General features: G+C 70.2%; 55 protein-coding genes and 4 pseudogenes. 22 read left to right on the top strand and 37 right to left on the bottom strand.

All coding sequences use genetic code 11. The features are described from left to right. Nucleotides 1–369: 369 nt before the first annotated feature. Nucleotides 370–663 (top strand): annotated as a pseudogene (locus tag DJ82_RS15665) (FAD-binding domain-containing protein); the annotation flags it as partial. Nucleotides 664–884: 221 nt separating this feature from the next. On the opposite strand, the gene DJ82_RS04595 reads toward DJ82_RS15665, so the two are convergent. Both DJ82_RS04595 and DJ82_RS04590 read right to left on the bottom strand, forming a co-directional pair. Then, entirely contained in the window at nt 885–1,445 is a 561-nt protein-coding gene (locus DJ82_RS04595) for a hypothetical protein (RefSeq protein ID WP_094581169.1), read from the bottom strand. Nucleotides 1,446–1,555: 110 nt separating this feature from the next. Next, nucleotides 1,556–2,131, bottom strand: a complete 576-nt coding sequence (locus DJ82_RS04590; protein WP_094581168.1) for a MarR family transcriptional regulator — start codon at nt 2,129–2,131, stop codon at nt 1,556–1,558. 145 nt (nt 2,132–2,276) lie between these two features. On the opposite strand from DJ82_RS04590, the gene DJ82_RS04585 reads away from it, so the two are divergent. Then, the gene (locus DJ82_RS04585) at nt 2,277–2,930 is read left to right on the top strand and encodes a hypothetical protein (RefSeq protein WP_094581167.1); all 654 of its coding nucleotides are present in this window, start codon (nt 2,277–2,279) and stop codon (nt 2,928–2,930) included. 278 nt (nt 2,931–3,208) lie between these two features. Here the strand turns inward: DJ82_RS04585 and DJ82_RS04580 are convergent, their stop codons facing one another. From DJ82_RS04580 to DJ82_RS04570, 3 genes are all read right to left on the bottom strand, one after another. Beyond that, entirely contained in the window at nt 3,209–3,676 is a 468-nt protein-coding gene (locus DJ82_RS04580) for a molybdopterin-dependent oxidoreductase (protein ID WP_241881416.1), read from the bottom strand. A 483-nt stretch (nt 3,677–4,159) separates the two neighbouring features. Continuing rightward, nucleotides 4,160–6,598 (bottom strand): cation-translocating P-type ATPase, encoded by a 2,439-nt coding sequence (locus DJ82_RS04575; RefSeq protein ID WP_094581166.1) that lies wholly within the window; start codon nt 6,596–6,598, stop codon nt 4,160–4,162. 79 nt (nt 6,599–6,677) lie between these two features. Beyond that, entirely contained in the window at nt 6,678–7,433 is a 756-nt protein-coding gene (locus DJ82_RS04570; RefSeq protein WP_094581165.1) for a helix-turn-helix domain-containing protein, read from the bottom strand. A gap of 270 nt (nt 7,434–7,703) precedes the next feature. Between DJ82_RS04570 and DJ82_RS04565 the strand changes: the two genes are divergently transcribed. Further along, nucleotides 7,704–8,114, top strand: coding sequence for an Htur_1727 family rSAM-partnered candidate RiPP (locus tag DJ82_RS04565; RefSeq protein WP_094523588.1), 411 nt, complete (start codon nt 7,704–7,706; stop codon nt 8,112–8,114). Continuing rightward, on the top strand, nt 8,111–9,334 hold the full coding sequence (locus DJ82_RS04560) for a TIGR04347 family pseudo-SAM/SPASM protein (RefSeq protein WP_094523590.1): 1,224 nt from the start codon (nt 8,111–8,113) through the stop codon (nt 9,332–9,334). Before DJ82_RS04565 ends, DJ82_RS04560 begins: the two co-directional genes overlap by 4 nt. A gap of 36 nt (nt 9,335–9,370) precedes the next feature. Here the strand turns inward: DJ82_RS04560 and DJ82_RS04555 are convergent, their stop codons facing one another. Together DJ82_RS04555 and DJ82_RS04550 are read right to left on the bottom strand one after the other, a co-directional pair. After that, nucleotides 9,371–9,982 carry a helix-turn-helix domain-containing protein gene (locus tag DJ82_RS04555; protein WP_094523592.1) on the bottom strand — a complete coding sequence of 204 codons (612 nt, stop codon included), beginning with the start codon at nt 9,980–9,982 and terminating at the stop codon, nt 9,371–9,373. Between the two features lie 199 nt (nt 9,983–10,181). Beyond that, nucleotides 10,182–11,225, bottom strand: coding sequence for a cell division protein FtsA (locus DJ82_RS04550; protein WP_176451163.1), 1,044 nt, complete (start codon nt 11,223–11,225; stop codon nt 10,182–10,184). Between the two features lie 177 nt (nt 11,226–11,402). On the opposite strand from DJ82_RS04550, the gene DJ82_RS04545 reads away from it, so the two are divergent. Further along, nucleotides 11,403–12,236, top strand: a complete 834-nt coding sequence (locus DJ82_RS04545) for a geranylgeranylglycerol-phosphate geranylgeranyltransferase (RefSeq protein WP_094581200.1) — start codon at nt 11,403–11,405, stop codon at nt 12,234–12,236. A 107-nt stretch (nt 12,237–12,343) separates the two neighbouring features. On the opposite strand, the gene yciH is transcribed toward DJ82_RS04545, so the two are convergent. From yciH to DJ82_RS04525, 5 genes and pseudogenes are all read right to left on the bottom strand, one after another. Further along, nucleotides 12,344–12,637 (bottom strand): stress response translation initiation inhibitor YciH, encoded by a 294-nt coding sequence (gene yciH, locus DJ82_RS04540; protein ID WP_004596695.1) that lies wholly within the window; start codon nt 12,635–12,637, stop codon nt 12,344–12,346. A gap of 132 nt (nt 12,638–12,769) precedes the next feature. Next, nucleotides 12,770–15,067, bottom strand: coding sequence for a DUF3488 and DUF4129 domain-containing transglutaminase family protein (locus DJ82_RS04535; protein WP_394338187.1), 2,298 nt, complete (start codon nt 15,065–15,067; stop codon nt 12,770–12,772). Between the two features lie 351 nt (nt 15,068–15,418). Further along, nucleotides 15,419–16,177, bottom strand: a pseudogene (locus tag DJ82_RS14920) (DUF58 domain-containing protein); the annotation flags it as partial. Between the two features lie 72 nt (nt 16,178–16,249). Beyond that, entirely contained in the window at nt 16,250–17,239 is a 990-nt protein-coding gene (locus tag DJ82_RS04530; protein WP_094523598.1) for a MoxR family ATPase, read from the bottom strand. Between the two features lie 343 nt (nt 17,240–17,582). Next, nucleotides 17,583–18,953: a dihydroorotase gene (locus tag DJ82_RS04525; protein WP_094581163.1), complete on the bottom strand. Its 1,371-nt coding sequence runs from the start codon at nt 18,951–18,953 to the stop codon at nt 17,583–17,585. Nucleotides 18,954–19,037: 84 nt separating this feature from the next. On the opposite strand from DJ82_RS04525, the gene DJ82_RS04520 reads away from it, so the two are divergent. The 3 genes from DJ82_RS04520 (at nt 19,038) to serS (ending at nt 21,344) form a co-directional block, all read left to right on the top strand. Then, complete coding sequence (locus DJ82_RS04520; RefSeq protein ID WP_094581199.1) at nt 19,038–19,547, top strand: hypothetical protein; 510 nt, start codon at nt 19,038–19,040, stop codon at nt 19,545–19,547. Between the two features lie 55 nt (nt 19,548–19,602). Continuing rightward, a complete protein-coding gene (locus tag DJ82_RS04515) occupies nt 19,603–19,839 on the top strand; it encodes a hypothetical protein (RefSeq protein ID WP_094527164.1) in 237 nt (78 codons plus the stop codon). A gap of 134 nt (nt 19,840–19,973) precedes the next feature. Beyond that, on the top strand, nt 19,974–21,344 hold the full coding sequence (gene serS, locus DJ82_RS04510; RefSeq protein WP_094523608.1) for a serine--tRNA ligase: 1,371 nt from the start codon (nt 19,974–19,976) through the stop codon (nt 21,342–21,344). Nucleotides 21,345–21,391: 47 nt separating this feature from the next. Here the strand turns inward: serS and DJ82_RS04505 are convergent, their stop codons facing one another. Together DJ82_RS04505 and DJ82_RS04500 are read right to left on the bottom strand one after the other, a co-directional pair. Further along, nucleotides 21,392–21,601 carry a hypothetical protein gene (locus DJ82_RS04505; protein ID WP_094523610.1) on the bottom strand — a complete coding sequence of 70 codons (210 nt, stop codon included), beginning with the start codon at nt 21,599–21,601 and terminating at the stop codon, nt 21,392–21,394. 111 nt (nt 21,602–21,712) lie between these two features. After that, entirely contained in the window at nt 21,713–22,315 is a 603-nt protein-coding gene (locus DJ82_RS04500; RefSeq protein ID WP_094581162.1) for an LURP-one-related/scramblase family protein, read from the bottom strand. Between the two features lie 214 nt (nt 22,316–22,529). Here DJ82_RS04500 and DJ82_RS04495 point away from each other — a divergent pair, with 214 nt between their 5' ends. Then, a complete protein-coding gene (locus tag DJ82_RS04495; RefSeq protein WP_158217277.1) occupies nt 22,530–23,237 on the top strand; it encodes a universal stress protein in 708 nt (235 codons plus the stop codon). A gap of 111 nt (nt 23,238–23,348) precedes the next feature. Here the strand turns inward: DJ82_RS04495 and endA are convergent, their stop codons facing one another. Then, a complete protein-coding gene (endA, locus tag DJ82_RS04490; RefSeq protein WP_094523616.1) occupies nt 23,349–24,533 on the bottom strand; it encodes a tRNA-intron lyase in 1,185 nt (394 codons plus the stop codon). Between the two features lie 135 nt (nt 24,534–24,668). Here endA and DJ82_RS04485 point away from each other — a divergent pair. Next, a pseudogene (locus DJ82_RS04485) lies at nt 24,669–26,950 on the top strand (AAA family ATPase). 3 nt (nt 26,951–26,953) lie between these two features. Then, nucleotides 26,954–27,928 carry a rhomboid family intramembrane serine protease gene (locus DJ82_RS04480; RefSeq protein WP_094581160.1) on the top strand — a complete coding sequence of 325 codons (975 nt, stop codon included), beginning with the start codon at nt 26,954–26,956 and terminating at the stop codon, nt 27,926–27,928. 24 nt (nt 27,929–27,952) lie between these two features. On the opposite strand, the gene DJ82_RS04475 is transcribed toward DJ82_RS04480, so the two are convergent. Continuing rightward, the gene (locus tag DJ82_RS04475; RefSeq protein WP_241881415.1) at nt 27,953–28,468 is read right to left on the bottom strand and encodes a CopG family ribbon-helix-helix protein; all 516 of its coding nucleotides are present in this window, start codon (nt 28,466–28,468) and stop codon (nt 27,953–27,955) included. A 25-nt stretch (nt 28,469–28,493) separates the two neighbouring features. Then, complete coding sequence (locus tag DJ82_RS04470; protein ID WP_241881414.1) at nt 28,494–28,871, bottom strand: PadR family transcriptional regulator; 378 nt, start codon at nt 28,869–28,871, stop codon at nt 28,494–28,496. A gap of 230 nt (nt 28,872–29,101) precedes the next feature. Here DJ82_RS04470 and DJ82_RS15460 point away from each other — a divergent pair, with 230 nt between their 5' ends. Then, nucleotides 29,102–29,230, top strand: a complete 129-nt coding sequence (locus DJ82_RS15460; RefSeq protein WP_254921890.1) for a hypothetical protein — start codon at nt 29,102–29,104, stop codon at nt 29,228–29,230. Nucleotides 29,231–29,232: 2 nt separating this feature from the next. Here DJ82_RS15460 and DJ82_RS04465 read toward each other — a convergent pair whose 3' ends face one another. Beyond that, nucleotides 29,233–29,886: an HAD family hydrolase gene (locus DJ82_RS04465; RefSeq protein ID WP_094581159.1), complete on the bottom strand. Its 654-nt coding sequence runs from the start codon at nt 29,884–29,886 to the stop codon at nt 29,233–29,235. A gap of 89 nt (nt 29,887–29,975) precedes the next feature. Next, a complete protein-coding gene (lwrS, locus tag DJ82_RS04460; RefSeq protein ID WP_094523624.1) occupies nt 29,976–30,344 on the bottom strand; it encodes an LWR-salt protein in 369 nt (122 codons plus the stop codon). 64 nt (nt 30,345–30,408) lie between these two features. On the opposite strand from lwrS, the gene uppS reads away from it, so the two are divergent. Then, the gene (gene uppS, locus DJ82_RS04455) at nt 30,409–31,380 is read left to right on the top strand and encodes a polyprenyl diphosphate synthase (RefSeq protein WP_094581158.1); all 972 of its coding nucleotides are present in this window, start codon (nt 30,409–30,411) and stop codon (nt 31,378–31,380) included. Between the two features lie 11 nt (nt 31,381–31,391). On the opposite strand, the gene DJ82_RS04450 is transcribed toward uppS, so the two are convergent. From DJ82_RS04450 to DJ82_RS04435, 4 genes are all read right to left on the bottom strand, one after another. Continuing rightward, nucleotides 31,392–32,633 carry an RNA-guided endonuclease TnpB family protein gene (locus DJ82_RS04450; RefSeq protein WP_094558110.1) on the bottom strand — a complete coding sequence of 414 codons (1,242 nt, stop codon included), beginning with the start codon at nt 32,631–32,633 and terminating at the stop codon, nt 31,392–31,394. A gap of 284 nt (nt 32,634–32,917) precedes the next feature. After that, nucleotides 32,918–34,018: a DUF2891 domain-containing protein gene (locus tag DJ82_RS04445; protein WP_094581157.1), complete on the bottom strand. Its 1,101-nt coding sequence runs from the start codon at nt 34,016–34,018 to the stop codon at nt 32,918–32,920. 82 nt (nt 34,019–34,100) lie between these two features. Next, the gene (locus tag DJ82_RS04440; protein ID WP_094523630.1) at nt 34,101–34,559 is read right to left on the bottom strand and encodes an NOB1 family endonuclease; all 459 of its coding nucleotides are present in this window, start codon (nt 34,557–34,559) and stop codon (nt 34,101–34,103) included. Then, on the bottom strand, nt 34,559–34,804 hold the full coding sequence (locus DJ82_RS04435) for a PRC-barrel domain-containing protein (RefSeq protein WP_094523632.1): 246 nt from the start codon (nt 34,802–34,804) through the stop codon (nt 34,559–34,561). Before DJ82_RS04435 ends, DJ82_RS04440 begins: the two co-directional genes overlap by 1 nt. 255 nt (nt 34,805–35,059) lie before the next feature. Here DJ82_RS04435 and infB point away from each other — a divergent pair, with 255 nt between their 5' ends. Continuing rightward, nucleotides 35,060–36,853: a translation initiation factor IF-2 gene (infB, locus tag DJ82_RS04430; RefSeq protein ID WP_094523634.1), complete on the top strand. Its 1,794-nt coding sequence runs from the start codon at nt 35,060–35,062 to the stop codon at nt 36,851–36,853. Between the two features lie 42 nt (nt 36,854–36,895). After that, nucleotides 36,896–37,075: a hypothetical protein gene (locus DJ82_RS04425; protein WP_094523636.1), complete on the top strand. Its 180-nt coding sequence runs from the start codon at nt 36,896–36,898 to the stop codon at nt 37,073–37,075. Between the two features lie 48 nt (nt 37,076–37,123). Here the strand turns inward: DJ82_RS04425 and DJ82_RS15455 are convergent, their stop codons facing one another. The 5 genes from DJ82_RS15455 to DJ82_RS04410 form a co-directional block, all read right to left on the bottom strand. Next, nucleotides 37,124–37,249 (bottom strand): hypothetical protein, encoded by a 126-nt coding sequence (locus DJ82_RS15455; RefSeq protein WP_254921645.1) that lies wholly within the window; start codon nt 37,247–37,249, stop codon nt 37,124–37,126. Nucleotides 37,250–37,325: 76 nt separating this feature from the next. After that, nucleotides 37,326–38,024, bottom strand: coding sequence for an NAD(P)H-binding protein (locus tag DJ82_RS04420; protein WP_094581156.1), 699 nt, complete (start codon nt 38,022–38,024; stop codon nt 37,326–37,328). A 201-nt stretch (nt 38,025–38,225) separates the two neighbouring features. Further along, nucleotides 38,226–38,462 (bottom strand): hypothetical protein, encoded by a 237-nt coding sequence (locus DJ82_RS04415; protein WP_094523640.1) that lies wholly within the window; start codon nt 38,460–38,462, stop codon nt 38,226–38,228. Between the two features lie 98 nt (nt 38,463–38,560). Further along, on the bottom strand, nt 38,561–38,683 hold the full coding sequence (locus DJ82_RS15450) for a hypothetical protein (RefSeq protein WP_254921646.1): 123 nt from the start codon (nt 38,681–38,683) through the stop codon (nt 38,561–38,563). Between the two features lie 302 nt (nt 38,684–38,985). Next, nucleotides 38,986–39,750, bottom strand: a complete 765-nt coding sequence (locus tag DJ82_RS04410) for a TOBE domain-containing protein (RefSeq protein ID WP_094527156.1) — start codon at nt 39,748–39,750, stop codon at nt 38,986–38,988. Between the two features lie 237 nt (nt 39,751–39,987). Between DJ82_RS04410 and DJ82_RS04405 the strand changes: the two genes are divergently transcribed. The 3 genes from DJ82_RS04405 to DJ82_RS04395 all read left to right on the top strand — a co-directional run bounded on the left by DJ82_RS04405 (nt 39,988) and on the right by DJ82_RS04395 (nt 42,478). Continuing rightward, on the top strand, nt 39,988–40,923 hold the full coding sequence (locus DJ82_RS04405) for a substrate-binding domain-containing protein (protein ID WP_094581155.1): 936 nt from the start codon (nt 39,988–39,990) through the stop codon (nt 40,921–40,923). 149 nt (nt 40,924–41,072) lie between these two features. Then, nucleotides 41,073–41,714: an ABC transporter permease gene (locus DJ82_RS04400; protein WP_394338186.1), complete on the top strand. Its 642-nt coding sequence runs from the start codon at nt 41,073–41,075 to the stop codon at nt 41,712–41,714. After that, a complete protein-coding gene (locus DJ82_RS04395; protein WP_094581154.1) occupies nt 41,714–42,478 on the top strand; it encodes an amino acid ABC transporter ATP-binding protein in 765 nt (254 codons plus the stop codon). Before DJ82_RS04400 ends, DJ82_RS04395 begins: the two co-directional genes overlap by 1 nt. A 520-nt stretch (nt 42,479–42,998) precedes the next feature. Here the strand turns inward: DJ82_RS04395 and DJ82_RS04390 are convergent. From DJ82_RS04390 to DJ82_RS04380, 3 genes are read right to left on the bottom strand one after another with little or no spacing between them, the layout of a single operon-like run. Beyond that, nucleotides 42,999–43,550 (bottom strand): HIT family protein, encoded by a 552-nt coding sequence (locus tag DJ82_RS04390; RefSeq protein ID WP_094581153.1) that lies wholly within the window; start codon nt 43,548–43,550, stop codon nt 42,999–43,001. Continuing rightward, on the bottom strand, nt 43,550–44,458 hold the full coding sequence (map, locus tag DJ82_RS04385; protein ID WP_094581152.1) for a type II methionyl aminopeptidase: 909 nt from the start codon (nt 44,456–44,458) through the stop codon (nt 43,550–43,552). Before map ends, DJ82_RS04390 begins: the two co-directional genes overlap by 1 nt. A gap of 54 nt (nt 44,459–44,512) precedes the next feature. Next, a complete protein-coding gene (locus DJ82_RS04380) occupies nt 44,513–46,693 on the bottom strand; it encodes a histidine kinase N-terminal 7TM domain-containing protein (RefSeq protein ID WP_094581151.1) in 2,181 nt (726 codons plus the stop codon). A gap of 79 nt (nt 46,694–46,772) precedes the next feature. On the opposite strand from DJ82_RS04380, the gene DJ82_RS04375 reads away from it, so the two are divergent. Beyond that, complete coding sequence (locus DJ82_RS04375; RefSeq protein WP_094523653.1) at nt 46,773–47,240, top strand: peroxiredoxin; 468 nt, start codon at nt 46,773–46,775, stop codon at nt 47,238–47,240. Nucleotides 47,241–47,285: 45 nt separating this feature from the next. On the opposite strand, the gene DJ82_RS04370 is transcribed toward DJ82_RS04375, so the two are convergent. The 3 genes from DJ82_RS04370 to DJ82_RS04360 all read right to left on the bottom strand — a co-directional run bounded on the left by DJ82_RS04370 (nt 47,286) and on the right by DJ82_RS04360 (nt 50,726). Then, on the bottom strand, nt 47,286–48,212 hold the full coding sequence (locus DJ82_RS04370; RefSeq protein WP_094581150.1) for a DMT family transporter: 927 nt from the start codon (nt 48,210–48,212) through the stop codon (nt 47,286–47,288). Nucleotides 48,213–48,330: 118 nt separating this feature from the next. Continuing rightward, nucleotides 48,331–49,377: a geranylfarnesyl diphosphate synthase gene (idsA3, locus tag DJ82_RS04365; RefSeq protein WP_094581149.1), complete on the bottom strand. Its 1,047-nt coding sequence runs from the start codon at nt 49,375–49,377 to the stop codon at nt 48,331–48,333. Further along, on the bottom strand, nt 49,374–50,726 hold the full coding sequence (locus DJ82_RS04360) for a ribonuclease J (protein ID WP_094523659.1): 1,353 nt from the start codon (nt 50,724–50,726) through the stop codon (nt 49,374–49,376). Before DJ82_RS04360 ends, idsA3 begins: the two co-directional genes overlap by 4 nt. A 313-nt stretch (nt 50,727–51,039) precedes the next feature. Between DJ82_RS04360 and DJ82_RS04355 the strand changes: the two genes are divergently transcribed. The 3 genes from DJ82_RS04355 to DJ82_RS04345 all read left to right on the top strand — a co-directional run bounded on the left by DJ82_RS04355 (nt 51,040) and on the right by DJ82_RS04345 (nt 52,621). Further along, nucleotides 51,040–51,282 (top strand): LSM domain-containing protein, encoded by a 243-nt coding sequence (locus tag DJ82_RS04355; protein ID WP_094523661.1) that lies wholly within the window; start codon nt 51,040–51,042, stop codon nt 51,280–51,282. Further along, nucleotides 51,279–51,455, top strand: coding sequence for a 50S ribosomal protein L37e (locus tag DJ82_RS04350; protein WP_094523663.1), 177 nt, complete (start codon nt 51,279–51,281; stop codon nt 51,453–51,455). The genes DJ82_RS04355 and DJ82_RS04350 overlap by 4 nt, the downstream gene beginning before the upstream one ends. Before the next feature lie 131 nt (nt 51,456–51,586). After that, nucleotides 51,587–52,621: an MsnO8 family LLM class oxidoreductase gene (locus tag DJ82_RS04345; RefSeq protein ID WP_094581148.1), complete on the top strand. Its 1,035-nt coding sequence runs from the start codon at nt 51,587–51,589 to the stop codon at nt 52,619–52,621. A gap of 22 nt (nt 52,622–52,643) precedes the next feature. On the opposite strand, the gene DJ82_RS04340 is transcribed toward DJ82_RS04345, so the two are convergent. The 3 genes and pseudogenes from DJ82_RS04340 to DJ82_RS04330 form a co-directional block, all read right to left on the bottom strand. Continuing rightward, on the bottom strand, nt 52,644–52,850 hold the full coding sequence (locus DJ82_RS04340; protein WP_094581147.1) for a hypothetical protein: 207 nt from the start codon (nt 52,848–52,850) through the stop codon (nt 52,644–52,646). After that, entirely contained in the window at nt 52,850–53,050 is a 201-nt protein-coding gene (locus tag DJ82_RS04335; protein ID WP_094581146.1) for a hypothetical protein, read from the bottom strand. The genes DJ82_RS04340 and DJ82_RS04335 overlap by 1 nt, the downstream gene beginning before the upstream one ends. A gap of 62 nt (nt 53,051–53,112) precedes the next feature. After that, a pseudogene (locus DJ82_RS04330) lies at nt 53,113–54,205 on the bottom strand (deoxyhypusine synthase); the annotation flags it as partial.

The following is a 54,205-nucleotide window of genomic DNA, read 5'->3' as shown; positions in this document are numbered from 1 at the left end:
GTATCATAACTCTATGGCCGCGTCCGACGCACGGGTCGCGTCTGCCGCGTATCGGTGCGTCACTCGCCGGCGGCGACCGGGCGGTCGCCGGAGTGCGTCAGGGCGAACGCGAAAACGTGGCCTCGACGCTCGAACCCCGACGACTTACCAGTACCAACCGACTTCGGCCTGCGATTATCTAGCAGTGCTGAATACTTCTATCATTCTTATCGCGGGAGGCGAGATGTTCTGTATCCGGGTCACCGAATCGGTCTTCGCCGCGAGCGGTATACACTGTCCAGCCACGACGATGGAGCCAATCTGCGACAGGAAACCAGATACTCTCGTCACAGTACTACGGCCTCATGCCTGTGCGGACTCTGCGGACCGAAACTCGTCGGCTACGACATCGTCTCGAACTGGGGGAACTGGGTCTACCAGACCGGCGTCGGCAACGACTCGCGGGACAACCGCTTCGAGGTGCTCTCGCAGGGCGAGTACCACGACGACGCGGCCGCGTACATCAGGACCTGGCTCCCCGAACTCGACGGTCTGCCGGCCGAGTACGCTCACCGCCCGTGGCGGCTGAGCGACGACGAGCAGGCCAGCTACGGCGTCGAACTCGGCGTCGACTACCCGCGGCCGGTGATCGATATCGAGCGTCGGTACGCGGAACTTGGTTGATGACGGTGCTCCCAGGGGTCTGAAAGAATGTCCGCGGGGTGACAGACTGCGGGGAAATACTGTTCGTGGGTCGTGGTGCCGAATCGGAGGGACACCCTGTACGGAGCGTGTCGCGGAGTGTCCAGCAGTGACGTTTCCGCGTCGGGCGTCGGTTCCTACGGCGTGGGGACCAGGCCGCGGATCGCGATTTCCGCCACGGGCTGGACGGCTGTCCTCACCGACTACTCATCGGCAACCTCGACGCTGACACTCTCGCCATCCTCGAGGAGACTCATGTTCTTCACTTCGACCTGTATCGCCTGGTCTGCGGATAGTTTCTCGTCGTACTCGTGGTCCTCGTCCTCGACACGGATAGTGCCGTCCCCGGAGGCGTCGACCGGTTCAGCGATATCGAGCGTCTCGGAATCTTCGGCCGTCAGCGACGGCTCGAAGACGTCCGTCACGGTTCCATCGGAATCGATCTTGGCGACGACCTGATCCTCGGCGTCGGAGCCGGGTGCGACGGCGACCTGCACCTTCTCCGTGCCCGCGACGACGTCGAAGTGGACGCCGTCACCGGCATCGAGGCTGCTCTGGACCTGCTCGTCGGACCAGGCTGTCTCGATGGCCTCGTCGACCTCGTCCGAGGACAGTTCGTCAAACGGATCGGTTATCTCGACCGTGTAGTCATCTGGAAGCTGTTCTCCGGATGCGTCACCAGAGCTCGCTCCGGCTGCGACGACGCCACCGGCTCCAACGGTGAGCATCGCCGCGAGGGCGAGCGCGATTAGCTTCGTTCGCATTGTGTATCGGAGTGATCCGTTCGGAGGATCGCTCCACCTGGACCTTGTAAGAAAAACCCCTTAGAGACCCGTTGAGAAGGCGTTTGAAACGGTTTCGAAACGGGTTTCGGCTACAGGAGCAAAACCATGTTACCCATCCCGCGGCGTCTGCGCTCGACGAGGTTTTTCGTCTCCAGGCTGTCGAGCGTGCGGCTGACCGTCGCCTTCGAGAGATCCGTCGCGTCGACGATGTCGCTTTGGGCCATCACGCCGTCCTCGTCGAGGATCGTCTCGTAGATCTCACGCTCGTTTTTCGCCAGGCGCTCGGCGGTTTCCTCCGACTCCTCGCGGCGCGCGTCGAGGAGGTCCCCGCTCGGTGCGAGCCCGTCGTTCCCATCCGTCCGCACCGCGCCGCCGGCGGAATCCGGCGGTCTCCGGTCGATAGCCGGTGATTTGGCATCTCTACCCGACCAATCCGTTGTAACGAGGTACGTCCCGCTCGAACCGAGCAGGACCGCAGAGACGGTGATGACCGCTACATCACGGTACTGGAAGTACCCGCCCAGTTCCGCGACCTCCGTACCGCCTTCACCGACAGAGACGACGACTGGTGTGGGGGTTATCAGCTGTACCGCGAGAACGACTGTGGCGGCGACGAAGACGACCGCAGCGAGGAGCTGCTTACCGTGGAGGGCCTGCAAATCCATAGGTTGATACTTCGAATCCCTTCCCTAATCTCCGTCGATATCGACTGGCAAAATTCGGCCCGAAACCGGGTTGAAACGCCTGCGAAACGCGTTTCGAACGCGTTTCATCCCAGTACTCATGAGCTCTTTCACCCAACGGTCACGTATGAATGAGGACGCCCGGACTGGCCTCGTCGTCCTCCTCGTGCTCGCGAGCGTCGGCGTCGGTCTCGCGGGCACACTCGCCGCGCTCGGGGTCGGGGACCCCATCGCCGACAGGGACCAGGTGGGAGAAGTCAGCATCGCTGGTACCAACGTGACCGCCTCCAGCGACAGGAGTGACTCCGCGGTGGTGACGAATGTCTCGGAGACGAGTGATATCGAACTCACCGAAGACGGAGGCGATATTTTGATCACGACGCGAGAGAACGACCGGTTTACTCGGCACGAACGGGGACGCGCTGTCGAGATTGTCCGGGCCAACCGGACCGTCGCGTCGTACCTCGAAACGGTCGAAAACGAGGAACTCACGGTCGAACCTATAAGGAAGCTGAACTCCGGGGAGGCACAGACCGCGACGTTCACATTCGACGTCGAAGAGACAGACAGCACCCTCTCCGCCGGGGAGACGGTAAAGATCAGGAACCTCACAGTCGAGAAATCGGACGACACCGTGACAGTCGACAGAGAACCGTCTTACGTCGAGGACCGGGCAGTCGTCCGGATCGGGCGCGCCGGCAGGGAAGACGCCAGATACCGCGCGGAAATCGATCTCGCAAACGAGACGGTCGTCGACATCACCGACATGGGTGAGCTGTAGTGGACTGGAACTCGAATATGGGACAGCAGTCTCGGATCGATAACCGTGGATCTCGCTAGGGCCGAAACACGAGGCAATAGCACTCAGTTGTGGGGTCGTGTATGAGTCTGAATGTATTGTCGACGTAAATCGGTGGCCTCGGCACTCATAGGGCTCGTCATCGCTGGTGCCGAGGCAGCTCGGAGCGGTGCGTCGTCATCGGCCGCTCGACGGTAGTCGCCTCGCGGACTAAAGCCGACGGGTCGGCGGCGGGGCTAACCGGGTCGGAGTCGCCGCGGTCAATACCCGAGATCCTCGTACTCCTGGGGGTCTTCTCCCGGGGCCAGCCGCAGGAACCGGAGCTCCCGCACTCTCTTCACCGTCCGGCCGGCGTCGACGGGGGCGACGAACCGCGGCGCGCGGGCGGCCGGCAGCGGGTCGCCGCCGCGCTCGACGGCCAGCACCGCGTCGAGCGCCGTTTTCAGCGGGACGCAGACGGCGTAGCCGTCGGCGGCGACGCGGACGTGGGTCGCGTCTGGGGCGACCGTCACGTCCGGACGGTCCAGCAGCGACCCGACGGCGACCCCGCGCCACGCGCCGCCCCACCGCTCGCCGCTGGCGCACAGGAACTCCTCGGCGACCGATTCGAGCGCCCCGTCGTCGAACTCGTCGCACGCGACGACCCCGTCCGCGAGCCCGGACAGCTCGACCTCGACCGACGCCGCTACGGGCGCCGACGCGTCGGGGTCCCGGTCGCTCACTTCCACGGCGGATCGCCTCCGCGTTCGCTCGGGCACATGCCCGCTGATGACGAGCGCCGCGGGTTTGAATGGGCCGCCTCGTTCCCGCGACCTGAGGCCCCGCTCGAACGGGTTCGCGGCGTCGCCGCTCGGTCGTCGTCGGCATCTGGAAAAACGCGGTCGGCGGGCGGTCAGTCGCCGCCGTGACAGGACCCCGCGTACGCGTTCCATCGGTCGATCCCGTTGGGTAGTCGCCCGTCGTCCGTCGCGTCGAACGCCGCCGCGCACTGCGCGATCGCTTCCTCCGCGGTTGGCAGTTCGTCGTCGCGGTCCGGCGTCTCCGCTTCGATGCTCGTCTCGCGCGTACTCGGACCCTCGGGGTGCGTCGCCGCCGATTCCGAGCCTGCGTCAGTCGTGTACTACGGGTGGCACGATTCTCCCGAGACGGGCATCCTTAATAATAGTTCATGTTTGTTTGTCGCGCCGCGAGCGTCGGCCTCGCGCCCCCGACTACTCGTACGACTCGGGCTCGATCCCGGAGAGCCGCATCGCGTTGCCGGTGACGCCGAGGCTCATTCCCATGTCGCCGACGACGACCGCGACGGCGACGCTCACCAGCCCCAGCGGCACGCCGAGCGCGAGCAGCGCCTTCACCCCGAGGCTCGCCCAGACGTTCTGGCGGATGACCCCGTTGGCCGTGTGCGAGAGCGCGTAGAGGTACGGGAGCTTCGCCACGTCGTCGCCCATCAGCGCGATGTCGGCGGTCTCCAGGGCCGTGTCCGTCCCCGCGGCGCCCATCGCGACGCCGACGTCGGCCGTCGCCAGCGCGGGGGCATCGTTGATCCCGTCGCCCACCATCGCGACCTCGCCGTACTCGGCCCGCAGCGACTCCACCGCCGCGACCTTCTCCTCCGGCAGGAGCTCGGCGCGGTACTCGTCGACGCCGACCGACTCGGCTATCGCCCGCGCCGTCCCCTCGTTGTCGCCGGTCAGCATCACGACGCGCTCCACGCCGAGCTCGCGGAGGCGCTCGACGGCCCGCTTCGATTCGGGGCGAACCTCGTCCGCGACGGCGATCGCCCCGGTCAGCTCCGTCGCCGTCCCGACGAGCACGACGGTCTTCCCCTCGCTCTCTAACGCGGCGAGCGACCCCTCGGCGAACGCGCCGTCGCCGGCTCCTCCGGGCCCGCCGTCGTCGCCCTCGGTCACGACCCCGCCGTCCGCGACCCCGCCGTCGGTCTTTGCACGGGCCCGCGAGAGGTCGAAGCCGAGCCCCTCGAACAGCGCCGGCTTCCCGGCGTAGTACGTCTCGCCGTCGATATCCGCGCGGACGCCCTTCCCGGTCAGGCTCTCGAACCCGGCCGGCTCCGCGAGGGCTCTCACGCCCGCGCGCTCGGCGCGGCCGAGGATCGCGGCGGCGATCGGGTGTTCGCTCCGGCGCTCCAGCGCGGCGGCCCGACCGAGCAGCGTCTCCTCGTCGGCGCCGCCGAGCGGGACGAGATCGGTGACGGCGAGTTCGCCCCGGGTGAGCGTCCCGGTCTTGTCGAGCGCGACGGCGTCGACTTGGCCCATCGCCTCCAGGTGGTTGCCGCCCTTGATCAGGACGCCGTTCTTCGCCGCGCTGGTGATCCCGGAGACGACCGAGACCGGCGTCGAGATGACGAACGCGCAGGGGCAGGCGATCACGAGCAGCGTGAGCCCGCGGACGAACCACGTCCCCCAGTCCGCGGCGAAGACGAACGGGTAGCCGGCGAGGTCGACGGTCACCGGCTCGCCGATCACCAGTGGCGGCACCGCGGCCGTCAGAATCGCTAAGACGACTACGACCGGCGTGTAGTAGCCCGCGAAGCGGTCGACGAACCGCTCCGTCTCCGTCTTCTCCGCCTGCGCGCCCTGCACCAGTTCGATGATCCGCGAGAGGGTGGAGTCGCCCGCGGTCGAGGTCACCTCGATCTCCAGGTACCCCTCCTCGTTGATCGCGCCCGCGAACGCCTCGTCGCCCGGGGCCTTGTCGACGGGGACGCTCTCGCCGGTGATCGGGGACTCGTCGACCGCGCTCTCCCCCTCGATCACCGTCCCGTCGAGCGGGACCTTCTCGCCCGGGCGGACGATCACGGTCTCGCCGACCGCGACGTCGTCGGTCGGGACGGTCGTCTCGCCGCCCTCTCGCCTGACGGTGGCCTCGTCCGGGGACAGCTCCATCAGCTCGCGCAGGGAGTCGCGGGCGCGGTCCATCGCGTAGTCCTCCAGCAGCTCGGCGACGCTGAAGAGGACCGCGAGCGTGGCGGCTTCGACGAAGTAACCGATCCCGGTCGCGGCGACGATGGCCGTCCCCATCAGCAGGTCGATGTCGAGGCTCCGGTTCAGCGCGGAGTAGTAGCCGCCGCGGATCACGGGGATCCCGCTGGCCGCGACGGCGCCGACGAACAGCACGTCCGCGAGCGTGAGCGGGACGCCGAGCACGCTCGCCACCGCGGGGTTCCGCCCCGTCAGGACGAACTCGAACAGGAGCCCGGCGACCACGAGGACCGCGCCCAGCCACGTCTTCTTCGCGCGCGGCGTCGTCCAGACCGCCGACGGGGGCGCGACGGCGACGTCGCCGGACGCCCCGTCGGCGGTCCCACCGCGGTCGCCGTCGGCGCTCCCCTCGCCGCCCAATCGGCCGCCGGTGACCTCGTAACCGGCTCCTTCGATCGCCGCGACGACATCGCTCTCGTCCGCGCGATCGGGGTCGTACGTGACCGTCGCGGTCCCGGCGGTGGGGTTGAGCGCGACGTCGGTCACCCCGTCGACCCGCCCCAGTGCGCTGTCGACCTTCCCGGCGCACGACGGGCAGTCCATCTCGGGGACCGCGAGGCCGGCGGTCAGCTCGCGATGCTCGTCGGTCGCGCCGCCGGCGGCGGCCTCGTCCCCGTGTGCGTCTCCGCGTCCGTCCGGCTCGTCACTCATTACGTCGAGAGAGGGCCCTCGTATCGATAAGCCTTGGTTGGAAATTTCCAACTGACGCCGATCGTCGACGGCGGCTCGGTCAGTCGAACGACGCGGGCGCGGCGTCGCCCGTGACCGATCGGGCGACGTGCGCCTTCGCCAGCCGCTCTTCGGCCCGGCGGAGCCGGTAGGTGAGCGTCGAGCGCGGCACGTCGAGGTGGGCCGCGAGCGCGCCGGCGTCGACCGCCCGCGGCGACTCGTAGTAGCCGTGCTCGACCGCGGCCCTGAGCGCGGCCTCCTGCTCCGGGGAGAGCCCGACGCTGTCCGCGTCGGCCCGCGTCTCGTCGCCCGCCGAGGTGTGCGCCGTCCTGAGTAGCTCCGTGCGGGCGGCGTCGCCGACGGCGGTCCGGAGGGCGTCGAAGAAGGCCCCCACGTCGCCCTCGCCGGAGTGGATGAGCCGCCAGGTGTAGTGGCGCCCCTCGTGGCGGGTCTCGAACAGCACGCCGTCGCCGAGGTGGTCGCGGGCGATGTGCGGGACGGACGCGCAGACGGGCGTGGGCTCCCAGTCGGTGTACAGCACGAGCGTGTCGTCGGTCCGGTCGAGGACCCGGGTGGTCTGGGTCGCGCCGCAGTCCTCCGTCGCGAGGCAGTCGGCGTAGTAGTCGCCGTCGGTGAAGGCGGCCTCGACGGCCGCGAGCGCGTCCGGCGCGCCCGTGGCGTGGTCGACCCGCCAGAGGTGGTCGTCGGTGGCGTGCAGCGACAGCGACCGCACCCGCGCCCCGGGGTGGGCGGCGAGCGCGTCGGCCACCCTGTTGCGCCCCGGTTCGTACTCGAGGGCGAAGACGAGTTCGCGCATGGGGGCCCGTAGGTGACTGTCGGACATAACAGGTGGCCTCGGCCCCAGCGCTCCGCCTCCGCGACGCGTCTGCGCTCGATTTCGAGCTTCGCGGCCGAATCCAGCGATCGCGGGCGAATCTGTGCGCGCCGCGCTCGCGGAGTCGACCGCAAATCGCGGTTTGCTATATCTTCATGCGGTTTATTTTTTTGTGTCCGAACGTGTTCGGGCGGGTTTCGCCCCCGTGAGAACGCGCGAAACCGAGTTCTGGGGGTCGTTCGTACGCCGAGTATGGTCGAGAAGACGGACCGAACCGCCGGAGCGGGGGGCCCACGCTCGGCGGACGGCCGGCGCTTCGAGGTGTTCGTCCGGGAGGAAGAGGCGGATCCGCTCCGTCACGTCGGCACCGTCGCGGCGCCGACGCCGGACGTCGCTCACGAGGAGGCGAGCAAGCTCTTCGCCTGGTACGCCCGCGACGTGTGGGTCTGCCCCGCCGAGGAGACGCACCGCTACTCCGCCGAGTCGCTGGCGGCGGACGAGCGGTCCGGCGACGAGTCGGCCTCACGTGACGACGCGAGCGACGAACCGCGCGTGTACGAGGAGACCGAGGGGACGCCCACCGTCGCCTGCGGCAGCGCACCGGTCGAGAACGACTCGGACCCCGCACGCGAGGACGAGACGGCCCCGGAGGGAGACCGATGATCTCCGTCAGCAAGCTCCTCTGCGGGCTCGACGCCGAGAGCGACGGGCTCCGGTACGACGCCGCGGGGGACTCGAAGAAGCCGCAGATAACCGATGACAAGCAGCGCCGCCCGGTCGTCGTCTGGAACACGACGAAGCGGTGTAACCTCTACTGCGAACACTGCTACGCCGCGGCCGATCGGGAGGGGGCGCCGAACGAGCTGTCGACGGCGGAGGGGAAGGCGCTCATCGACGACCTCGCCGAGTTCGGCGTCCCGGTGCTCCTCTTCTCCGGCGGGGAGCCGCTCGTCCGCGAGGACCTCCCGGAGCTCGTCTCGTACGCCGACGACGCCGGGATCCGACCCGTCCTCTCGACGAACGGGACCCTGCTCACCCGCGAGAACGCCCGAGAGCTGAAGGCGGCGGGACTCAAGTACGCCGGCGTCTCCGTCGACGGGCTCCCCGAGCGCAACGACCGGATCCGGGGAGAGGAGGGGGCGTTCGACGCCGCCGTCCGCGGGATCGAGGCCTGTCTCGACGTCGGGCTCAAGACCGGGCTTCGCTACACGATCACCGAGCACAACGTCGACGACCTCGCGGGCGTCGTCGACCTCCTCGTCGACGTCGGCGTCGACCGCTTCTGCTTCTACCACCTCGACTACGGCGGGCGGGGCGCCGAGATCGCGGACGTGGACCTGAGCCCGGAGGCGACCCGGAAGGCGGTCACGGACCTCTGTGACCTCACCCGCGAGTACCACGCCGCGGGCGAGGAGATCGAGACGCTGCTCGTCGGCAACTACGCCGACGCCGGTCACCTCGTCGAGTACGCCGACCGGGAGATCGGCACGGACCGCGCCCGGCTCATCCACGAGCACCTGCGGCGCAACGGCGGCGACCCGACCGGCGAGCGCGTCGCCGACGTCGACCCCGTCGGCAACGTCCACCTCACGCAGTTCTGGCAGGGGTACTCCCCCGGCAACGTCCGGGACCGCTCGTTCGGCGCGATCTGGTCGGACGAGTCGAACCCGCTCCTCGCCGGGCTCCGCGACCGCGAGGAACGGCTCACCGGGCGGTGCGCGGACTGCGCGTACAAGGAGGTCTGTCGGGGCGGCTCGCGGCTCCGCGCCCTCTCGGCGCACGGCGACCCGTTCGCGCCCGATCCGAAGTGTTACCTCACGGAGGCGGAGCGCGACGGCGCGGAGGCGTTACGGCGGATCCGCGGCGAATCGGCGGCGGACTGACCCGACGGGACTCGGGAACCCCTCGGTGATCGGCGGTCAGTCGTCGACTCCCTCGAAGGCGTCCGTGACGAGCTTCGCCTGCGCGGACCGGAGCCGCTGCGAGAGCGCCGACTTGCTGATCTCCAGCTCGCCGGCGAGCTCGCCGAGGGAGACGTCGGCGGCGTCGTCGAAGTAGCCGCGGACGACGGCGAGCTCCATCCCCTCGCGCTGCTTCGGGGTGAGCGCGGAGAGGTCGACGGTCGCCTGCTCGGTCGGTTCGGGACCCGCGACCACGGCGAGCCGGAGCAGCCGCACGCGGTCGAGCGTCTCCCTGAGCGTCGCGACCACTTCGCGGACGGCGTCGCGGTCGTCGACGTACGTCGTGACCGACACCGTCCCCTCGTCGACCCGTCGCACGCGGGGGACGTAGCCGAACTCCTGGAAGACGCGACAGAGGCAGTCCTCGCTGATCTGGCCGCGCGCGCGGCGGATCCCCTCCTCGCCCGGCGGTTGCACTTCGACCGTACACTCGTCGCCGACCGCGTTGACGGTGACGTCGGACGCGCGCTCCGACTGCGAGACGATCGGGCAGTCCCACTCGTCGGACGGGTCGACCTCGAGGTCGACGCGGAGCCGTCGGTCGCCGTCGTCACCCGCGACTTCGACCATGCGGTCGATCGGTCGGCCGTCGGCTTAGGCGTTCGGCGCGTCCTCACGGATCAAAAAAGCGGGACCGCGCGGCGGGGGCGGACGGCGAGGGTAGCTCGGAGCCGGGACGGTCCGGTCAGTTCTCGGAGCCGGGGACCGTCCGGTCAGTTCTCGGAGCCGGGGACCGTCCGGTCAGTTCTCGGAGCCGGGGACCGTCCGGTCAGTCCTCCGACTCGGGCGCGGCTTCCTCCGCCGCGGGCTCCCCTGCGCTCTCGTCGGCCGCCTCGCCCTCCTCGGAGCGGGCCGCGACCAGCGCGCCGCTGGCGACGCTGTACATCGGCTCCTCGGCCGAGCGCACGCCGCTGATCGAGAACGGGATGCTCGCGTCCTCGAGGTGGTCGGCGAACAGGTCCTTGAACCCGTTCGGGCTGGAGGTGCCGCCGGTGACGACGACGGGGACGTCGAGCCCCTCCTCGACGTCCTCCTCGTCGACCTCGCGGCTGATGTTCTCGATGACGTAGTCGAGCAGGTTCTCGTAGTAGATGGCGAGCGCGCCCTCGACGCCGCCGACGTCGGTGCGGAAGTCGAGCTCGAAGTCGTCCTCCTTGATGCTCGTCACCTTGTCGACGGGCGTCCCCGTGGCCTGCGACGTCTGCTCGTCGATCCAGTCGCCACCGCGGGCGATGGAGAACTTCATGACGGGCACCGCGTAGTAGGCGAGACAGACGTTGGTCATCCCCGCGCCGAAGCTGATCCCGAGCCCGGTGAAGTTGTTGTCCGCGAGCTCGGAGTAGATGACCGCCATCCCCTCGTTGATCGGCTCGGGGTCGTACCCCATGTCGCCGAGCATCGACTCCAGCGTCTTCTCGTGGTACAGCGTCGTGAGCCCGGAGTCGATCGGGTCGGCCGGGCTGGAGTAGAAGAGGCGCTCGTTCGGCTTCGAGGGCTCGCCGACCACCTGCTCGGTGATGAGCTTGATCATCGGGATCGCGGAGGCCTCGTCGCTGGATAAGATTCCGTGTTGCATCGGGCGACGCGTCTCCTTGTTGAAGATGTTCGCGAAGTTGAGCGCGTCGTCGCCGACGACGTACACCTTGTCGTCCTTGCGGATGTGGAGGACGTCGCTGCGAGAGAGCATCTGCTCTGCCATGTCGCTGTACTCGATCTCGACGAACGAGTTCCGCTGCTGTACGAACACCGTCTCCGCGCCTTCCTGTCGTCCGGAGAGGATGTTCATCGTGCCGACGTCCAGGCCTTTAGCCATACACGTCCGTATCATTGCACACTTCATAAACGTTCGTGGCCGATTCCGAGCCGAGAGAATCGCGGCCGCGCCGCGGGCACCCGCGGTGGCCCGAGCCCGCTACGGCCTCCGGCCGCCGCGACCCCCGACTCGAATCCCGGGTCGTTTATGTGCCGCGCCGCGGTGATGCGAGACGACGTGAACGACACAGCGCGCGGGGTCGCGGAGCTGGCGCGGCCGGCGAACTGCGTCGCCGCCGCGGTCCTCACGGGGACGGGCGCGTTCGTCGCCGGCGCCGCGGGCGCCGTCGTCCCCACGGCCGTCGCCGCGGTCGTCACCGCGTTCGCGGTCGCCGCGGGCAACGCGATCAACGACTACTTCGACCGCGACATCGACGCCGTCAATCGGCCCGACCGCCCGATCCCGCGCGGCGCCGTCTCGGCGCGGGGGGCGCTCGGCGTCGCCGCCGTCTGGTTCCTCGTCGCCGTCGCGTTCGCGGCCCTCCTGCCGCCGCTGGCGATCGCCATCGCCGCGGTCAACCTCGTCGCGCTCGTCACCTACACGACGGTATTTAAGGGGACACCGGGGCTCGGCAACGCCCTCGTCTCCTACCTCGTCGGCTCGACGTTCCTGTTCGGCGGCGCCGCGGTCGGGGAGCCGGCGGCCGTCGCCGTCCTCGCGCTCCTGGCCGGGCTCTCGACGTTCACCCGCGAGGTGATCAAAGACGTCGAGGACGTGGCCGGCGACCGCGAGGAGGGGCTCCGCACGCTCCCGATCGCGGTCGGCGAGGACCGCGCCCTCTGGATCGGCACCGGCGCGCTCCTCGTCGCCGTCGCGGCGAGCCCGGTCCCGTACTTCACGGGCACCTTCGGCGGCGTCTACCTCCTGCTCGTCGCCGTCGCCGACGCGGTCATGCTGTACGCCTGCTACGAGGGGTTCGCCGACCCGACGACCGCGCAACGGCGGTTCAAGTACGGCACCTTCCTCGCGGCGGCCGCGTTCGTCGTCGGCCGGGTGGCGCTCCTCGTTTAAAAGGCCGGTCGGAGAGCGCCTCGGCTCACGGCGCCGCGGCTCGCCGGACGGGGTCGTTCGAAGAACCGAATCCGTGTATCGCTCGACGGCGGACGGTCAGGTGACGGTCACGCGACGTTGAAGCCCTTGTCGCGGAGGAAGTCCTCCACGCGGCCCGAGTGGTTCCCCTGCAGCTCGATGGCGCCGTCCTCGACGGTGCCGCCGCAGGCGAACTTCGACTTGAGATCCGACGAGAGGGAACTCAGGTCGACGTCTTTCGGGTCGAATCCTTCGATGACCGTTACCTCCTTACCGTACCTGCGCTCGTCGATGCGGATGCTGATCTGCTGGGACTCCTTCGCGACGTCCTCGCAGACGCAGAGTTCCTGGGGCAGTCCGCACGTCGAGCAGACTTCCGACATTACAGCCGAACTTACAGGGTGACCGTATTAAATAGTGTCGGGAGTGCGGCCGCGTCGGATGTCCGTCGCCCGTTCTTTCGGGCCAGCGACCGGATCGAGCACGCGAATGGGGGTCGGCGCCGCTCGGCCGCCTCAGTCGAACAGCCGCCCGAGAACCGGCGTCGCCTCCAACGCGAGCCGCCGAACGGTCCGGCGCGCCTCGTCCGCCTCCGCGCGCGTCACCGTCCCGGCGTACGTCGCCCGCTCGTACGTCTCCCCGACGGCGAGCGCCCGCTCGTCGAGGCCGCGGAGCCGGAGCGCGTCGAGGTAGGCCCGCGGGGTCTCCCCGGCGCGCCGCTCGCGGTAGCGACGGCCGAGCAGGTACTCGAGGTCGGCGAACGCGCGCCGGGCGTCCGTGGCCGGATCGGAACTGACCCACGGAAGGCGGAGGCGCGCGGCGCGGCGCGCGCGCCTGCCGACGCCGAAACGGCGGGCGCCGGTGACGCCGATGACGGCCGCGACCAGCCAGTAGGCGACGGTCTCGCGCGACGGGATCGGGGAGCCGTCCCCGCTCGGCCGCGCCTCGCCGCCGACGGCGCCGCGGGTGAGCCCCTCCTGTCTCGCTCCGACGGCGGTGTCGCCGGGCGCGGCGGCGTCGGCCGCGTCGCCGCCGGTCGCCGCCGTCCCGTTGCTGTCGTTCGGCACGTCGGCCGTCGTCGACGACGGGTCATTGACGCCGGCCTCGGGGACGATCGACGGCGCGCCCCGAGCGGGTTCGGAGGCCGGGACGTCCACGTCCTCGTCGCCCGCGGCGCGCGCGTCGGCGAGGCGCGCGGTCCGGGTCTCCTCGCGCTCGGCCGCGGGCGTCGGGTCGAAGGTGACCCAGCCGTGGCCCGGGAAGTACGCCTTGACCCACGCGTGGGCGTCCTGGCCGCGGACGACGTACCGGTCCTCGCCGATCCGCTCGCCCTCCGAGTAGCCGGTGACGAACTGCGCCGGGATCCCCTGCGATCGCAGCATCGCGGTCATCGTCGTCGCGAAGTAGACGCAGTAGCCGGCGTCCATCTCGAAGAGGAACGCGTCGGCCACGTCGCCGTCGGGCTTCCGGACGGTCAGCGAGTACTCGTACTCCTCGCGCAGGTAGCGCTCGATCGCGACGGCCCGGTCGTACGGGGTCTCCGCGTTCGACGCCGCGATGATCTCCTCGGTGCGCTCTCCGACGCGGTCGGGGGTGCTCTCGGGGAGCTGGGTGTACCGCTCCTCGATCGCGGGGTCGTAGTCGGTGCCCGCGCTCCGGAGCGCGGCGGGGTCGGCGTCGGGCACCCGGCTCTCGACCGTGACCGACTCGCCCGCTCCCAGCGGCTCGGCGAGCCGGAGCGTCCCGTGCTCGTCCACCCGTGCGGTCTGGGCGGCGGGCCCCCGCACGTCGACCGCCTGCCACGGCGCCGGCAGCGACGGCGACTCCGTCTCGGCGGTGATCGTGACGTTCACGCGCGTCGCGTTGCCCGGGGGCCCGTCGAGCGGTCCGTCGAGCGGCGACTGCTCGCCGGACCGCACCCAGCCGTCCCCGGTGTAGGTGTCGTAGGCGCCGGCGTGCCAGTTCGCCGCCACCGGACTCTCGATCGTGTAGCGCACCTCGGGCGAGAGCCGCGTCGGGCCGACGACCTCGACCTCGTCGTCCGCCTCGATCGACGACTCCAGCGTCGGGGTGCCGCGGTCGATCCCCCAGGGCTGGGCCGCGCCGGCCGGCAGCAGGGTGAGCGTCGCGCTCACGAGGACCATCGCCGCCAAGACCGCGGCGAGGGTGTCGCCGTGGTCCCGGATCCCGCCCGGCATCGACAGCGTCGAGAGGCCGGCGGCGAGCGCGACGCCGACGACGCCGACGAGCGTGGTCGTCCCGCCCGCGTCGCCGGTGAGCACGAGGAAGGCCAGCGTGCCGCCCGCGGCGCCGGCGGCCGCGACGTGTCGCCCGCGGCCGACGAGGTAGCCGACGAGGAACGTCGGCACCGGCGCGACCGCGAGGACCCAGACGTCGGCGAGCGCGAGGCGGAGGATGGAGAGCCCGGTCAACAGCGAGACCACGTCGATCGCGACGCGCCGGACCGAGAACAGCGCGCGTTGACTCTCGGGGATCGCGAAGTAGTACCCCGCCAGCGTCGCGGCGAACAGGACGACCGTCAGGCGGAGCGCCGCGCGCTCGCCGACGTACCGCGCGAGGAGGAAGCCCGCGGCGCCGGCGACCCGCGACCTGCGACGCGCCCCGCGTCGACGCCGCCCACGACCGTCGGTCGCGGCGAGGAACACCGAGAGGTAGGCGGCGTGACCGACCGCGACGCCGAGGACAGGCGGTCGACGACCGCCGCCAGCCGCCGCGAGGTCGCCGTCCGCCGGGGCTCTCCCCTCGTCCGACCCGCTCCAGGCCGCCGAGCGGCGGCCCTCATCGGCGATCACCTCGCTCCGGTCCGCGGACGGCGCCCCGCCGGGCGCGGTCTCTCCGGCCCCGCCGTCGTCGGCGACCGCAGCGCCGGAGCCGTCGTCCGGGGGACCGGTCGCCGCCTCGTCGACGCTCGTCTCGCCGTCGCCCGCCCCGCGGACCGTCGCCCCGGCCACTTCGTCGAACGCGACCGCCCGGTCGCCGACGCGGTACCGGGCGCCGCGCTCGTCGGCGACGACGCGCACGTCAGCCTCGTCGTCGCCGACCGTGCCGGGACGCGTCCGCGCGGCCAGTTCGAGCACCGCCCGTCGCCCCCGCGCGCCCGGGTCCGCCGAGACCTCGCCGTTGGGGAGCGTCAGGTCCACCGGCACGCCGTCGTCAAGCAGCGCGAGCGCGAGGCTGGCGGCCGCGCTCGCGAGGTCGTCGGCGGGATTTCGGTCGCTCCCGCGTTCGGTTTCCCTCGCCGTCCCCGCGCCTTCGCCTCCGGCCTCGCCGGCGATCGCCACGCGGCCGCGCTCGGTCTCCGCGGCGAACGCCTTCACCACGATCTCGCCGTGCTTCGCGGTCGCGGGCCAGTGGACGTCGCGGAGGGGGTCGCCCCGCGCGTACTCGCGCAGGCGGTCGAACTCCTCTCGCCGCCGGCTCGCTCCGACGGCGTCGTCGGCGTACAGTGCCCGGCGGAACCACGTCGGGATCTCGCGGCACGCCGGGTACGCGAGGGTCGCGTCGAACGACTCGATCACCGCCTGCCGCTCGAAGAGCCCGAAGACGTCGCTCGCGGTCACCGTGACGGGGCCGAACTCCCGCTCGCCTCGGCGCAGGTAGCGGACGCGGTACGTCGCCGGCGCGTCGCCGACGGAGGTGCGGACCGGCTCCGTCGGCCCCTCCAGCCCGTCGTCGAGCGCGTCGGCGACGTCGGCGACGTACGTCGGCGACAGCTCGCCCGCCCCCCGGGAGTGGAACGAGAGCCGCACCTCGCCGGTCTCGCCGACGAACCCTTCCGGCGGGAGGCTCCGCCTGGCCGCCGGCTCCTCGATCCGGGCGAGCTGGACGTACCCGGCCGCGAGCGCGACGGCGCTCGGCAGGACGACCGCCTCGATCGACCGCCCGCTCGCGGCCAGCGCCATGCCGACGCCGACGACGCAGACCGCGACGACGACGCGGCCCCGTCGGGTGAGGGTCGGCGACGGCACGAGAGATCACTCCACGCTCGTCCGGTTCAGCGCGTCTTCGACCACCTGTTCCCCGTCGGTCCCGGAGTCGGAGCGGACGCGGTGCGCGAACACGGTCGGCGCCTCGGTCTGGACGTCGTCGGGAATCACGTACCCGCGGCCGTCGAGCGCGGCCCGCGCCTGCGCGGTCCGGAGCAGCGCGAGGCTCCCCCGCGGACTGACCCCGAGCCGGGCGTTCTGCCGCGTGTACGTCGCCAGCCGCGCGACGTACTCGCGGACGGGTTCTGTCGCGTCGACGTCGGCGACGGCGACCCGGGCGCGCCGGACCTCCTCGATCGACGCGACCGGCTCCACGGCGTCGACGGGGTGGTCGCCCGCCATCCGGCCGATGATCTCGGCCTCCTCCTCGGTGCTCGGGTAGCCGAGCCGGATCTTCTTCGTGAACCGGTCGACCTCCGCCACCGGGAGCTCGTACGTCTGCCCGGGCTCGACGTCGTTCTGGGTGGCGATCACGCAGAACGGGTCCGGGAGGGCCCGCGTCTCCCCGTCGGTCGTCACCTGTCCCTCCTCCATCGCCTCCAGCAGGGCCGACTGCGTCTTCGGCGGCGCCCGGTTGATCTCGTCGCCGAGGACGACGTTGGCGAACACGGGTCCGGGCTGGAACTCGAACTCGTCCGTGCGCTGGTTGAACACGTTGACGCCGGTGACGTCGGCGGGGAGGAGGTCCGGGGTGAACTGGACGCGCTTGAACGAGCCGTCGATCGAGCGCGACACCGCCTTCGCGAGCGTCGTCTTCCCGACGCCAGGCACGTCCTCCACGAGGAGGTGCCCGCGGGCGAGGACCGTGACCACGACGTGCTCGATCGCCGCCCGCTTCCCGACGATCACCGCCTCGACGTTGTCGACGACGCGCTCCGCGAGCGCGGCGACCTCGTCGAGCGCCATCGGGGGACGCTCAGGCTCTCCCGTTCCGTCGGCGTCGACGCCTGCCGGACCGGTCTCCGCGGCGTCAGTCATGTCGGGGTCCCTTCCGCGGCGCCCCGACCGAGTCGTCCGATATCATCCGTCGGTACGCCGGTCTCGCTATCGCCTCCCGTGCCAAGGCTACCCACGACCATCGATATGGCCCCGCTTAGGATAGCAACGGCATATGCGTTCCGCCGGGCGGCACCGGCCGTACACGTCCGGTCCCGGTCGGTCCGGCGCCCGTTCGGACCGCGTCTCTCGGACGACGACTCCCGGACTGCGGCTGTCCGAACTGCGACTCCCGGACTGCGGCTGTCCGAACCGCGATTCCCGGACTGCGGCTGTCCGAACTGCGACCCCCGGACTGCGGCTGTCCGAACTGCGACTGGCCGAACTACGACACTCGGACGTTCCGCCCGGCCGCCTCGCCGAACGACTCCGCGCCCGTCACGGGGTCGCGCTCGTAGACGACCTCGCCGCGGACGAGCGTCAGCTCCGGGAAGACGCCCTGCAACCCCTCGAACGGCGTCCAGCCGCAGGCGCTGTGAAGCGCTCCCGCCTCGATCTCGCGCGGGTTCGTCAGGTCGACGAGGACGAGGTCGGCGTCGGCGCCCTCGGCGACTCGCCCCTTGGCCTCGACCCCGAAGATCGACGCTGGGTTGGCGGCGACGACGTCGCGGACGCGTTCCAGCGTCAGCTCCCCCCTGCGCACGGACTCCAAGAGGAGCGGGTACAGCGTCTCCACGCCCGGGACGCCGCTCGCCGCCTCCGCGAGGCCCTGCCGCTTCTCCGCGACGGTGTGGGGCGCGTGGTCGGTGGCGACGACGTCGACGTCGCCGTCGCGGAGGCGCTCGAACACCCCGGCCCGACGCTCCTCGGAGCGGAGCGGCGGGTTCATGCGGCCGAACGTGCCGAGTCGGCCGGCGTTCTCGCGCGAGAGGAACAGGTGGTGCGGGGTGACCTCGCAGGTGGGCGGAGCGGCGCCCGCCGTCGCGTCCGCGTCGTCGCCCGTCTCGGACTCACGGGCCGCGACGACCGCGTCGATCCCCTCCGGCGTCGACGTGTGGGCGATATGCACCTGCGCGTCGCTCTCGGCGGCCGCGCCGAGGGCGCGCTCGACCGCGGCGACCTCCGCCTCGGCGGTCCGGTAGGCGGACCACGCGTCGGCGTCGGCCGCGGTGCCGACGCCGCCGAGGTCGCCGGCGAGCGCGCCGTCGTCGAACAGCGTCTCGTCCTCCGCGTGGACCGTGACGGGGACGTCGCGGGCGGCCGCCTCGGCGAGCGCCTCCTCGAACAGGTCGACGGCGATCCCCATGTCGCCGGTCGAGTCCGCGAGGAACACCTCGCCGAGCGCGAACAGGGGCCGTTCGAAGAGGCTCTCCGGGTCCCAGTCGGCGGTGACGCCGCCGTTGATCCCGTAGTCGACGAGCGAGTCGGCGGCGAGGTCGGCCTTCCCGTCGAAGGCGTCGCCGTCGACGGTCGGCGGCGAGGTGTTCGGCTGGTCGACGACGGTGGTCACGCCGCCCGCGGCCGCGCGCCGCGAGCCGGAGGCCCACGTCTCCTTGTGGCTCCCGCCCGGCTCGCGGAAGTGGACGTGGGCGTCGACGGCGCCGGGCAGGAGGTGTCGCCCGCGCGCGTCGACGACGCGCTCGCCGGGGTCCGGGTCGAGCCCCGCGTTCGTCGGCTCGACCGCGTCGACGGTTCCGTCTCGAACATGGACGTCGCGGACCCGCCCGTCGGCGAGCTCCGCACCGGAGATGAGCATGGGTACGCGCTCGCGGCCCGACGCTTAAACCGTGGTGATCCGCGCCACCACAAAGCGTTTGACACGTCCGCCGAGAGTCCGCTCATGGCCCTCGGTCCCCTCGGCGTCGCCGGCGTCCCCGCGGTCGTCGACACGCTGATCGCCTGGCTCTCACTGATCGCGCTGTTCGCCCTCCCCGGACTCGTCGCCGCCGTCTGCTGGACCCCCTTCCTGCTCTCGGCGCGGTTCCGGGCGCTGTTCCGCACGCTCCCGCCGGCGGGGCGGCCGGTCCCCTCGTACGTCGGCGTCGCGCTCGCGCTCTCGGTCCCGTACCTCGCCGGCGTCGTCCTCACCGTCGCGCTCGTCGGCGAGGCCGGTCCCGGCTGGAGCGAGGGGTTCCTCGACACCGCGCTGTTCGGCGGGATCGTCGTCGGCTTCGTCGCCCCGGCGGTCGCCGCGGCCAGGCTCCCGCGGCTCGGCGTGGACTGGGACCCGACCGGGTACGGCCCCTCCACGTGGGCGCTCCTCGTCGCCGCCGGGCTGTGGTACGCGGTCGTCGCCGCGGTGCCGCTGGTCGCGCTCGCGGTCGGCATGGCGCTGCCGGGCGGGTACTGACGGCGCGTCCGTCGAAACCGTAAGATTTTGATGAGCCGTGGGACAGTATTTCGACATGTTCCCCGCACCCTTCCGACTGTTCTTCGTCGCCGTCCCCCTCCTCGTCGCCGTCGGCGCGCTGGCGATGGCCGCGTTTCCCCGCCGGATGACGAGCTGGCAGGCCCACGGTCCCGACGGGACGACGCGGATCGAGCCGAGCGAGACGCGGATTTTGCTGATGCGGATCATGGGCGTCGTCGTCGCCGGACTCGCGCTCCTCATGGTGGTCGCGAACTTCGCGTTCATCCCCTGAGACGCCGACCGCCGCCGTTCGCCCCCGCGAGCTCCGCCCTCGGGGACCCTCCGTCGAGACCGCTCCCGCGATCCGTGCCAACCGATGCCGACGCTCCGATACGGTTTTGGGTCGTCCCGCGGAATCCCCGACAAATGCTGTCTCGACAGTTCGTCCGGGAAAACCCAGAGGTCGTCCGCGAGGCGCTAGCCAACAAGGGCGTCGACGTGGACCTCGACCGGATACTCGACGTCGACGAGGAGTGGCGGGAGCTGAAACAGCGCGGGGACGACCTGCGCCACGAGCGCAACGAGGTCTCCTCGACGATCGGCGAGCTCAAACAGCGCGGCGAGGAGGAGGCGGCCCAAGAGGCGATAGAGCGCTCCCAGGAGCTGAAGGCCGAACTCCAGGACGTCGAGGAGCGCGCCGAAGAGCTGGAGACGGAACTGGAGGCGTCACTGCTCGAACTCCCGCAGGTCCCGCAGGACTCCGTCCCCGTCGGCGCCGACGAGTCTGAGAACGTCGAGCGCCGCCGCGAGGGGTTCGACGACCTCCGGGAGCTCCCCGACGACGTGGAACCTCACTACGACCTCGGCGAGGAGCTGGAGATCCTCGACTTCGAGCGCGGCGCGAAGGTCGCCGGCGCCGGCTTCTACGTCGCGAAGGGCGACGGCGCCCGGCTGGAGCACGCGCTGATCCAGTTCATGCTGGACGTCCACCGCGAGCAGGGGTACGAGGACGTGTTCCCGCCGATTCCCGTCAATTCGGCGTCGATGCGCGGCACCGGACAGCTCCCGAAGTTCACCGAGGACGCCTACCGGGTCGAGGGGTCGAACGAGGAGGCGTACGACGACGACGACCTCTGGCTGCTCCCGACGGCGGAGGTGCCCGTCACGAACCTCCACCGCGACGAGATCCTGCTCGGTGAGGACCTCCCGCTGAAGTACCAGGCGTACACGCCGAACTTCCGGCAGGAGGCGGGCGAGCACGGCACCGAGACGCGCGGGATCGTCCGCGTCCACCAGTTCAACAAGGTGGAGATGGTGAACTTCGTCCGGCCCGAGGAGAGCGACGAGCGCTTCGACGGCCTCGTCGACGAGGCCGAGGAGGTGCTGCGCCGCCTCGAACTCCCCTACCGCATCTTGGAGATGTGCACCGGCGACCTCGGGTTCACGCAGGCGAAGAAGTACGACATCGAGGTGTGGGCGCCCGCCGACGACATGGACGAGGGCCCCGCCGAGGGCGGCCGCTGGCTGGAGGTCTCCTCGGTCTCCAACTTCGAGGACTTCCAGGCGCGCCGCGCCGGGATCCGCTACCGCGAGGAGCACCACGAGTCGGCGGAGCACCTCCACACGTTGAACGGCTCCGGGCTCGCGGTCCCGCGGATCGTCGTCGCCATCCTGGAGTACTACCAGAACGACGACGGCACCGTCACCGTCCCCGAGGCGCTCCGCCCGTACATGGGCGGCACCGAGGTCATCGAGGGCCACGACGCGGTCGGCGAGTCGAAGCTGGGCGGGGAGTAGGCGGCGCGTCGCGTCTCGGTCGCCGCGGAAGGGGCGCCGGGGCGGACTCAGCCTCGCTGTGGGGGGACGCCGAGCTCCCCGTTCCACGCGTAGTAGCCGATCGTGACGGCCGCCATCACGAACCCGGTCGCCACGCCGAGCGGAATACTCCCCTCGGCGACGTACGATACGGCGGCGAAGACCGCACAGAACGCCGCGACGTACACGGTCGACTGCCGGAGGGCCAGCGACCGGTCGAACGACTCGGGCAGCTGCATGGGCTGACGCTCGGCGCATCCGAGTATAGCTCTTTCCTCTCCGGACGGCGTGGTGACGACGGTTCCGACGCGGTTCGCACGACCGCCCGAGCGACCCCGGTCGCCGGGCGCCTACTGGTTCTCTAAGGCGTCGAGGATGCACGCGGCGGCGACGACCGCCTCCTTCGGCACGTCGCTCGCGTCGTCGATGGTGACCGTGTAGGCGTCCCGCAGCGAGAACTTCCCTTCGATGTCGCCGACGTGGCCGCCGTCGGCGTCGAATATCTCGTACTTGTTCGGGACGAGGTTCGCGACCGAGATCAGATGCCGGAGCGCCGCCATCGGCTTGCTCTTCGACTTGATGGTCGCCAGCGCCTCCCCCGTCTCGGGGTCGCGGATCGTCCAGTTCTCGACGAACAGCGAGTAGTCCTCGTCGAGGACGACGACCTCCTCGCCGGTGCCGGAGTCGACGATCGCGTAGCTGCCGCCGATGTCGATGACGCCGCCCGCCTTCACCGAGAAGGCGTCGTCGCCGTCGCCGGTGACGAACGGGAACTCCTCTTTCAGCTTGAACATCTTCTGTTTCCCGCGTAAGACGACGTTTCCGGCCCCGTCGCGAACGGTGTACTTGTTCCGGATCGCCGACTGCTTCACCTCGTAGCGGTCGCCGCTGAGGTCGACGGTGGAGATGTCGTAGGCGTCCGAGTCGGAGGGGAACACGGAGTACTCGCTCATGGGCGGCAAGAGAGTCAGGCGTCGGAAAACGGTTCCGCTCGGTTCGCTCGGACGGAGCCGGTCGCCTGCGCCGTCCCGGCCGACCTGGCCCCATCCAGCCATGCGATCCGAACGCTCATCTAATACGGTTAAGAAGTCTTTTGAAGGACAAACACAACGACCTTCTCGTTTTTCCACACAAAATTATTACCGGATCGAATCTGTATGGCCAAATATGGAGCACCCGAACGTTCTCGTGTTCGTCGAATTCCCCGACCCCGACATCCCGACGACGGGCTTCCTCAAGGGCTTCAAATATCCGGACGCCGAGGTGGTCGGCTTCTACCACCTCGACGACGGGGAATCGCCCGAGGAGGCGCGGGCCGAACGCGGGGACGAATTCACGTCGGAGCTCGAAGAGATAGCCGAGCGGTTCGAGCGGGAGGGCGTCCGCGCCGACCACGACCTCGTGTTCGGTCACGACAGAGTGGCGGCGCGACAACAGATCGTCGAGCGAGACGCCGTCGACGCGATCCTCCTCCCCGGAGCGGCGAACACGCTCGGGAAAGTGCTGATAGCGGCCCGCAGTCTGCCGAACGCGGAGCGGAAGGCCACGCTGCTCGACATCGTCGCGGAGGACGAACTGCTGTCGGTCGATCTCGTCCACATCGCCGACCCCGACGACCCGGATGGCGAATCGGAGGGCCAGCGGATCCTGAAGCAAACGGCGTCGGCGCTCGCCGACGCCGGCGTTCCGGAGATGCGGATCAACCGGACCGTCCGGACGGGAACCGACGTGGCCTTCGAACTGAGTCAGGCGGCTCGGGGGTACGACCTCATCGTCTTGGGCGAAACGGAGCGCGACCTCGGCGACCGGATCTTCGGCCCCATCGGCGAGTACATCGTCGACGAGCGTGACGTCCCGGTGTTAATCCTCCGGTGATCGGCGTCGGCCTTCGGGCCGGTCGGCGGTCCCGGCTCGGTGCGTGGATCCGGTCGAGGAGGACCCGGACGGACGCCAGAGATCGACGCGACACCGGTTCCCGGGGGGCGCTCAGGGAGTCAGACGGACGATCGAGAGCCACTCCACTTCGGCGGCGGCCGCGGCCTCGCTCGCGTCGCCGGCCGCCACCCGGTCCTCGTTGCCCGCCGCCGTCAGCGCGAACACCATCTCCTTGCGGACGCCGCCCGCGAGCCGCACGTCGAGCGAGAGCTCGCGGGGCGAGAACCGGTGGTCGGCGTCGACGACCCGCACGAGGTGCTCGGAGTGCGGCAGGTCCTCGACCGTCTCCACGTCGAGGTACGTCCGGAAGTCGGCGCCGAACTTGAAGCCGGTCTTCGGGACGGCGTCGGCCGCGCGGAGGCGCCTGTACACGGCGAGCCGGCGGTCGAACCGCTCGCCCTCGACGTCGCGGCCGCGGGCGACGACCGCGGCCGCGGGGCCGTCCGGCGCCGTCCCGTCCGCGGTGCCGCCGCCGGAGCTCGCTCCCGCCGCCCCCACCGACGCCGACAGCGACAGGACGCCGTCGGCGGCGAGCGACGCGGCCTCGACCAGGGAGAGCTGGAGCGCCCCCTCGACCGCCGCCGCGCGGCCGGTGAGCGGCTGGCCGTAGAAGCCGCGCTCGTAGAGGGGATCGGGGGCGTCCCAGACGACGACGCGGTCCGAGAGGAGGACCCCGTCGAGGCGCTCCGGGGGCTCGTAGTCGGTCGCGCCCTCGATCCGGCCCGCGGTCGCCGCGAAGTAGGTGATGTCGGACTCCTCGTCGACGACCGCGAGGGTGCGGCCGGCGAGCCCGGCGGCGGGCAGGGACTCGCGCTCGCCGACGACCTGCACCGGGTACTCCACGTTCCCCGTGTCGGGCGTCGAGCCGCGCTCGTAGGCGACGAAGTCGACCGCGTCGGGCACGGCCGCGGTCCCGCCGGGCCAGGGGTCCCGGGCGGGCGAGAGGTAGAAGCCGCGGTCGCGGAGGTCCGAGTAGACGAGGTAGCGCACCGCGAACCGGTCGGCGGCGGCCGCGCTCTCGACGAAGAATCGCTCGAATCCGACCGGGTCGGCGTCGGGGGCGAGGGCGACGCCGGAGAGGTCGCCGCGGAAGAGGAGGTGGGCCGCCTCGACGCGCGAGAGCGCGATCTCGTTCCCGTCGAGCGGCCGGCCGTACCCCCGGGAGTCGTAGAACCGCTGGCGGGCGTCGCCGGCGACCCGGACCGCGTCGCCGCGCAGGTGCCCTGTCGGTTGCATACCCGAAGGCGGGCCCGGACGAGGTAAGGGGGTTGCGGTCGGCGGACGGGTCGACGGCGGGGCGATCCGGTCGGCGACGGCGCTCGTCGCCACCGCCCGGACAAGGGTAAAGGGCGATCGGCGAGTACGGGACCCATGAACGACACCGCAGGCCTCCGGCTCACGGTGCGTGCCGCCGAGAAGCGGGACGCGGGCCGGGGGATAGCCAGGCTCCCCGAACCCGCCCGGAAGCGGCTCGGCCTCCTCAGCGGCGACACCGTCGAGATCCGCGGCGACCGCGTCGCGGTCGCGAAGGTGTGGCCCGGCGGCCCCGACGCGACGGACGGCTCAGTCCTCATCGACGCCGACACCCGCGCGAACGCCGGCGTGAAGGTCGGCGACGCCGTCACCGTCGCGCCAGTCACCGTCGAGGACGCCGACCGCGTCGCCCTCGCCGCGCCCGAGCGGCTCGCCGACGTCGACGTGAGCCGCGAGGTGGTCGAGCGCGCGCTCTCCCGCGACCTCCGCGACCGCCCCGTCACCGAGGGCGAGGCGGTCCACGTCGAGCGGCTCGGCGGGCTCCGGTTCGTCGTCGCCGAGACGAGCCCGGCCGGCACGGTGCGCGTGACGAACCGGACCGACGTCTCGGTGACGTACGGGGACGGCGAGGGCGACGGTCCCGCGCGCTCCGAGGGCCGCGACGGCGCTCGCGGCCGAACCGACGCCGACCGGGGCGACCGGAGTGACCCGGACCGCCGACAGACCGGCGGGTCGGTCGGCTCGGGCGGGGACGCGGCTCCCGGACGCCCCCCGCCGGCGGCGAGAGCGGCCCGCCCGCCGAGCACACCGCGGGCGCGACCTACGAGGACATCGGCGGGCTCGACGAGGAGCTGGAGCTGGTGCGCGAGACGATCGAGCTCCCCCTCTCCGAGCCCGAGGTGTTCACTCGGCTCGGCATCGACCCGCCGAAGGGGGTCCTGCTGCACGGCCCGCCGGGCACGGGGAAGACGCTGATCGCCCGCGCCGTGGCCAACGAGGTCGACGCCGAGTTCATCACCGTCGACGGTCCGGAGATCATGTCGAAGTACAAGGGCGAGTCGGAGGAGCGTCTCCGGGACGTGTTCGAGCGCGCGAGCGAGACCGCTCCCGCGATCATTTTCTTCGACGAGATCGACTCGATCGCGGGCAAGCGCGACGACGGCGGCGACGTGGAGAACCGCGTCGTCGGCCAGCTGCTCTCGCTGATGGACGGGCTCGACGCCCGCGGCGACGTGATCGTCATCGGGGCGACGAACCGGGTCGACACCCTCGATCCCGCGCTCCGACGCGGCGGCCGGTTCGACCGCGAGATCGAGATCGGCGTCCCCGGCGAGGCCGGCCGGCGACAGATCCTCGACGTCCACACGCGCCGGATGCCCCTCGCCGACGACGTTGAGTTAGACCAGATCGCGAGCCGGACGCACGGCTTCGTCGGCGCCGACATCGAGGGGCTCGCGCAGGAGGCGGCGATGACGGCGCTGCGCCGCGCCCGCGAGTCGGACGAGCGGGCGCTCGACGACGTGACCGTCTCGAAGGCCGACTTCGAGGCCGCTCACGCTAACGTCGAACCGAGCGCGATGCGGGAGTACGTCGCCGAGCAGCCGACCACCGACTTTACCGACGTCGGAGGGTTGCCGGAGGCCAAAGAGAAGTTAGAGCGCGCCGTCACGTGGCCGCTGACGTACGGCCCGCTGTTCGACGCCGCCGACGCCGACCCGCCGACGGGCGTCCTGCTGCACGGCCCCCCGGGCACCGGGAAGACGCTGCTCGCACGGGCGATCGCCGGCGAGAGCGGCGTCAACTTCATACAGGTCGCCGGCCCGGAGCTGCTCGACCGGTACGTCGGCGAGTCCGAGAAGGCGGTCCGCGACCTGTTCGACCGCGCCCGGCAGGCGGCTCCCGTGATCGTCTTCTTCGACGAGATCGACGCCATCGCGGCCGACCGCGACGGTGCCGGCGGGGACGGCTCCGGCGTCGGCGAGCGCGTCGTCTCCCAGCTCCTGACGGAGCTCGACCGCGCCAGCGACAACCCGAACCTCGTCGTGCTCGCGGCGACGAACCGGCGGAACGCGCTCGATCCGGCCCTGCTCAGGCCGGGGCGACTGGAGACCCACATCGAGGTGCCCGAGCCCGACCGCGAGGCGCGCCGGAAGATCCTCGACGTCCACATCCGCGAGAAGCCGCTCGTGGAGGGGGTCGACCTGGAGCACCTCGCCGACGAGACCGAGGGGTACTCGGGCGCCGAGATCGCCTCGCTGTGCCGCGAGGCCGCGCTGGTCGCCATCGAGCGCGTCGCCGACGAGCACGGCGCGGCCGCGAACGACCACGCCGACGAGGTCGGGATCACGAGCGACGACTTCGCGGCGGCGCTGGAGACGGTGCGGCCCGCGACGCCCTGAGCGATGAGCGCCGAGAGGGGCCCGGGGCGCTCGGACGGCGGCGGTCCGGCGAGCGACGGCGACTCCGCGCCCGAACCGCCCACTCTCCGCGAACTCCTCGCCAGCGTCCGCGCGGCGGTCCGGACGCAGCCCCCGCGGGACCTCTTCCTCCTCGCCGTCCCGTTGCCGGCGCTGCTCGTCGCCGTGAGCCTCACGCCGGGGACCGACGCCTGGCGGCTCTCGCTCGCGACCGGCGGCGTCTTCGAGAGCCGGTGGGCGCTCTGGACCGCGTTCGCGTCGAGCTTCGTCCACGCGAGCCCCGGGCACCTCCTCGACAACCTCGTCAACTACTGGCTGCTCGTCGCAGTCGCGTACCCCCTCTCGGTCGTCGCGGGGTGGCGCGGGCGGCTGCTCGGGATCGCCGCGGTCTACCTGGCGGTCGTCCCGCTCGCGTCCGCGTGGGCGACTATCGTCGCGCTCGGCGGCCTGACGAACGCCCCGACAGCCGGCTTCTCGGACCTGAACAGCGCGCTCCTCGGCTATGTGGTCGTCGTCTGGTTCGCCGCGCTGGCGACGGAGGCGACCGGCGACGAGAGCGACGGACCGACCGAGGCCGACGGCGACGGGTCCGCCGCCCCGGCGGTCGGCGTCGACGCCCGCTGGGCGGTCGTCGCCGCGCTCGGGTCGCTCGCGCTCGCGTACCTCGCCCCGAGCGGCGTCGGCTACTTCCCGTCCCTACCGGCCGTCGGGTCCCTGTTCGCGCTCTGCGCGGCCCTCGTCGCCGCCGGGCTCTACGTCGGCGTCGGCCGCCCGCGGGTGGTCGGGCTCGACCTGCCCCCCGAGCGGGAGCTGCTGTACGTCACCGGCGCGAGCGTCGCCGCCGCCGGGGTGATCGGGTCGCTGGTCATCGTCCCGTTCGGCAGCAACGTGTTCGCGCACCTCGCCGGCTACGCCGTCCGGGTGGCGGTCCCGCTCGTCGGCGTCGTCCTCGACGGGTGAGTCGCGCTCGCGCGCGGACGCCGACTACTCGTCGCCGTGGCCGTGCCCCGATCCCTCGCCGTGGCCGTGCCCCGATCCCTCGCCGCGCTCGCGACCGACGTCGTCGGGGGTCGCCTCGGCGACGGCGTCGGCGCCGAACTCGTCCACCGGCGTCACGCTGTAGTCGACGGTGAGCGTGTCCTTCGTCGCCCGGATCTTCCCGACGAACGCGGATATCTCGTCTAAGCGACCCTCCAGCACGAACAGCTCCATGCAGTAGCGAGAGCCGACGTGGTTGTGGAAGTTGGAGGCGACGAGCCCCTCGTGCTCGTGGCGGAGCCGCATCATCCGCTCTTCGACGCTCGTGGTCTCGTAGTCGAACAGAACCGTCACCACCGCCATCAGCTCCCTGTCCTCCAGCTTGGCGTCCTCGAACTCGCCGAGGAGGTTCCGCGAAGCCTCGCGAACGACCTCGCTGCGCCCCGTGTAGCCGTGTTCGTCCGCGAACCCGTCGATCCGATCGAGCAACTCCTCCGGCATCGAGACGCTGACGACAGTCATGTATTAACCCACGCCGCCGATGTTGTTAATCCTTGAGGTCGGCGTCGTCGTCCGGGGCCGCCCCCGCGACCGATTCCGGTCTCTCCCCCTGGGCCGATTCCGGTCTCGCCCGCTCTGTCGCTCTCGGGACGCCGACGCGCTCGGAGAGCCACTCGTAGTGGTCGAGGAGCGCACGCTCCCCCGCGTCGGTCAGAGCGTACACGTCGGCGATCCCCTCGGTGCGGCGGTCGAGGAAGCCCGACTCCACCAGCGAACGGAGCGTCGCGTAGAAGGAGCCGGGATCGATGCGTTCGTCGTAGTGGTTCTCCAACCGGTTCTTCAGCGACTGCGCCCGCAGCTCGCCGGCGTCGTACAGCAGCGCGCAGAGGTCGCGACGGCGACCGCTGTGGAACCACTTCGTCATGGGTCGGCTAGCGTGCGGCGACTCACGACCGTTTCGGTCGCGGGCGGACGGTTCCAGCGCGTTATACAGCTGGTAGCCATATTAAACTGACCGTACACTCAAATACGCGGCTATATTAAGACATTCACATTCTCTAACAGCGATTCACTTATTATGTGCCACTATATTATGTGTATTAGTGTGTGTTCACGGAAATTACTTATGAGCGAATGCCGCCACCGTGACACACGATGAACCTCGACCGACTGATCTGTCGCCACCGATACGAACGCAAAGCGATAATCATCGATCCCGACGAGGTCGTGGAGGCGTGTGCGAAGTGCGGTACGGAACGCGTTCGACGGATCGCCGGCTCTTGAGGTCACGTCCGCTCGACCAGCTCGTCGAGCCGGTCGACGCGCCGGTCGCCGAGCACGCACCGCCCGCGGTCCGCGTGGCCGACCCGCTCGACGTGAACCGCGTCGAGTCCGGCGTTCCACGCCGCGCCCACGTCGCTCTCGCCGTCGCCGACGTAGTAGCCGCGGTCCCCTCGCGGGTCGACGCCGAGCTCGCGCATCGCCAGCTCGATCGGCGCGGGGTCCGGCTTCCACCCCGTCTCGTCGGTACAGCAGACCACCGCGTCGAACCGACCGTCCAAGTCGACCCTGTCGAGGACGGGCTCGGCGAGGAACCGCTGGCAGTGGGTGACGAGCCCGGTCGGTCCGCCCGCGTCGTCGACGCGGTCGAGCAGTCGAGCGGCGTCGTCGTGGAGGTACGTCGCCTCCGCGCGGGCCGTCGGGTCCTCGACCGCGTGGAACGCGGGCCAGAAGTCGCCCGGGTCGACGCCGAGCTCGCGGAGGGTGTCGCCGCGCGGCCCGCCCAACCCGTGCCAGAGGACGTGCGCCTCGCGGTCGGAGAAGCGCCGGCCGAGCCGGTCGCCGACCCGGTCGAACACCGCGCGGGTGTACGACCACTCCGCGTCGACGAGCGTGCCGTCGAGGTCGAACAGGTGGAAGTCGTAGTCGACGACGGCCATGGGCGCGTCAGTAGAACCCGGACCGATAAGTGCGTTGCGGGGCCGCGGGTGACGGTGCCGCGCCACGCCGGTCGCCCGCCGTCAGGCTCTCACTCTCCCCGCACGTGGATCGACGAGCCGAGGTACTTGCCGAGGGCGGCGTCGACCGAGTCGGCGTTGAACCGGGAGAGATCCGCGGCGACCTCGCGTTTCAGCGCCTCGAGGTACGCCTCGTCGGTCCTGAGCTCCCGGAAGGACGCCTCGGTGACCTCGACGCCGAGGCGGTCGCTCGCGAGGCCTCGGAACGAGGGGTCGTCCCCGATCTCGCCGCGCCAGAGCCGGTCGCGGAAGAACAGCCACCCGTCCGTGCCGGGCTCGCTCGCGGGTATCTCCATCGTCGCCTCGAACCGATCGGGGTCCACCGTCGCTCCGTCCGGGTCGAGCCGGAACGCGACGGCGAACACGTAGGCGGCGTCCATAGACGTCGATATCCGGGATCGGAAGGTAAAAGTACATATCCCTCGGTCGAATTTATCAGAACGTATGCTGGACCGTCTCCGCGGCCTCGGCGAGCGCGCCTACCGGCGCCACCTCCGCCGCGAGATCGAGGACGTGCCGGCTCACGTCGCGATCATCCAAGACGGGAACCGGCGGTACGCCCGCGAGCGCGGCGCCGACGCCCCCGACGGGCACCGCGCCGGCGCCGACACCACCGAGCGGGTGCTCGACTGGTGCGCCGACCTCGGCGTCGCGGAACTGACGCTGTACGCCTTCTCCACGGAGAACTTCGAGCGCCCCGACGAGGAGCTGGCGCCGCTGTTCGACCTGCTGGAGCGCAAGCTCCGGGAGTTCGCCGACGCCGACCGCGTCCACGAACAGGGGGTTCGGGTCCGCGCCATCGGCGACGTCGCCCAGCTCCCGCCGCGCGTCCGCGACGCGGTCGACTACGCCGAGCGCCGTACCGCCGACAACGACCGGTTCAGGTTGAACATCGCGTTGGCGTACGGCGGGCGAACGGAACTGCTCGACGCCGCGCGGACGATCGCCGCGGACGTCGACGCCGGGGCCCTCGACCCGGCCGACGTCGACGTCGAGACCGTCGAGGACCGACTGTACGACCGCCCGGTCCGCGACGTCGACCTCATCGTCAGAACCGGCGGCGACGAGCGCACCTCGAACTTCCTGCCGTGGCACGCGAACGGCAACGAGGCCGCCGTCTACTTCTGTGCGCCGTACTGGCCGGATTTCTCGCAGCGCGAGTTCCTCCGCGCTATCCGGACCTACCAGTCCCGCGAGGAGTCGTGGCAGCGCGCCCGCGCCGAGCGCGCCGTCGCGCTGGTCCGGGCGGTCGCCGAAGTGGAGATCGCCGAGGCCCGGGCCGTCGCCCGACGGCTTCGGGGGCGCGTCCCTCGGCTCGACGGCAACGAGCTCTCCGACGACGCCCTCGGAATCGCCGAGAGCGAGTCGGTCGGACCGGTCGACGGCGACCCCCAAGAGTCGAAGGGCGCGAAGTGAACTACCCTACCCTACTCGCTCACGGCTTGCGCCGTTCGCTCCTTTAGGGTAGGGCTTCCTGTTTCAACGACGCGCTTTGCAGATACAGGCGTATCCACAGAGAGCGCAGTCTCCACAGGCGTTGATTCGGAGTGTCCCACTCCTACGTCTTCGAGACCGCGAGAAAGGATGTTCCACGCCGCGTTCGCGTCCCTGTCCGACTCAAATCCGCAAGCGGGACAGGAGTGTTCACGGACCCACAACGGCTTATCGGTTGAGACGCCGCACGACGCGCACTCCTTGGTCGTCCCTCTCGGGTTGACCGCGACGAAGTGCGTTCTCTCACGCTTGCACTTGTATTCGAGCAACGAGAGGAACGTTCGCCACGCGGCAGATGCCGTGTTGCGGCTGTTCGACGGCGACTCCACCATCCCCTTCACGTTCAAGTCTTCAACCGCCACAAAGTCGTACTCCCGAGCGTAGTAGTTCGAGAGCTTATGTAGGAAGTCACGGCGCTTCCGTCGGAGATCGGCGTGACACTCCGCGACTCGTCGCCGTTGCTTCTCGTAGTTGTTCGACCCATGCTGTTTGCGCGAGAGCTTCCGTTGCTCGCGTTCCAAGCGGTCGCGCTCGTCTGAGAGGTCGAGTGACCCGACAGCCGTACCGTCGGTGTCATGGGCGTACTTGAGAATTCCCACGTCGATCCCGACGCACTTCTCGGGAGTCTCGGGCGGTTCGGGCGGTTCACGGTCCATTTGGACGCCGAACGTGGCGAACCACTCCCCAGTCGGTTCCTTCTTGACCGTGACTTGCTTGAGCTTCGCGTCATCGGGGATGGCGCGGTGGAGCCGAATCGGTATGTCCGCGAGTTTCGAGAGGGACAGCACAGTCTGACCGCCCTTCTTGTCGAGCTTGAAGCCAGATTGACTGTACGTGAAACTGCGGAACTCCCGTGGCGGCTTCCATTTGAGTTGACCGACGCCGTAGCCATCCTCCTTGAGTGCGGAGAGGCCTTTGAGATTGTCGAACAGACGCTCTACGACGGTTTGGAGAACCTTCGAGTACACGTCCGAGAGGCCGTCCCACCACTTCTTGAGGTCGGGGAGTTCCGACCGCAGGGTGGTCATGGACGGCAGTTCGCCGTGTTCGTCTTGGTACTCGTTGAGGCGGTAGAGCGTGTGGTTGTAGAGTTGCCTACAAATGTCTCGGTGGCGGTCCAACTCCTCACGGTGGGCGTCGGACGGCTTGAGACGGTACTTGTAGGCGTAGTACATCCGTTACTCTCGTTTCTCGATGAGTTCGTCCAACTGCTCTCGAACGAACGACGAGAGGTTGAGGTGTTGGTCCTCTATCCACTCGTCTTGGTCCTCCCGGATGGTGATTGTCTTCCGTTTCACCGTAATGCGTGGTATGCACGTTATACGTATGATAGTTTTGATGAAGCGTTGGCCTGTGAGCCGAGCGTCGAAGGTGTTTGAGAACTGTGCGGCGCTGTATCCCCTCCCTGCTCGCTCCCGTTGGTCGCTCGCTGAGGAAGGGGGCTTAGCGCCTCAATCAGCTAAGCCGTCCCCGGCGCGATCCCGCCCTCGTTCCGCGTCAGCAGGTACACCGCGAACGAGGAGAGCCAGTGCGAGCCCGCGTAGTCGTCGGTGAGCACGTCCGCGGCCCCCGCCTCGGCGTGCCGGCGCGCCGCCGCGTCCAGCGGCTCCCGCAGTCGGGTCGCCGCCGGCCCCTCCCGCCCCGAAAGCGCGTCGGCCAGTCCCGCGAGACACCACGCGCGGGAGACGTTGAGCCCGATCAGGTGCATCGCGGCGCCGTCGACCTCGTCCGGTTCGACGTCGACGGGCGTCAGCAGCGCGTCGTGCGGCGCCCCCGTGAGGTCCGGGAGGAACCCGTCGAGCCACGCCGCGAACGGGTCGGGGGCGAGGACCCGGCGCATGAGGTCCGCCTCGGTCAAGGCGGGCGAGACGAAGTCCCACCCGACGGGCTCCGCGCCCACGACGCCGGCCGAATCGTCCGCGTACAGTCGGATCGCCGTCGTCTCGGCCTCGCGTTCGAGCTCCGCGTCGCCGACGACCCGCGCGTAGTCGAGGACTCCGGCGAGCGCGAACGCCGTGTTGCCGTGGGTGCCGACGCGGTGCGGGCGGTCGACGCCGAGGAACGACTCCAGGGTCTCCCGGCGAACCCGGTCTTCGAGGGGGCGGAGGGTCTCGCGCCACGCGTCGGCGCGTGAGTCGTCCCACAGGCGCAACTCGGCGGCGAGCCGCAGCAGCCACGACCAGCCGTACGGCTCCTCGAAGCTCGGATTCGCGTCGAGGTACTCCACCTCGCCCGCGACGTGTTCGGGCGTCAGCCGCCCGTCGACGACGGTCGCGATCTCACCTTCGTCCGGGTGGTCCGAGGCGACCCGCAGCAGCCGGACGAGCGCCCAGTGGCTGTGGACCGCCGAGTGCCAGTCGAAGCAGCCGTAGAAGGCCGGGTGCTTCTCCGAGGGGCGCGGCGGCGCGTCCGGCCCCTCCACCGCTCCCTGGTAGTGCGGGTACTCGGTCTCGATTCCGTCCAGCGGGTGAGCGGTCAGCGCGCTCGCGACCGCGTCGTCGAGCGCGTCGGCCCGGCCGGCCCGGAGCGCGTCCGACGAGATCGTCTCGAATGCGTTCACGTCGGGAGGTCGGCGGGCCGCCTGTTCAATCGGTCGGTCGAATGCGAGAGAATAGCACCCTCTATCGGTCGGCCGAGCCCGGTCACGCCGGGTTCTTTCGGGTCAGGTCGCTCCCGCAGATCGGGCACCGCTCCTTGTTCTCGTCGAACGTGCGGTTGCAGCCGACGCACTGGAAGCGCCACTCGCGCTCCTCCGTGATCCCGTCTCTGGCGATGGGTTCGACGTCGAGGTCGAGCCGCTCGGCGACGTTCTGCATCGCGTAGTCGTCGGTGACCAGCGTCGCGCTCAGTTCGAGCGCGGTCGCGATCAGCCGCGTGTCGGTGTCGGACAGCTCCGCGTCGTCGCCCGAGCCGCGCGCGGCGCGCCGGACGTTGTCGATGACCTCCGGGGCCGGGACGTGGATCGTCATCCCCGACCCCTCCATCGCGTCGAAGCGGAGCGCCCCTTCACCATTGAGCTCCTCGTGCACTTCGGGCACCGAGACGACGTCGTCGTCGGTGGTGTACTCGTGGATGAACGCCGAGGTGTCGAGGACCTCCATCAGCGGGCGACGACGATGTAGTCCTTCACCGCCTTCACGTTCCCGACCGGCACTTTCAGTCGGCCCATCTCGTCGACGTCGAACCCGGAGCGCTCGGGGCTGAGGTGCTCGTGCGGGCTGACGAGCAGGTCGTTCAGCTCCCCGGACTTCAGGTCCATCGTGATGTTGTACAGGTCGCCCAGTTCGGTCCCGTCCGAGCTCATCACCGCCTTCCCGGAGAGGTTCTCCGCGAGGATGTCTACCATGTCCTCACCGTCCGTGGCAACGGTCTTAAACGCCACGGGGGCGTCCGACGGGCGACGGACGCTGACCGGCGGACATCGGGCGACGGCCATTGACCGGCGGACATCGATCGCCTGACACTGGACGGCGGTCGCCGGGCGGCGGACGCCGACGCGGGACGGGCCCGGATCGGGGCGAAACGGCCGGTCGCATTTTGAAAGGCTTAACTGACGCCCGGGCGGAATACCGGGTAACCGACCTTCTCGGGGCGATCACCTATGACCGACCACACAAACGCGGACACCCTTCGGACGCCGATCGTCGCCGTGTTGGGTCACGTCGACCACGGCAAGACGAGCCTGCTCGACACGATTCGCGGCTCCGCCGTCAGCGAGGGCGAGGCCGGCGCGATCACCCAACACATCGGGGCGACGGACATCCCGCTCGACACCATCTCCGGGATGGCGGGCGAGCTCATCGACCCGACCGACTTCGACCTCCCCGGTCTCCTGTTCATCGACACGCCGGGCCACCATTCCTTCTCGACGCTGCGCGCCCGCGGGGGCGCGCTCGCCGACATCGCGGTGCTCGTCGTCGACGTCAACGACGGCTTCCAGCCGCAGACGGAGGAGGCGATCGACATCCTCAGGCGCACCGGCACTCCCTTCGTCGTCGCCGCCAACAAGGTGGACACGACGCCGGGGTGGAACCCGCAGGACGGCCAGCCGATCCAGAAGAGCCTGGAGGCGCAGTCGGAGCGCGCCGAGTCGATGCTCAACGAGAACCTCTACGAGATCATCGGCCAGCTCTCCGACGCCGGCTTCTCCGCGGACCTCTACTGGCGCGTGCAGGACTTCCAGAAGAACATCGGCGTCGTCCCCCTCTCGGCGATCACGGGCGAGGGGGTCCCCGACCTCCTCACGGTGCTGATGGGTCTCTCCCAGCGCTTCATGAAAGAGGAGATGGCGATCGACGTCTTTGGGGCCGGCGAGGGGACGGTCCTCGAAGTGAAAGACGAGCGCGGCTTCGGCGCCACCATCGACACGGTGGTGTACGACGGCGTCGTGCGCAACGGCGACCGGATCGTCGTGGGCGGGCAGGACGAGCCGATCGTCACCGAGATCCGCGCGCTGTTGCAGCCGCGGCCCTTAGAGGAGATCCGCACCGAGAAGCAGTTCGAGAAGGTGGCCGAGGTCGGCGCCGCGGCCGGGGTGAAGATCGCGGCGCCGGACCTCGACCGGGCGATGGCCGGCGCGCCGGTCCGGGTCGTCCGCGACCGACCGGAGGCGGAGGTCGTCGAGGAGGTGAAAGCCGAGCTCGCGGAGATCGAGGTAGAGACCGCCGAGGACGGCGTCGTCGTCAAGGCCGACACGCTCGGCTCGCTGGAGGCGATGGCGAACGCGCTCCGCGAGGCGGAGGTGCCAATCCTGCGCGCCGAGGTCGGCGACATCGCGCCCCGCGACATCGCCGTGGCCGAGACCGCGAACCAGGACGAGCACAAGGCGATCCTCGGCTTCAACGTCGACCTGCTGGCGAACGCCGAGACGGAGCTGGAGAACGCCGACGTGAAGCTGTTCACGAACGACGTCATCTACCAGCTGATCGAGGACTACGAGACGTTCGTCGAGGAGCGCCAGCGCGCCCAACAGGAGACGGTGCTGGACAAGGTCGTCCGGCCCGCGCGTTTCCGCATTCTCCCCGACCACACGTTCCGCCAGAACGACCCCGCGGTCGTCGGCGTCGAGGTCATTTCCGGCACGGTCCAGAACAACCGCAACGTCGGGATGTTCGAGGGCAACGAGTTCGATCGCGTCGGGCAGCTCTCCGGGATCCAGAAGCAGGGCGACGACGTCGACGAGGCGCGCGCCGGCGAGCGCGTCAGCATCGCTATCGACGGGCCCACGGTCGGGCGCGGAATCGAGGAGGGCGACACCCTCTGGACCGAGGTCCCCGAGAAGCACGCGAAGATCCTCGAACAGGAGCTGAAAGAGGAGATCACCGCCGACGAGCGCGAGGCGCTCTCGGCGTATCTCGACACGAAGCGGAAGCGGGACCCCTTCTGGGGGAAGTAGCGGTCACAGGGGATTTTTACCCGGACGCCGAAGGCCGACCGCATGCTCTCCCGCGAGAACGCCGTCATCCTCCTGTGTATGGCCGCCGGACTGGCGCTGGCCTACGGCGGCCGCGTCCTCACGGAACTGAGCGACACCGTCCTGATCGGAGCGCTGTTGACGGTCGGAGTCGTCGTCCCGCAACTGCTCAACGGCTACTTCGACGCCAGCGAGGAGGCGTGAGACGTCTCTGCGTGTCTTCTCCGAGCGGCCCGCGGCGGGTCGGCGCCCTCAGAGCGACTCGCCGCAGCTCGGACACTCGAGACCGCGGTCGCCCGCGACCGGCTCGACGCTGATACGGCAGGTCTCACACCACCGACGCCCCCGGGTCTCTTCGGTCGGCACGTCGTGTGTCATGCGTTGTCACTACTCACGGACGGGTTATAATCGTTACCGCCGCCCCGGTGCGCCGTGACGGCAGCGAGGCCCGGAGTCACCGCGGTAACGTCCAGTTCACGTCGACGCCGCGGTCGGGGAACCGGGGCGTGGAGACGACCTCGAACGTCCGGTCCGCCGCGCCCCCGGTCGTCGGCGCCGCGGCCATGAGCCACGCCACGTCGGCACGCGAGACGGTTCCCCACAGCCTCGCCCCCGGCTCGGCCGTCGTGACGAGCCCCGTCCGCCGGCCGTTCGTTAGGATTCCGGGGCGGAGGACCGTGTGTCGGATCGGCGCGTCGCGGAGCGCGGCCTCCGCCTCGCCCTTGGCCTCCTGTAACGGACCGATGAACGCGTCGAAGGCGGACGCGAGCGGGCTCGACGGCTCGGGGCCGACGACGATCGCCGACTCCATCACGAGCGCGTCGACGCCGGCGTCGACCGCCGCCTCCACCAGCGCTCGGTTCCCGGCCCCGTCGACGAACGGCGGGCCGCTCCGGACGGTCGAGCTGGTGCTCCCGACGGCGCTGATGACGGCGTCGACCCCCTCGACGGCCGCGGCCAGGTCGGACGGGTCGAGGAGGTCGTCCACCGCGACCTCGTCCGCGCCGGCCGCCCGGAGGTCGGCGGTGGCGCCCGCGGACCGCGTGAGCGCGCGAACGGTGTCCACTCGCCGTCCGACTCGCCGCAGCACCTCTCGGCCCGTTCCCCCGGTGGCGCCCGCGACGAGGACCGCGTCGATGTCGGTCGGATCCATGTCTCACGTTCGAAGCGGAGCGCAAAGAACGCCCGGGTCGGACCGGTTCCGCCCGCGCCGCGCGGCCGCGTCTTCGCTGAGGCGTTGTCAGAAAAAGCCGCTCGCGTCCGCGGGTCGGGGCCGGGGTCCGACGCCGTCGGTTCGCCGCTTTTATACTCCGTTTCGGTCCCGACGCCGATCGGGACGGGCCTGAGTGCGAAACTACTCGTCGTCCGCCAGCATCTGCCGGATCTCCTCCAGCTTGAAGTAGGACGCCAGTCCGAGTATCGTGACGGGCCAGAAGCCGACGAACTGGCCGCGCTGCTTGTCGCCGCGCACGTAGTAGAAGTACAGTGCGAGTGCGACCGAGCCGACCGATGCCAGCACCGCGGGAGTGAGACCGTCGGTACCGATTCCTTCCGCGGCTTCGACCGCCGTGTCCTCAGTTGAGTCGCTCACAGATTCAGTAGGGTGCGTACATGTAAATCAGTTCCCGTCAGCGAGAACGAACGACCCGGATTCGGCGGCTCTGTCGTCGCGCTCTCGCCGCGGACGCCTTAGTCGGAGCGCTCGCGCTCCGACCTGCGGACGGCGAGGAAGATGAGCACCGAGAGCGCGATCATGACGACTGCGAACAGTCGATCGTTCCCGTCGTCGCGTTCGTCGTCTGTCGCGGGCATGATGACGACCTTTGGACGCTCGCGCACATACGTCTTCGTTCCCCGAAGCGCGCCGCGGCCGCGATCGGTCGGCCGTCGCGACCCGTACCGAACCGGAGACCGGTCGCCGCGCGCGGACCGGTCGCTCCTCGAATCGTGGCAAACGATTACACGTTTACGCCCCCACGTTGGGGTATGGACGATATCGACCCGGACGCACTGATGATCGCCGTCGGCGTCGCGCTCAGCCTGATCGCCGTGATAGAGCTTTACCCGGCCTGGAAGCGATCCAGGCAGGAGTGACCGCTCCGGCCCGTCCGGTGTCAGTCCCGCGACGGCTCGGCGGAGCCGGCGGTCGTCGCGTGTCTCACCAGCCGGGTGGCCGTCGCCTTCCACCGCACCGACACGTCGTCGCCCTCGGTGAGCGCCAGCCGGGACGCGCTCTCGGCGGTGACCAGCACGTGGAACGCCGTGCCCTCGACCGCGACGCGAACCGTGCAGACCGTCTCGCCCGCGTCGATGTCGACGACCGTCCCTCGGAGCCGGTTCCGCGCGCTCGTCGCGTCCGGGTCGATGTCGGCGTCCCCCGAGTGCATCGTCACCGCGTCGGCGCCGACTCTGACCTGCACCGCGTCGCCGACGGTCGCGTTATCGTGGAGCCCCCGAAGCGTGCCGACCGCGGTGTCGACGTCGGCCAGTTCGCCGTCGACGCTCGCGACCGTCCCGTCGAGCACCGTCTCGGGCACGCTCGCGGTCGCGGCGAGCACGGCCTGCAGTCGGTCGTAGCGGTCGAGCAGCTCGCGCCCGGCGTCGGTGAGCCGGCTGCCGCCGCCCCCCGAGCCGCCGCGCCGGCGCTCGACCAACCGGCCGAACGCCTCCTCTAGGCGCTCTATCCGCGAGAGCGCTCGGGCCCGCGAACGCCCCAGCTCCGCGGCCGCGCCCGCGACCGAGCCCGCCTCGTGGACCGCCCGGAGGAGCGCGGCGTCCCGCCCGTCGAACTCGGCGTCGCCCTCGATGAGCGCCGCGCTGCCGCGGCCCGCGCCGGCGGCGCTCCCTTCGGCGGCGCCCTCGTCGCCGCTTTCGTCCATGTCGACACCGTCGTCCCGGGGGGTGTTGGCGCTTTCCCTCCCGGTACGCCGTCGTCCCCGACGGCGACGTAACCGGTTCCAGTCGTCTTCCCCTCCGATTCCGACCGATCTCGGGGCGCGATCGGACACCGGCTCGGCTTCACCGGCGCACCTCGATCGCTCCGTGCGGGAGCGAGTAACCGATCGCGGTTATCCGCGTGCAGAAATTATATTACCTATCAGTCCATCGGTGTGTCTATGTCGATACATCGAAGACGGTTCGTCGCCGCGCTCGGCGCAGGGGCTGTCGCGAGCACCGCCGGCTGTGCGCAGTTGGGGGGGAGCCAAGAGCAGACCGGCGGCGGGGCCGCCGTGGCCGGCGAGGCCCTGACGCTCACGACCACGACGAGCACCTACGACACGGGGCTCCTCGACGCGATCCACGGCGACTTCGAGGAGATGTACGGCGTGACCGTCGACGCGGTCGCGCAGGGGACGGGCGCGGCCCTCGAGTCGGCCCGGAACGGCGACTCCGACGTTGTGATGGTCCACGCCCGCGGGCTCGAAGACGAGTTCCTGCGGAACGGGTACGGGATCAACCGCCGGGACCTGATGTTCAACGACTTCGTGATCGTCGGTCCCGAGAGCGACCCGGCCGGGATCCGGGGGATGTCCTCGGCGACCGAGGCGCTCACGGCGATCGCCGAGGCGGGGGCCCCGTTCGTCTCCCGCGGTGACAACTCCGGCACGCACACCAAGGAGCTGAACCTCTGGGAGGCCGCGGGGACCGACCCCGGCGGCGACTGGTACCAGGAGATCGGCGCCGGGATGGGCGAGGCGCTCAACAACGCCAACCAGCAGGGCGCGTACACGCTCTCCGACCGCGGCACGTTCATCTCGCAGCGCTCGGAGATCGACCTGACGATCCTCGTGCAGGGGCCGATCGAGGACGGCCCGGAGATCCTCGCGAACCCCTACGGGATCATGGCCGTCAACCCCGGCGTCCACGACAACGCCAACTACGACCTCGCGATGGCGTACATCGGCTGGATCACCAGCCCCGGGGCCCAAGAGGCGATCGCCGACTACCAGATGAACGGAGAGCAGCTGTTCTTCCCCAGGGCGGTCTCCGAGAGCCCTGACTTCCAGCAGTACGTTCCGGAAGGTTGGAGTGGGAACTCCACCGACGGGTGAGCGTGCCGCTCGAATCAGTCGCACCGCTGCTGCCGACCGTTCTCGGGAGCCCGGTTACCGCTGACCTCCCGGCCCTCCTCGGGGGACCAGTCGCCGCTGACCTCCCGGCCCTCCTCGACCTTCCGTTCAGGGACGGGTACGTCTGGAGCATCATCTACGTCTCCCTGTACGTGAGCCTCACGGCGGTGGCGCTGAGCACGCTGTTCAGCATCCCGATCGCGGTCGTGATGGGATTCACCGACTTCCCGGGCAAGCAGTTCGCGAAGTCCGTAATCAACACCGGGATGGGGTTCCCGAGCGTCGTCGTCGGCCTCCTCGTGCTGTTCGCCGTCTCGAACCAGGGACCGCTCGGCGCGCTCGATCTGGTCTTCACGAAGCAGGCGATGATCATGTCGCAGTTCGTACTCGCGACGCCGCCGATCACGGCGATCAGCCTCGCGGCGATCTCCGGCGTCGATCAGAACGTCCGCGACGCCGCCCGCGTGCTCGGCGGCACGCGCGTCGACGTGGCGCTCGTCGTCCTCAAGGAGGCCCGGTACGGTATCGCCACCGCGATCCTCGCGGGATTCGGCCGCGCTATCAGCGAGGTCGGCTCCGTGCTCATCGTCGGCGGCAACATCACCGGCGCGGACGGGATATCGAAGACGCGGACGCTGACGACCGCCATCCAGCTCGAGGCCAGACAGGGGCAGTACGAGACCGCGATGATACTCGGCGCCGTCCTCGTCGCGCTCGTGTTGACGGTCAACGCCGTCGTGATCCGGCTCGGCGATCAGGGGGTGCACCGCTGATGCTCCGGCTCCGGAACGTCTCCCGCTCGTACGGCGACGGGCCGGTGTTCCGCGATCTCTCGCTGACCGTCGACTCCGGGGAGGTGGTCGCGGTGATCGGTCCGTCCGGCGTCGGCAAGACGACCCTGCTCCGGACGCTCGCGCTCTCGCTCGAACCCGACGACGGCGCCGTCGCGCTCGACGGCACCGACGTGTGGACCGCCGAGGAGTCGGAGCGGCTCGCACTGCGCCGGCGGGTCGGGATGGTGTTCCAGGAGGCGAGCCTCTTCGACGCGCCCGTCGCGCGCAACGTCGAGTACGGCCTGCGGATCCGCCGCCCGTGGGCGGACCGGCTTCAGGCCCAGCTCCGCTCGCTCGTCGGGCTGCACGAGCCCGCCGACGCCGTCGGCGACGCGCTCGACGTGGTGGGGCTCTCCGAGAAGGCGACCCAGCGGGCGGACTCGCTCTCCGGCGGCGAGGCGCAGCGGGTGTCGTTCGCCCGGGCGCTGGCGTACGACCCCGACGTCCTCCTCTTAGACGAGCCCACCTCCGACCTCGACCCGCGGAACACCGCCGTCATCGAGGACGCGATGGCGAAGGCCCGCGACCGCGGGATCGGCGTCGTCGTGGCGACGCACGACATGCATCAGGCGGAGCTCGTCGCGGACCGAGTCGCGGTGCTGCTCGACGACGGTGTCACCGAGGTCGGCCCGACCGAGCGGATCTTCGAAGACCCGTCGGACGAGCGCACCCGGAAGTTCATCTCCGGGGAGCTGGTGTACTGACGCGCATCGAGGAGTAGGTGTAGTACGTCGCGAGGAGAGTCGTTTACAGGTCGGAGCGTAGTGTTGCTGTCGACTGTTTATAAATGGTCGGCGTTGCTGCGGTGAACACTTCCAAAGCCCCAACCGGTGAGGCGGACGCACGCTCGCTACGGTCCTCAGTCGCTCGTTTCACTCGCTCCTTGCGGTCCTTGCATCGTCATCAGAACGCTTCGCGTTCTGATTGGCTCACGAGAGCGGAGCTCTCGTGAACGCCTCCGTCCGCCTCACCGGCTGCCCTTTTGAGTCCCACCTATACCGCACAGCACCTCACACCTCCCCAGCCTCGCGGTTCGCGCTCTGCGAGCGCTCACCGCGTCCAGCGAGAATCGGAGATTCTCTGGCAGTCGGGCTTCGCCCGACGACCTCGCACCGTCGGCTCGCGGCCTGTCGGCCGCTCACCGGGGCGCGCCGCCGCCTCCGTCATTTATAAAATAATCTTCGCCATCATTCACGGCTATTTAAATACTGGATCGCCGTCGCCTCAGCTGTCGAAGTCGAGCTCGACCGCGTCTCCGGCCTCGGCGTCGCCCGGGTCGACCACGTCGTCGCCGGCGGCGAAGCCGGCGTGGAGGTGGCCGTACGTGCGGTCGACCGCCTCCACGATAACCTTCGTCTCGCCGGTCACGGGCATGAAGTTCGTGTCGCCGTTCCACCGCGGGACGACGTGAGTGTGGAGGTGGTCGATCGACCCCCCGGCGGCGGCCCCGCCGAGGTTCTGGCCCGTGTTCACGCCGTCGGGGTCGACGTCGTGGCGCAACGCCGTCAGCGTCGCCGACTTCAGCCGTGCGTGGTCGAGGAGGGTCGTGTCGTCGAGGTCGGTCGGATCCTCGACGTGCTCGTCCGGGATCACCATCGCGTGGCCCGGGTTGTACGGGGCGTTGTTCAAGAGGACGTAGTTGCGCTCGCTCTCGGCGACGATCCGCGCCTCGCGGGCGTCCTCGCGGTCCGGCAGGACGCAGAACGGGCAGCCGTCGATCGGGTCCGACTCGCGCTCGACCCACTCGATCCGCCACGGGGCGTAGATCCGGTCCATCAGTCGTCGAAGCCGTGGATCCCGGCCGTCGTCACCTCGACGCCGTCCTCGGTGATCAGCAGGGTGTGCTCCGCCTGGCTCACCAAGGCGTCGTCGGCCTCCTTCAGGACGGGGTACCCCTTGACCGCGCCCGCCTGCTTGAGCCGCCGCAACGCCATCTCGACGCGGTCGCCCTCCAGACACCGCGCCGCGAACGGGAGGTCGTCGAACGCCTCGATCTCCTCTAAGGCCTGCCGCGCGCGGCGGTCGCGCACGCTCGCCGAGCCCTGTCGCTCGAAGATCTCCTCGTCGGTCCCCTCGCCGACCTTCCCGCGGCCGTCGGTGGCGAACGGCTCGATCGCGACCGCCTGCCCCGGCTCTAGCTCGACGGAGCGGTCGACCCCCCGGTTCGGCACCGTCGGTCCCGTGTGGGCGTCGTAGCGCTCGACGCCGTGGCCGGAGAGGTTCAGGACGGGGGTGTAGCCGTACCCCCGGATCACGTCCTCGATCGCCGCGCCGACGACGCCGACCTCGACGCCCGGACCGGCCTCGTCGACCGCGGCCTCCAGCGCCATCTCGGCGGCCTCGACGAGCTCCGGGTTCCCGGAGTGGTCCACGGTCACCGCGGCGTCGGCGATGTAGCCGTCGACGTGGACGCCGACGTCGAGACACACCATTTCCTCGCCGAACTCCGTGTCGTCGTCCCGGGTCGGGGTGGCGTGCGACGCCTCGGGATCGACGCTGATGTTGACGGGGAACGCGAGCCCGGCTCCCTGCTCGCGGACGAAGTCCTCCGTCCACTCGGCGACCTCCAAGTGCGACCGCCCCGGCTCGACCATCTCGCGGGCCTCGTTCGTCGCCTCGACCAACACCGCGCCGGCCTCCCGGTAGCTCTCGACCGCGTCCTCGTCCAGGGATCCGTGACTCATGACCGTCGGTTCGACCAGCGACCGCAAAGAGGTTGCGGAGGGACGGCGACGGCGCTAGTCGCGCACGTCCGTCGCGGCGGAGCTTCCGCCGTCTGCCCCGGCGACATTCCCGCCGTCGGCGTCGGCCGCGGGAGTGTCCTCGGCGTCTGCTTCGGCCGCAGTCCCGCCGTCGGCGTCGGCCGCAGGGAGCCGCATCCGCACCACCGTCCCGGTCGGGTCCCGCGTCTCGATGTCGAGCTCGCCGCCCGACCCCGTGACGATCCAGTGGACGAGCCAGAGCCCCAGCCCGCTCGCGTGCTCCAGCGCCGTCTCGCGCGCCTCCGAGAAGACCGCCCGCTCGACCGGCGGGATCCCCGGGCCGTCGTCGGCGACCTCGATCCGGTACCCGCCGCCGGCGGCCGCGACCGTGACGTCGACGGTCGGGCGCTCGCGGTCGTTGTGGACCACGGCGTTCTCCAGCACGTTCCGGACGGCGGACTCGAGGAGTTCGTCGGCGTGCGCGACGGCGGCGTCGGGAGTCGAGACCCGCACCGTCGCGTCCGGGAACGACGATTCGAGCGACTCGGAGAGCCGCTCGACCAGCCGCGCGAGGTCGATCCGCGTCTGTTCGGCCTCGTTGTGGAGCGCCACGTCGATCTCGCGGGCCTGGTCGCTGAGGTGCGTCAGCGTCTCCACCTTCCGGTCGATGATGTCCAAGTAGTCGCCGCCGTCCTCGTCGACGTGGTCGCGCAGGAGGTCGGCGTAGCCGCCGATCACGTTCGTGTCGTTCTTCAGGTCGTGTCTGAGCACGCGGTTGAGGACCTGCAGGCGCTGCTCGTACCGACGGCTCTCCGTCACGTCCGTCGCGGTGATCACGACCTCCTCGGTGTCGTCGAACAGGCGCTCGACGGTCGTCTCGAACCGGCGCCAGTTCCCGTCGGCGTGGGCGATGCGGTGGTCGAGCGGCTGCGGCTCGTCGGTCCCGAACGCCCGCTCGAACGCGCGCTGCGACTCCAACTCGTCGTCGGGGTGGACGAGGTCGACGATCGGTCGCCCCTCGACCTCGGCGGGCGAGTGGCCGAGCAGCCGCTCTATCGACGGGCTCACGTAGCGGGCGAGACCGTCGGTCCCGCAGACGGCCACGACGTTCGGCGACTTCTCGATGAGGGTCCGATACCGGCGCTGGAGAGTCTCCCGCTCGGTGACGTCCCGGAAGAGGAGGACGGTGCCGCCGGCCCCGTCACGCGGCGGCGCTCCGGCGTCAGCGCCGTCGATCGCGTGGGCGTCCACGGTCAGGAACCGGTGACTCTCCCCGTCGGTGAGGGTCACCCGGAACTCGCCCTCGCGCGACGACTCGGTCCGGGCTCCCCGCATCGCCTCGACGACGCCCGGGGCGGAGTCGAACGCCTCCACGACGTCTCGTCCGACCGCGACGGACGGGAACAGTCCCCTCGCCGGCTCGTTGACGTCGACGATACGGCCGGTCGCGTCCACGACGACGACCCCGTCGGCGAGGTTCGCGAAGACGGTATCGCGGGCGATCGGCGAGAGGTCGAGGAGACGGTGTCTGAACACGATCCAGCCGATCACCCCGGACGTGGCGGCGAACGTCACCGGCGTCAGGTCGACGAACGTCGGCCCGACCGCGCCCCAGACGCCGAGGACGCCGGCGACCGTCGGTGCGACGCCGGCGACGAGCAGCAGCGCCGCCTGCCGGCGGAACACGCCCTCTCGGGTGAGCGCCGCGTACCCGAGGACGGCGAAGGTGACCAGGTTCACGGCGTACGAGTAGGCCACGAACGCGAGGAGCTCCGGCGTGGGGGCGTACTCCACGACGAGGTAGCCGCCGACGTCGGCGAGCGAGGGGTCGCGGTAGAACAGCGCCTCGGGACCGATCAGGAGGGCGCCGGAGACCACGGCCGCGGGAACGAGACAGAGCAGGGCGAACCGGCGCGGCCGGAGCCACGACGTTCGGTCGACGTACGCGAGCACGAACGCGGGCCAAGCGACCGCGAGGGTCCCGGTCCCGACCCAGACGAACCGGTTCCAGAAGAGGGTCGCGTCGAGCGCGGTCGCCGACAGTTGGGCCGCGTACGCCAGCGACCAGACCCCGCTCCCGAGCGCGACGCCGACGAACGCGCGGACGAGCGCGCGCTCCCCTCGCCCCCGACTTCTCGCGGCGTACGCGGCGAAGGAGAAGGAGGCGAGCGCCGCCACGAGCAACGGGGCCGTGTACGGCGTCGGTTGCCACACCATCGATATCGTTAGCATGACAGTAGCGGATAAAAGTGGACCGGACCGAACGCCCTAAGACGCCGCCGAAACGACGGCAGGTATGCTCGATCCCGGCGATTCCGCACCCCCGATCACGCTGGCCGACCAGCACGGCGCGACCGTCACCGTCGACCCGGACGAGTCGCGGTACACGGTGGTCTACTTCTACCCGCGCGCCGACACGCCGGGCTGTACCGCCGAGGCGTGCGGGTTCCGCGACGAGTGGGACGCCTTCGAGGGGGCCGACGTCGCCGTCGTCGGGATCAGCGACGACCCCGTCGAGGAGTTGGAGCCCTTCGCCGAGAAGCACGACCTCCCGTTCACGCTGCTGTCGGACCCCGACGGCGAGGTCGCGAGCGCGTACGACTCGTACGGCGAGAAGCAGATGTTCGGCAACACCTTCGACGGCGTGTTCCGGAACACGTACGTGCTCGACGGCGAGGGGACCGTCGTCCTCGCCTACGAGGGCGTCTCGCCCGAGGACCACGCGGTCGAGATCGTCGAGGACATCGCCGCGCTCGACGGCTGAGGTCGGCGGCGACCCCTCCGCGTCGCCGTCGTCGCGACGGGCCCGTCAGAACAGCCCGCCGACCCGCGAGAGGAGCCGCGGGACCTCGTCGGCGATCGCGTGCCGCTTCAGGAGCGCGAAGCCGGCGACGATGACGAAGAAGCCGACGACCGTCAGCGGCGTCACGGGCTCTAAGAGGAGGACCGCACCGGCGACCGTCGCGACGACCGGAACGACGTAGGAGACGAGGTTGATCTCGAACGGGCCCAGCCGGTCGAGCAGCGTGAAGTAGATGCTGTACGCGACGGCCGAGGACATCACGCCGAGGAACAGCAGCGAACCGACCGCGGGAAGCTCCGTGACCGGGAGCCGTTGGGTCTCGCCGAGCGCGGCGCTGAGCCCGTGGATCAGCGTGGCGCCGAACAGCATCGCCCACCCCGTGAGCGCGATGCTGGAGAAGCTCGTCGTCACGGTGCGGAGCCCGACGCTGCCGACCGCGAGCGCGAGCACGCCGATCGAGATGAGCCCGACCCCGATGGTGACGCCCCCGGCGAGGTTCGCGGGGTCCGGCTGGGCGACGAGCCCGACGCCGATAAACGCGAGCACCACGCCGAACGCGCCGCGCGCGTCGAGGTCCGAGCCGCCGATCCAGGCGGCCGCGACAGCCGCGGTCGCGATCGGCACGAGGCTGTAGGTGATCGAGGCGATGCCGCTGGTGGTGTACTGCTGCCCGACGAACAGCAGCGAGTTGTTGGCGGCGACGGAGAGCCCCCCGCTGAAGCCGATGGCGGCGAAGTCGCCGCGCGTGCTGGGGAGCGGTCCCGCCTCCGTCAGGAGGACGTACGACACCAACACCAACGCCGCCACGTCGAACCGGTAGGCGGCGTACAGCACCGGCGGGTAGTAGTCGAGGCCGACCTCGATGGCGACGAAGGAGCCGCCCCAGAGCGTGGCGAGGGTGAAAAACAGGACGACGTCTCGATACCGTGACACGGTCGAAGGAAGGCGACGGGGAATAAAGCGGTGTCCGTTGCGGAGGACGCCGCCGGATCGTGGCCGGACGGCCGGCGGTCCGGTCGCGGCCGTCCGACTCGCTTTCCGCCCGGTCCGCTCAGTAGCCGCGGACGATCAGGTAGTCCGCGAGGTCCTCGAGGAGGCTCCGCGAGCCGCTCTCGGGAAGCAGTTCGAGGTGCTCTTTCGACCGCGCGGTGAGGTCCTCCGCGGTCTCGCGGGCGTACGCGATGGAGCCGGCCTCCTCCAAGGCGGCCACCGCGTCCTCGATGGCCGACTCCGTGACCTCGGCCGGGGTGTCGGCGTCGACGAGGCCGTCGACGTCGACGCCATCTTGACGCGCGTGGAGGGTGATCAGCGTCTCCTTCCCCTCGACGAGGTCGGAGCCGCGCTGTTTCCCCAGCTCCTCGGACGGCACGGTCAGGTCGAGCACGTCGTCTTGGATCTGGAACGCCCGTCCCGAGTCGATCCCGTACTCGTACAGCGCGTCGATGACGTCGTCGGCGGCGCCGAGCAGGATCGCCGGCGTCGCCGCCGACGCCCCGTACAGGACCGCGGTCTTCAGCTCGACCATCTCGAGGTACTCCTCGGGGAGGATATCGTCGCGCGACTCGAACGAGACGTCGAGCGCCTGTCCCTCGCAGATCTCCGTGCAGGTGGACGCGAGCATCCGCATCGCCTCCAACCCGTTCTCCGGGGCCGCGCCCGTCTCCGTCATGAACTCGAAGGCCTTCGAATAGAGCGTGTCGCCGGCGAGGATCGCCGTTGACGTGTCGTACTGCTCGTGGACGGCGGGGACGCCGCGCCGGAGGTCGTCCTCGTCCATGATGTCGTCGTGGATCAGGGTGAACGACTGGATCACTTCGATGGCGACCGCCGCGCGCATCACGTCCACTTCGGTCCCGTCGAGGGCGGCGAACTCGCGGAAGTCGACGCTCATCGGCTCGACGCCCGCGACGGCCTCGGCGGCGAGCGTCGCCACCGTCGGGCGCAGCCGCTTCCCGCCCGCCTCGAGGATATACCGCGTCGCCTCGTAGAGGCGCTCCGGGTGCTGTACCGGCAGCTCTTCGTCGATAGCGGCGTTGACCAGTTCACGCCGCTCGCGGATGGCGTCCAGCACCCGCGCCTCCTTCGTCTCGCTCGTCATTCGACGAGTTGGATGACGCTCCCGTTCTGCGTGACGTGAATGTCACGACCGAGCTTGTACCCCTGCGACTTCGCGAGACTCACGTACGGCGAGCGGCCCTCCAGCGACTGGTGGCCGGGGATGAGGTGCTGCGGCTGGAGCGCCTGCAGCATCTCGTAGTGCCCCTCCTCGCGGAGGTGGCCGGAGACGTGGATGTCGTCGTAGAGGCGCGCGCCCTGCATCCGGAGGAGCTGCTCGCTCTGGTAGCGCTGGCCCTCGTTGGTGGGCTCCGGGATGACGCTGGCGCTGAAGACGACCTTGTCCCCGTCGTCGATTTCGTACGGGGTCTCGCCGCGGCCCATGCGGGTTAACATTGCGCGCGGCTCGCCCTGGTGGCCCGTCACGATGGGGAGGAAGTTCCCCTTCCCCTCCTTCATGATCCGCTTGAACGCGCGGTCGACGGACTTCCGGTGGCCGTACATGCCCACGTCGCCCTGGAAGTCGACGAAGTCGAGCCGCTCGGCCGTCCCGGAGTACTTCTCCATCGAGCGCCCGAGGAGGACCGGCTGACGGCCGATCTCGCGGGCGTACTCGACGAGCGTCTTCACGCGGGCGATGTGGGAGGAGAACGTCGTGGCGACGATCCCGCCCGTGTAGTCTTCCATCGAGGTCAGCGTGTCCTCGACGTGCTTCTTCGCGTACGACTCGGAAGGGGTCCGGCCCTTCCGGCCGGCGTTCGTGCAGTCCTCGATGTAACAGAGGACGCCCTCGTCCTGCCGGCCGATCTCGCGGAACCGGTCCATGTCGATCGGGTCGCCGATAACGGGGGTGTGGTCCAGCCGCTTGTCGAGGCCGTAGACGATCGCGCCCTCGGGCGTGTGGAGGACCGGGTTGATGGCGTCGATGATCGAGTGCGTGACGTTGACGAACTCCATCTCGACCTGCTCGGAGTCGCCGATGGCCATCGTGCCGCCCGCCTTCATCTTCACGAGGTCGTTGTCGACCTGGAACTTCCCCTCGTCGGCGATCTGCTGTTTGACCAGTTCGATCGTGTACGGGGAGCCGACGATCGGGGCGTCGTACCGGTGCGCGAGCTTCGGGATGCCCGCGATGTGGTCGAGGTGACCGTGGGTGGGCACGATCGCCTGGACGTCGCCCTCCAGCTCGCTCATGACGCGGTCGTCCGGGATCGCGCCCATGTCGATCAGGTCGAGGCTGTGCATGCTCTCGGTCTCCACGTTGTCGTGGATGAGGACCTTACTGAGGTTCAGGCCCATGTCGAAGATGACGATGTCGTCGCCCGCTCGCACCGCCGTCATCTGTCGACCGACCTCTTCGTAACCGCCGAGTGTCGCAATTTCGATTTCCATGGTTTGTGTATATCGAACGCCTGTACGGCGTTCATCACTGAAACCCCGCAAGGAGCCGTCAGCGCTACGTCCGACCGCGCGTCGTTGAGGCCCCGCTACGGCCGAGCCGACGTCGGCTCACCGTGTCCCGCGGGAGTGTGGTATCCCGAGATACAGGAGCCCGTCTTAAAAACACCGGGGTTCGGGGCCCACCGCGACGGCCGGTAACACGGCGGTACCCGACAGTCTCGACCGGCGTGAACGGGTTTTCACCCCGATCTGTCCTCCTCGCGTCCCGGTATTTTTATTACCGCGACGGGCGGCGATACGTACAATGAGTGGACGACCCCTCGACGTGCTCGAAGCGTCGCTCGAGGACCCGGTGACGGTACACCTGAAGGACGGGACGACTTACTACGGAGTGCTGGCCGGCTACGACCAGCACATGAACGTCGTCATCGAGCCGGAGGACGACGTCGGCGACCGCGTCGACGACGATCTCGACGCGGAGTTCGCCGTCGCGATCGAAGACACAACGATTATACGCGGCGATAACGTCGTCACCATCAAAGCATGACCGGCTCCGGAACGCCCTCTCAGGGGAAGAAGAACAAGACGGTTCACGTGAAGTGCCGCCGCTGCGGCGAGAAGTCCTACCACGTCAAGAAGGAGCGCTGCTCCTCCTGCGGCTTCGGTAAGTCCGCGAAGCGCCGCGACTACGCGTGGCAGTCGAAGACCGGCGACAACTGACGACGACGCTTTCTCGATCTCTCCATTCCGCTCGAATCCCGTAGTGTCGGGTCCGGTCGCGGCGGGTCGTCCGACCCCCACGATTCCGCCGCCGGCCGAACGCTTACTACCGGCGGTCGCCGAGCCGTGGCATGGACCTCTCCGTCGTCGACCTCTCTCCGGTCCCCGCGGACGGGACCGCCGCCGACGCCTTCGCGAACACGGTCGCGGCCGCCGAGCAGGCGGAGCGGCTCGGCTACTCGCGCTTCTGGGTCGCCGAACACCACGGCAGGACCGACCGCCTCGCGGGGACGACCCCGGAGGTGCTCCTCGGACGGCTCGCGGCGGCGACCGACGCGATCCGGCTCGGCAGCGGGGCCGTCCTCTTGAATCGCTACAGCCCGTTCAAAGTCGCCGAGTCGTTCGGGACGCTCGACGGGCTCGCGCCGGGCGGCGTCGACGTCGGCGTCGGCCGAGCGAACGGGCCGCCGGCCGCGGACCGCGCGCTCGGGACGAGCCGCCGCGTCGAGAGTCCGAACGAGGACCACGAGGAACGGGTCCGCGCGCTCGTGAGCCACCTCTACGACGCCTACCCCGACGGCCACGAGTACGCCGACCTCGACGTCCCCCGCTCCGGGGACGGTCCCCCCGTTCCGTGGGTGCTCGGGTCGAGCCCGGCGAGCGGCGAGATCGCCGGGAAACTCGGGCTTCGGTACTGCTTCGCCGGGTTCATCAGGCCCGGATTCGCGGAGCGTGCGTTCGCGTCCTACCGCGAGGCGTTCGAGCCCGGCGCGCTCCCTGCCGGCCCAGACGAGCCGACGGGGATGGTCGCGGTCAACGCGGTCGCCGCCGAGACCGACGCGGCCGCGGCCCGTCGCCGAGCGCCCGCGGAGGCGACCTTCCGGCGGATGCGCCGCGGCGACCTCGGGGACTCGACGCCGTCCGTCGCTGAGGCGGTCGACGAGCTCGGCGGGGCCCCGGAGCCGACGCCCGCGACGCTCGACGACGACGAGTGGCCGCGGTCGGTCTCCGGGAGTCCGGAGACGATATCGGGGATCCTCGAACAGCTGGCCGACCGAGCCGGCGTCGACGAGGTGATGATCCAGCACGCAGTCCCCGACCACGGCGACGCGCTGGAATCGCACGCGCTGCTGGCCGAGGCGGCCGGGCTGGAACCGAGGAACTAACGGGCTGGCGTCGGTGCCCCGCTCACTGAGGCGGGTTCCGGACGAGCGCGTCGAGCATCAGCAGCGCGCACGCCAGCGCCGCGGCGGCGGTCGGGACCACCCACCCCTCGACCATCGCCGACGCGGCGCCGTACCCGCCGGCGAACAGCAGCGGCATGCCGGCGAGGACCGCGTCCGCCCGCGACACGCCTTCGGGCACGTCGACCGGAACGCCGTCGGCGACGCTCATCAGTCCACGTACCCCAGGTCCCGGAGCCGCTTGCCGATCCGGCGGGCCTCCGCCTCGCTGATCTCGTCGTCCGACTCCATCTCCTGGACGACGACGTGTTTCACGAACTCCTTCACGGAGCCGAACGGCTCGTCCTCGATGTGCTCCTCGACGTCGGCGACGAACTCCTTCCGCAGCGAGATGGTAGTGTAGTCGGCCATTACGCCAGATCAGTGGCTCCCGGGTGAAAAATCTAATTACATGTAATTACTATTTGTCGTGACTACTCCACGCGCTCGCGGGCGGCGGCGACGAGCATCGGCAGCATGACGGTCGCGTCGCCGTAGACGGAGGCGTTGCGCGCGTCCTTCTCCAGCTTCCCCCACGACCGGGCCTCTTCGAGGGTGGCGCCGGAGAGCCCGCCGGTCGCCTCCGGGTCCATCGTTATCTGGACGGCGTAGTCGTACGCCCGCGGGGTGACGAGCATCGTCTGGAGGGTGAAGTTCTTCGGGACGCCGCCGCCGACGAGCAGGCAGTCGGCGTCGTCGGCCTCGAACGCGAGGTCGGTCAGCTCCGTCATGTCGGCGAGGGCGTCGAGCGTGAAGTCGGCCGTCTGCGCGTACATCCACGCCTGCAGTCCCAGCACGGAGTCCTGCACAGCGGGGCAGTAGACGGGGACGTCGCACTCGTAGGCCGCGGCGGCGACGCCTGGGTCCTCGGCCACGTCGTCGCGGTCGTTGACCGCGGCGTTCGCGCGACCGAGCTCTCGCGCGAGGTCGGCGATGGAGACGGCGCCGTCGCCCTCGGCGTCCGGGTCGGCCTCGAGCGGCGGGAACACCTCCTCGCGGAGGTGGCCCTCGAACGCCGCGAAGTGCTCCTGCGGGAGGTAGACGTTGTAGATGCGGTCGACGCCCTCGTCGCGGAGCCCCTCGTCGTGCTCGCGGAGGCTCTTCTCCGGGTCGTGAGTCCGGCCGTGGTGGTGTTTCCCGCCGATCGCCTCGATGGCGTCGTGGGTGAGGTTCGCGCCCGTGGTCACCAGCGCGTCGACGTAGCCGTCGCGGATCAGGTCGGAGACGATCCGGCGCATCCCCGCCGGGACCATCGCGCCGGCCAGCGAGAGGAAGACCGTGCAGTCCTCGTTCGCGAACATCTCCGCCAGCACGTCGCCCGCCTCGTTGACCTACGCCGCGCCGATCCCGGCGTCGCCGTACCCCTCGACCAGCTGGCCGACCGTCATGTCGGCGGTCGCCCGCGTGTGCCCGACCGGGTCCTCGTGGAACTCCTCTCGGGGCGGGTCTCCGCCGTGCTCGTCGTGGCCGTCTCCGCCGTGCTCGTCGTGGCCGTCTCCGCCGTGCTCGTCGTGGCCGTCTCCGCCG

The sequence above is a fragment of the Halorubrum sp. Ib24 genome, from assembly GCF_002252745.1.
GTDB lineage: Archaea > Halobacteriota > Halobacteria > Halobacteriales > Haloferacaceae > Halorubrum.
The sequence above is the reverse complement of the archived record's forward strand: the minus strand, read 5'-3'. Positions and strand labels throughout refer to the sequence as shown.

Excerpts from the sequence above, each read along its gene's own strand:
- DJ82_RS04595 (WP_094581169.1), bottom strand. The coding sequence starts at position 1,445 with ATGCGAACGAAGCTAATCGCGCTCGCCCTCGCGGCGATGCTCACCGTT.
- DJ82_RS04590 (WP_094581168.1), bottom strand. The coding sequence starts at position 2,131 with ATGGATTTGCAGGCCCTCCACGGTAAGCAGCTCCTCGCTGCGGTCGTC.
- DJ82_RS04585 (WP_094581167.1), top strand. The coding sequence starts at position 2,277 with ATGAATGAGGACGCCCGGACTGGCCTCGTCGTCCTCCTCGTGCTCGCG.
- DJ82_RS04575 (WP_094581166.1), bottom strand. The coding sequence starts at position 6,598 with ATGAGTGACGAGCCGGACGGACGCGGAGACGCACACGGGGACGAGGCC.
- DJ82_RS04570 (WP_094581165.1), bottom strand. The coding sequence starts at position 7,433 with ATGCGCGAACTCGTCTTCGCCCTCGAGTACGAACCGGGGCGCAACAGG.
- DJ82_RS04565 (WP_094523588.1), top strand. The coding sequence starts at position 7,704 with ATGGTCGAGAAGACGGACCGAACCGCCGGAGCGGGGGGCCCACGCTCG.
- DJ82_RS04560 (WP_094523590.1), top strand. The coding sequence starts at position 8,111 with ATGATCTCCGTCAGCAAGCTCCTCTGCGGGCTCGACGCCGAGAGCGAC.
- DJ82_RS04555 (WP_094523592.1), bottom strand. The coding sequence starts at position 9,982 with ATGGTCGAAGTCGCGGGTGACGACGGCGACCGACGGCTCCGCGTCGAC.
- DJ82_RS04550 (WP_176451163.1), bottom strand. The coding sequence starts at position 11,225 with ATGGCTAAAGGCCTGGACGTCGGCACGATGAACATCCTCTCCGGACGA.
- yciH (WP_004596695.1), bottom strand. The coding sequence starts at position 12,637 with ATGTCGGAAGTCTGCTCGACGTGCGGACTGCCCCAGGAACTCTGCGTC.
- DJ82_RS04530 (WP_094523598.1), bottom strand. The coding sequence starts at position 17,239 with ATGACTGACGCCGCGGAGACCGGTCCGGCAGGCGTCGACGCCGACGGA.
- DJ82_RS04525 (WP_094581163.1), bottom strand. The coding sequence starts at position 18,953 with ATGCTCATCTCCGGTGCGGAGCTCGCCGACGGGCGGGTCCGCGACGTC.
- DJ82_RS04520 (WP_094581199.1), top strand. The coding sequence starts at position 19,038 with ATGGCCCTCGGTCCCCTCGGCGTCGCCGGCGTCCCCGCGGTCGTCGAC.
- DJ82_RS04515 (WP_094527164.1), top strand. The coding sequence starts at position 19,603 with ATGTTCCCCGCACCCTTCCGACTGTTCTTCGTCGCCGTCCCCCTCCTC.
- serS (WP_094523608.1), top strand. The coding sequence starts at position 19,974 with ATGCTGTCTCGACAGTTCGTCCGGGAAAACCCAGAGGTCGTCCGCGAG.
- DJ82_RS04505 (WP_094523610.1), bottom strand. The coding sequence starts at position 21,601 with ATGCAGCTGCCCGAGTCGTTCGACCGGTCGCTGGCCCTCCGGCAGTCG.
- DJ82_RS04500 (WP_094581162.1), bottom strand. The coding sequence starts at position 22,315 with ATGAGCGAGTACTCCGTGTTCCCCTCCGACTCGGACGCCTACGACATC.
- DJ82_RS04495 (WP_158217277.1), top strand. The coding sequence starts at position 22,530 with ATGGAGCACCCGAACGTTCTCGTGTTCGTCGAATTCCCCGACCCCGAC.
- endA (WP_094523616.1), bottom strand. The coding sequence starts at position 24,533 with ATGCAACCGACAGGGCACCTGCGCGGCGACGCGGTCCGGGTCGCCGGC.
- DJ82_RS04480 (WP_094581160.1), top strand. The coding sequence starts at position 26,954 with ATGAGCGCCGAGAGGGGCCCGGGGCGCTCGGACGGCGGCGGTCCGGCG.
- DJ82_RS04475 (WP_241881415.1), bottom strand. The coding sequence starts at position 28,468 with ATGACTGTCGTCAGCGTCTCGATGCCGGAGGAGTTGCTCGATCGGATC.
- DJ82_RS04470 (WP_241881414.1), bottom strand. The coding sequence starts at position 28,871 with ATGACGAAGTGGTTCCACAGCGGTCGCCGTCGCGACCTCTGCGCGCTG.
- DJ82_RS15460 (WP_254921890.1), top strand. The coding sequence starts at position 29,102 with ATGAACCTCGACCGACTGATCTGTCGCCACCGATACGAACGCAAAGCG.
- DJ82_RS04465 (WP_094581159.1), bottom strand. The coding sequence starts at position 29,886 with ATGGCCGTCGTCGACTACGACTTCCACCTGTTCGACCTCGACGGCACG.
- lwrS (WP_094523624.1), bottom strand. The coding sequence starts at position 30,344 with ATGGACGCCGCCTACGTGTTCGCCGTCGCGTTCCGGCTCGACCCGGAC.
- uppS (WP_094581158.1), top strand. The coding sequence starts at position 30,409 with ATGCTGGACCGTCTCCGCGGCCTCGGCGAGCGCGCCTACCGGCGCCAC.
- DJ82_RS04450 (WP_094558110.1), bottom strand. The coding sequence starts at position 32,633 with ATGTACTACGCCTACAAGTACCGTCTCAAGCCGTCCGACGCCCACCGT.
- DJ82_RS04440 (WP_094523630.1), bottom strand. The coding sequence starts at position 34,559 with ATGGAGGTCCTCGACACCTCGGCGTTCATCCACGAGTACACCACCGAC.
- DJ82_RS04435 (WP_094523632.1), bottom strand. The coding sequence starts at position 34,804 with ATGGTAGACATCCTCGCGGAGAACCTCTCCGGGAAGGCGGTGATGAGC.
- infB (WP_094523634.1), top strand. The coding sequence starts at position 35,060 with ATGACCGACCACACAAACGCGGACACCCTTCGGACGCCGATCGTCGCC.
- DJ82_RS04425 (WP_094523636.1), top strand. The coding sequence starts at position 36,896 with ATGCTCTCCCGCGAGAACGCCGTCATCCTCCTGTGTATGGCCGCCGGA.
- DJ82_RS15455 (WP_254921645.1), bottom strand. The coding sequence starts at position 37,249 with ATGACACACGACGTGCCGACCGAAGAGACCCGGGGGCGTCGGTGGTGT.
- DJ82_RS04420 (WP_094581156.1), bottom strand. The coding sequence starts at position 38,024 with ATGGATCCGACCGACATCGACGCGGTCCTCGTCGCGGGCGCCACCGGG.
- DJ82_RS15450 (WP_254921646.1), bottom strand. The coding sequence starts at position 38,683 with ATGCCCGCGACAGACGACGAACGCGACGACGGGAACGATCGACTGTTC.
- DJ82_RS04410 (WP_094527156.1), bottom strand. The coding sequence starts at position 39,750 with ATGGACGAAAGCGGCGACGAGGGCGCCGCCGAAGGGAGCGCCGCCGGC.
- DJ82_RS04405 (WP_094581155.1), top strand. The coding sequence starts at position 39,988 with ATGTCGATACATCGAAGACGGTTCGTCGCCGCGCTCGGCGCAGGGGCT.
- DJ82_RS04395 (WP_094581154.1), top strand. The coding sequence starts at position 41,714 with ATGCTCCGGCTCCGGAACGTCTCCCGCTCGTACGGCGACGGGCCGGTG.
- DJ82_RS04390 (WP_094581153.1), bottom strand. The coding sequence starts at position 43,550 with ATGGACCGGATCTACGCCCCGTGGCGGATCGAGTGGGTCGAGCGCGAG.
- map (WP_094581152.1), bottom strand. The coding sequence starts at position 44,458 with ATGAGTCACGGATCCCTGGACGAGGACGCGGTCGAGAGCTACCGGGAG.
- DJ82_RS04380 (WP_094581151.1), bottom strand. The coding sequence starts at position 46,693 with ATGGTGTGGCAACCGACGCCGTACACGGCCCCGTTGCTCGTGGCGGCG.
- DJ82_RS04375 (WP_094523653.1), top strand. The coding sequence starts at position 46,773 with ATGCTCGATCCCGGCGATTCCGCACCCCCGATCACGCTGGCCGACCAG.
- idsA3 (WP_094581149.1), bottom strand. The coding sequence starts at position 49,377 with ATGACGAGCGAGACGAAGGAGGCGCGGGTGCTGGACGCCATCCGCGAG.
- DJ82_RS04360 (WP_094523659.1), bottom strand. The coding sequence starts at position 50,726 with ATGGAAATCGAAATTGCGACACTCGGCGGTTACGAAGAGGTCGGTCGA.
- DJ82_RS04355 (WP_094523661.1), top strand. The coding sequence starts at position 51,040 with ATGAGTGGACGACCCCTCGACGTGCTCGAAGCGTCGCTCGAGGACCCG.
- DJ82_RS04350 (WP_094523663.1), top strand. The coding sequence starts at position 51,279 with ATGACCGGCTCCGGAACGCCCTCTCAGGGGAAGAAGAACAAGACGGTT.
- DJ82_RS04345 (WP_094581148.1), top strand. The coding sequence starts at position 51,587 with ATGGACCTCTCCGTCGTCGACCTCTCTCCGGTCCCCGCGGACGGGACC.
- DJ82_RS04340 (WP_094581147.1), bottom strand. The coding sequence starts at position 52,850 with ATGAGCGTCGCCGACGGCGTTCCGGTCGACGTGCCCGAAGGCGTGTCG.
- DJ82_RS04335 (WP_094581146.1), bottom strand. The coding sequence starts at position 53,050 with ATGGCCGACTACACTACCATCTCGCTGCGGAAGGAGTTCGTCGCCGAC.